This is a genomic window from Zoogloea sp. (assembly GCF_041914405.1).
Lineage (GTDB): Bacteria > Pseudomonadota > Gammaproteobacteria > Burkholderiales > Rhodocyclaceae > Zoogloea.
The window spans coordinates 1-57671 of sequence record NZ_JAYSDK010000010.1; the positions used below are offsets into that span (position 1 = coordinate 1).

General features: G+C 65.8%; 45 protein-coding genes (1 of these 45 running past the window's edge). 20 read left to right on the top strand and 25 right to left on the bottom strand.

Annotated elements, in window-relative coordinates:
• Both ACE3RX_RS07970 and ACE3RX_RS07975 read right to left on the bottom strand, forming a co-directional pair.
• On the bottom strand, positions 1-238 hold a 238-nt coding region (locus ACE3RX_RS07970; protein ID WP_374482106.1), incomplete at its 3' end, for a TCP-1/cpn60 chaperonin family protein.
• 57 nt (positions 239-295) lie between these two features.
• Positions 296-586 carry a co-chaperone GroES gene (locus ACE3RX_RS07975; protein WP_374482108.1) on the bottom strand — a complete coding sequence of 97 codons (291 nt, stop codon included), beginning with the start codon at positions 584-586 and terminating at the stop codon, positions 296-298.
• Positions 587-1143: 557 nt separating this feature from the next.
• Here ACE3RX_RS07975 and ACE3RX_RS07980 point away from each other — a divergent pair.
• From ACE3RX_RS07980 to ACE3RX_RS08020, 9 genes are all read left to right on the top strand, one after another.
• Positions 1144-2718: an ArnT family glycosyltransferase gene (locus ACE3RX_RS07980; protein ID WP_374482110.1), complete on the top strand. Its 1575-nt coding sequence runs from the start codon at positions 1144-1146 to the stop codon at positions 2716-2718.
• Between the two features lie 739 nt (positions 2719-3457).
• Complete coding sequence (locus ACE3RX_RS07985) at positions 3458-4720, top strand: TolC family protein (RefSeq protein WP_374482112.1); 1263 nt, start codon at positions 3458-3460, stop codon at positions 4718-4720.
• Complete coding sequence (locus ACE3RX_RS07990; protein ID WP_374482114.1) at positions 4717-5871, top strand: efflux RND transporter periplasmic adaptor subunit; 1155 nt, start codon at positions 4717-4719, stop codon at positions 5869-5871. The genes ACE3RX_RS07985 and ACE3RX_RS07990 overlap by 4 nt, the downstream gene beginning before the upstream one ends.
• Positions 5872-5883: 12 nt before the next feature.
• On the top strand, positions 5884-8982 hold the full coding sequence (locus ACE3RX_RS07995) for an efflux RND transporter permease subunit (RefSeq protein ID WP_374482116.1): 3099 nt from the start codon (positions 5884-5886) through the stop codon (positions 8980-8982).
• Between the two features lie 3 nt (positions 8983-8985).
• Complete coding sequence (locus tag ACE3RX_RS08000; protein WP_374482118.1) at positions 8986-9672, top strand: response regulator; 687 nt, start codon at positions 8986-8988, stop codon at positions 9670-9672.
• Positions 9653-11035: a sensor histidine kinase gene (locus tag ACE3RX_RS08005; protein ID WP_374482120.1), complete on the top strand. Its 1383-nt coding sequence runs from the start codon at positions 9653-9655 to the stop codon at positions 11033-11035. The genes ACE3RX_RS08000 and ACE3RX_RS08005 overlap by 20 nt, the downstream gene beginning before the upstream one ends.
• Positions 11036-11247: 212 nt before the next feature.
• Complete coding sequence (locus ACE3RX_RS08010) at positions 11248-12051, top strand: TIGR00266 family protein (RefSeq protein ID WP_079434233.1); 804 nt, start codon at positions 11248-11250, stop codon at positions 12049-12051.
• A gap of 33 nt (positions 12052-12084) precedes the next feature.
• Positions 12085-13179, top strand: coding sequence for a M48 family metallopeptidase (locus ACE3RX_RS08015; RefSeq protein ID WP_374482122.1), 1095 nt, complete (start codon positions 12085-12087; stop codon positions 13177-13179).
• 77 nt (positions 13180-13256) lie between these two features.
• Entirely contained in the window at positions 13257-13955 is a 699-nt protein-coding gene (locus ACE3RX_RS08020) for a DUF3334 family protein (protein WP_374482124.1), read from the top strand.
• A 9-nt stretch (positions 13956-13964) separates the two neighbouring features.
• On the opposite strand, the gene ACE3RX_RS08025 is transcribed toward ACE3RX_RS08020, so the two are convergent.
• The 4 genes from ACE3RX_RS08025 to ACE3RX_RS08040 form a co-directional block, all read right to left on the bottom strand.
• Entirely contained in the window at positions 13965-14537 is a 573-nt protein-coding gene (locus tag ACE3RX_RS08025) for an NTP transferase domain-containing protein (protein WP_374482126.1), read from the bottom strand.
• The gene (locus ACE3RX_RS08030) at positions 14534-15535 is read right to left on the bottom strand and encodes an XdhC family protein (protein WP_374482128.1); all 1002 of its coding nucleotides are present in this window, start codon (positions 15533-15535) and stop codon (positions 14534-14536) included. Before ACE3RX_RS08030 ends, ACE3RX_RS08025 begins: the two co-directional genes overlap by 4 nt.
• Positions 15536-15613: 78 nt before the next feature.
• Positions 15614-17809, bottom strand: coding sequence for a molybdopterin cofactor-binding domain-containing protein (locus tag ACE3RX_RS08035; RefSeq protein ID WP_374482130.1), 2196 nt, complete (start codon positions 17807-17809; stop codon positions 15614-15616).
• Positions 17810-17820: 11 nt separating this feature from the next.
• On the bottom strand, positions 17821-18279 hold the full coding sequence (locus tag ACE3RX_RS08040) for a (2Fe-2S)-binding protein (protein WP_374482132.1): 459 nt from the start codon (positions 18277-18279) through the stop codon (positions 17821-17823).
• 276 nt (positions 18280-18555) lie between these two features.
• On the opposite strand from ACE3RX_RS08040, the gene ACE3RX_RS08045 reads away from it, so the two are divergent.
• Positions 18556-19476 carry an AraC family transcriptional regulator N-terminal domain-containing protein gene (locus ACE3RX_RS08045; protein WP_374482134.1) on the top strand — a complete coding sequence of 307 codons (921 nt, stop codon included), beginning with the start codon at positions 18556-18558 and terminating at the stop codon, positions 19474-19476.
• 79 nt (positions 19477-19555) lie between these two features.
• Here ACE3RX_RS08045 and ACE3RX_RS08050 read toward each other — a convergent pair whose 3' ends face one another.
• The 5 genes from ACE3RX_RS08050 to ACE3RX_RS08070 form a co-directional block, all read right to left on the bottom strand.
• Entirely contained in the window at positions 19556-20764 is a 1209-nt protein-coding gene (locus tag ACE3RX_RS08050; protein WP_374482136.1) for a DUF2252 domain-containing protein, read from the bottom strand.
• 53 nt (positions 20765-20817) lie between these two features.
• The gene (locus ACE3RX_RS08055; RefSeq protein WP_374482138.1) at positions 20818-21282 is read right to left on the bottom strand and encodes a hypothetical protein; all 465 of its coding nucleotides are present in this window, start codon (positions 21280-21282) and stop codon (positions 20818-20820) included.
• Between the two features lie 88 nt (positions 21283-21370).
• Positions 21371-23173: a bifunctional UDP-sugar hydrolase/5'-nucleotidase gene (locus tag ACE3RX_RS08060; protein WP_374482140.1), complete on the bottom strand. Its 1803-nt coding sequence runs from the start codon at positions 23171-23173 to the stop codon at positions 21371-21373.
• Positions 23174-23257: 84 nt separating this feature from the next.
• Positions 23258-25279 carry a FeoB small GTPase domain-containing protein gene (locus tag ACE3RX_RS08065; RefSeq protein WP_374482142.1) on the bottom strand — a complete coding sequence of 674 codons (2022 nt, stop codon included), beginning with the start codon at positions 25277-25279 and terminating at the stop codon, positions 23258-23260.
• Positions 25280-25462: 183 nt separating this feature from the next.
• Positions 25463-26110: a response regulator transcription factor gene (locus ACE3RX_RS08070; protein ID WP_374482144.1), complete on the bottom strand. Its 648-nt coding sequence runs from the start codon at positions 26108-26110 to the stop codon at positions 25463-25465.
• Positions 26111-26219: 109 nt separating this feature from the next.
• On the opposite strand from ACE3RX_RS08070, the gene ACE3RX_RS08075 reads away from it, so the two are divergent.
• The 4 genes from ACE3RX_RS08075 to ACE3RX_RS08090 all read left to right on the top strand — a co-directional run bounded on the left by ACE3RX_RS08075 (position 26220) and on the right by ACE3RX_RS08090 (position 31587).
• A complete protein-coding gene (locus ACE3RX_RS08075; RefSeq protein WP_374482146.1) occupies positions 26220-28280 on the top strand; it encodes a TonB-dependent receptor plug domain-containing protein in 2061 nt (686 codons plus the stop codon).
• 6 nt (positions 28281-28286) lie between these two features.
• Positions 28287-29210: an ABC transporter substrate-binding protein gene (locus ACE3RX_RS08080; protein WP_374482148.1), complete on the top strand. Its 924-nt coding sequence runs from the start codon at positions 28287-28289 to the stop codon at positions 29208-29210.
• Positions 29207-31102, top strand: a complete 1896-nt coding sequence (locus ACE3RX_RS08085) for an ATP-binding protein (RefSeq protein ID WP_374482150.1) — start codon at positions 29207-29209, stop codon at positions 31100-31102. Before ACE3RX_RS08080 ends, ACE3RX_RS08085 begins: the two co-directional genes overlap by 4 nt.
• A 65-nt stretch (positions 31103-31167) precedes the next feature.
• On the top strand, positions 31168-31587 hold the full coding sequence (locus tag ACE3RX_RS08090) for a PhaM family polyhydroxyalkanoate granule multifunctional regulatory protein (RefSeq protein WP_374482152.1): 420 nt from the start codon (positions 31168-31170) through the stop codon (positions 31585-31587).
• 42 nt (positions 31588-31629) lie between these two features.
• On the opposite strand, the gene ACE3RX_RS08095 is transcribed toward ACE3RX_RS08090, so the two are convergent.
• From ACE3RX_RS08095 to ACE3RX_RS08150, 12 genes are all read right to left on the bottom strand, one after another.
• Positions 31630-32535, bottom strand: a complete 906-nt coding sequence (locus ACE3RX_RS08095; protein WP_374482154.1) for an AEC family transporter — start codon at positions 32533-32535, stop codon at positions 31630-31632.
• Positions 32536-32619: 84 nt separating this feature from the next.
• Positions 32620-33855: a phenylacetate--CoA ligase family protein gene (locus ACE3RX_RS08100; protein WP_374482156.1), complete on the bottom strand. Its 1236-nt coding sequence runs from the start codon at positions 33853-33855 to the stop codon at positions 32620-32622.
• Positions 33856-33994: 139 nt separating this feature from the next.
• The gene (locus tag ACE3RX_RS08105) at positions 33995-34795 is read right to left on the bottom strand and encodes an ABC transporter ATP-binding protein (RefSeq protein WP_374482158.1); all 801 of its coding nucleotides are present in this window, start codon (positions 34793-34795) and stop codon (positions 33995-33997) included.
• 8 nt (positions 34796-34803) lie between these two features.
• Positions 34804-36129 (bottom strand): ABC transporter substrate-binding protein, encoded by a 1326-nt coding sequence (locus ACE3RX_RS08110; protein WP_374482160.1) that lies wholly within the window; start codon positions 36127-36129, stop codon positions 34804-34806.
• A gap of 34 nt (positions 36130-36163) precedes the next feature.
• Complete coding sequence (locus ACE3RX_RS08115; RefSeq protein ID WP_374482162.1) at positions 36164-37231, bottom strand: branched-chain amino acid ABC transporter permease; 1068 nt, start codon at positions 37229-37231, stop codon at positions 36164-36166.
• A 91-nt stretch (positions 37232-37322) separates the two neighbouring features.
• Complete coding sequence (locus ACE3RX_RS08120) at positions 37323-38249, bottom strand: branched-chain amino acid ABC transporter permease (protein WP_374482164.1); 927 nt, start codon at positions 38247-38249, stop codon at positions 37323-37325.
• 10 nt (positions 38250-38259) lie between these two features.
• Entirely contained in the window at positions 38260-39042 is a 783-nt protein-coding gene (locus ACE3RX_RS08125) for an ABC transporter ATP-binding protein (protein WP_374482166.1), read from the bottom strand.
• A gap of 13 nt (positions 39043-39055) precedes the next feature.
• The gene (locus ACE3RX_RS08130; RefSeq protein ID WP_374482169.1) at positions 39056-41026 is read right to left on the bottom strand and encodes a long-chain fatty acid--CoA ligase; all 1971 of its coding nucleotides are present in this window, start codon (positions 41024-41026) and stop codon (positions 39056-39058) included.
• 182 nt (positions 41027-41208) lie between these two features.
• On the bottom strand, positions 41209-42837 hold the full coding sequence (locus ACE3RX_RS08135; RefSeq protein WP_374482171.1) for a diguanylate cyclase domain-containing protein: 1629 nt from the start codon (positions 42835-42837) through the stop codon (positions 41209-41211).
• A gap of 94 nt (positions 42838-42931) precedes the next feature.
• Positions 42932-43831 (bottom strand): tRNA nucleotidyltransferase, encoded by a 900-nt coding sequence (locus tag ACE3RX_RS08140; RefSeq protein WP_374482173.1) that lies wholly within the window; start codon positions 43829-43831, stop codon positions 42932-42934.
• 227 nt (positions 43832-44058) lie between these two features.
• Positions 44059-44391, bottom strand: coding sequence for a hypothetical protein (locus tag ACE3RX_RS08145; protein WP_374482175.1), 333 nt, complete (start codon positions 44389-44391; stop codon positions 44059-44061).
• A gap of 146 nt (positions 44392-44537) precedes the next feature.
• The gene (locus ACE3RX_RS08150) at positions 44538-45488 is read right to left on the bottom strand and encodes a hypothetical protein (protein ID WP_374482177.1); all 951 of its coding nucleotides are present in this window, start codon (positions 45486-45488) and stop codon (positions 44538-44540) included.
• A gap of 120 nt (positions 45489-45608) precedes the next feature.
• On the opposite strand from ACE3RX_RS08150, the gene ACE3RX_RS08155 reads away from it, so the two are divergent.
• Both ACE3RX_RS08155 and ACE3RX_RS08160 read left to right on the top strand, forming a co-directional pair.
• Positions 45609-46499: a DUF2167 domain-containing protein gene (locus ACE3RX_RS08155; protein WP_374482179.1), complete on the top strand. Its 891-nt coding sequence runs from the start codon at positions 45609-45611 to the stop codon at positions 46497-46499.
• On the top strand, positions 46496-47215 hold the full coding sequence (locus tag ACE3RX_RS08160; protein ID WP_374482181.1) for a site-2 protease family protein: 720 nt from the start codon (positions 46496-46498) through the stop codon (positions 47213-47215). Before ACE3RX_RS08155 ends, ACE3RX_RS08160 begins: the two co-directional genes overlap by 4 nt.
• A 9-nt stretch (positions 47216-47224) precedes the next feature.
• Here ACE3RX_RS08160 and ACE3RX_RS08165 read toward each other — a convergent pair whose 3' ends face one another.
• The gene (locus ACE3RX_RS08165) at positions 47225-48574 is read right to left on the bottom strand and encodes a TRAFs-binding domain-containing protein (RefSeq protein WP_374482183.1); all 1350 of its coding nucleotides are present in this window, start codon (positions 48572-48574) and stop codon (positions 47225-47227) included.
• Positions 48575-48901: 327 nt separating this feature from the next.
• Between ACE3RX_RS08165 and ACE3RX_RS08170 the strand changes: the two genes are divergently transcribed.
• Together ACE3RX_RS08170 and ACE3RX_RS08175 are read left to right on the top strand one after the other, a co-directional pair.
• Positions 48902-49441 (top strand): PEP-CTERM sorting domain-containing protein, encoded by a 540-nt coding sequence (locus tag ACE3RX_RS08170; RefSeq protein WP_374482185.1) that lies wholly within the window; start codon positions 48902-48904, stop codon positions 49439-49441.
• Positions 49438-52329, top strand: a complete 2892-nt coding sequence (locus tag ACE3RX_RS08175) for a hypothetical protein (RefSeq protein WP_374482187.1) — start codon at positions 49438-49440, stop codon at positions 52327-52329. Before ACE3RX_RS08170 ends, ACE3RX_RS08175 begins: the two co-directional genes overlap by 4 nt.
• A 177-nt stretch (positions 52330-52506) precedes the next feature.
• On the opposite strand, the gene icmF is transcribed toward ACE3RX_RS08175, so the two are convergent.
• Positions 52507-55773 carry a fused isobutyryl-CoA mutase/GTPase IcmF gene (gene icmF / locus ACE3RX_RS08180; protein ID WP_374482189.1) on the bottom strand — a complete coding sequence of 1089 codons (3267 nt, stop codon included), beginning with the start codon at positions 55771-55773 and terminating at the stop codon, positions 52507-52509.
• A gap of 188 nt (positions 55774-55961) precedes the next feature.
• On the opposite strand from icmF, the gene ACE3RX_RS08185 reads away from it, so the two are divergent.
• Both ACE3RX_RS08185 and ACE3RX_RS08190 read left to right on the top strand, forming a co-directional pair.
• Entirely contained in the window at positions 55962-56984 is a 1023-nt protein-coding gene (locus tag ACE3RX_RS08185) for an AraC family transcriptional regulator ligand-binding domain-containing protein (protein ID WP_374482191.1), read from the top strand.
• 33 nt (positions 56985-57017) lie between these two features.
• On the top strand, positions 57018-57671 hold the start of the coding sequence (locus ACE3RX_RS08190) for a putative bifunctional diguanylate cyclase/phosphodiesterase (protein WP_374482193.1). It continues 1446 nt past the right edge of the window; only the first 654 of its 2100 coding nucleotides appear in the window; its start codon is at positions 57018-57020; the stop codon falls past the right edge of the window.

Consider the following 57671-nt stretch of genomic DNA (forward strand, 5'->3'; position numbering starts at 1 on the left):
TGGAAGCGACTTCCTTGACCATCTGGGCGCCCATGTTGGCGAACTTGTCCTTCAGCTCGATTTCCTTGGCCACGGACACACCGTCCTTGGTCACGGTCGGGGCGCCGAAGGAGCGCTCGAGCACCACGTTGCGGCCCTTGGGGCCCAGGGTAACCTTGACCGCGTCGGCCAGGACGTTGATGCCTTCAACCATGCGGGCACGAGCGGAATCGCCAAACTTGACTTCTTTAGCTGCCATTTAGTGTTTCTCCGGAATTCTTTATCTAAGGACTAGGGAAGACGCGGGTAGCGAGGCTCAGGCCTCGAGCACGCCCATGATGTCTTCTTCACGCATGACCAGCAGTTCCTGACCATCGACCTTGACGGTCTGGCCGGCGTACTTGCCGAACAGCACGCGATCACCAACCTTGACATCCATCTTGCGCACTTCGCCGCTCTCGAGGATCTTGCCGTTGCCGACAGCCAGGATCTCGCCCTGATCGGGCTTCTCGCCGGCGGAATCGGGGATCACGATGCCGCTGGAAGTGGTGCGCTCGGCTTCAACGCGCTTGACGATCACGCGATCATGCAAGGGACGGATATTCATCTATAGATCTCCTACTCGTTTCAAACCGGGCAAGGCTGCCCGACGGAAAAATACGTTTGCCAATTCAGGTCTTGGCGAGGACCGGGGACGACGCTTGTTAGCACTCACCCCCAACGAGTGCTAATAATAGGGTCGCCCAGAACGCTTTTCAAGTACGAGTAGAAAGCTTTTTCAAAAACCGGGGATGAACAACTTCGTATGAGGGAGGGGGGCTCCCATCGGGAGGGGCCGCGGCACCGTACCCAACACAGCGCGTTGATGCGCGCCAAGCATTAAAAGCCGGACAAGACCGCTCCGAGGCCGTAAGCAACGCGCGCTCTCCACACAGCCAATCCAGCGGAGAATCAATTGCTTGCGACGAACCTGAAATATTGCACAGCTATAACACATCCGATAGCATGCCTCCCCCCATGGAGACCGCGTCACTCGCATACCAAGCACAAACGCACAGCTCAAGGGAAGGGATCTGCCCGCCACCTTCCCTCTGCAGGCAATTCTTGAAACAAGCATAAATATCAAGATCTGCAGGCGAGACTATTCATCATTGATGTGGATGCTTGGCTCTTCATCAAAGCCTACAACGCTCGACCGCATGCTCAGAAGGCGATAACGAAGTGGTTGCTCAAATGCCTATAAAGAAACTGCCTTTGCTATCGCTGGTATATTTTGCGATCGTCGTATGCTTCTGCCTGTCTTTTGTCTTCGGAGCATTCATCCTGACCGTGGAGCCCGACGAGGTTTGGAACCTCATGAGCACCATGAAGGCACTTGGCATACCGCTTCCTCCGACAAGTGCCGTGGACAAGCCGATCACGACGACGGGCGGATTGCACTTCGTGCTACACGGCCTTATCGCCCTATGGCGGAGCGGAGACATCCTCGCCCATCGCCTTGCTTCGATCGGTGTCACACTTGTTCTGTTGATCGTGGTGTTCAAACTTATTGAGCGCCATGTCAAGGACCGGGTTCTCGCCGCTGCAGGCACAGCTCTGTTCGTGACGGCGCCTGGCTTTCTGCTGCAAGCGTCCCTCGCGACCTCGGAGATCATTGCCACAACTATATTTCTGCTGGCCTCACTATTCTGGGTGCGCTCTGGAACTCAGTCCTTAAGCATGGCTCTCCTGGGAGGCACACTGTTCGGGCTCGCCTGCGCTACCCGCATGACCTGCCTCTCAATGCTGCCAGCCATTCTGGTCTGGTCAGCCATCGCACACCGGGGCTGGATTGCGCGCTTCGTTTACCCGCTGATGGCAATCACGGCGGCTGTGCTGGTCTTCGCAGGATGCGTAGGAATGTATGTTTACGCCTTCGGCGACACCCCGTGGAGCAAGTTCCTTGTTGCGACGGGCCTGTCGAGCGGTATCGGCGTCCCATTTCCGGGAGTCATGCTACGGTTGAACTATCTGACCGTTGCGAATGGAATCATCCCCACGGCGGCCATTGTGGCACTGGTTGGCTGGTTCGCAAGCCGACTGGAGCTTCAGAAGGAGAGCGACCAAGACATCACCAGGCTATGCGGCTTCTTATTGCTAGCAGGTAGCGCGGGATGGCTCTCCTGGGTGCTAAAGGCTCCGATCTCGCACATCCGTTATCTGTGGCCAGCCATTCCTCTGCTGTGGCTGACCGCTGTCCTGCTCGGCGTGTCGGCCCTCGGACGCGTCCTACGGATGAAGACGGCCATGATTGGTCATCTGACGATAATCCTCATATGCGCAACCCAAGGCTTGCTCAACGTGCGCATGCTAGCGGTCGGAGACTCTCTAGAATTGGTTTACGAGACTGCTCGCCAGTCGAGCCTCGGAATTCCCCAGAATATCTTCACTGCGCGCAAAGACCAGGAAGCGATGGCCAGTTTGGTAGCCGCTCTTCCTCCGTCCGCCACCATTCACGCCCTAATGGAACCGGCAGCGTATCCGATAACGTATCTATCTTCACGGACAGTTAGATCGTTCCGACAGCCAATGCAAACAGCTGGGGAGAATTACTTACTTGTACTCCCCACGGACTATTCTGTCTGGCTTCCCAACTGGGATGCGATCGGTTGGTTGCAGGTCAACACAACCTTGGTGGAACGTCGCGGTAAATATGCACTTTATCGCGTACACGGGAGCAGCCAGCCGCCCTCCCAGTAATCGGCCGAGTATGCGTGTAGGACATCAGGATTACCCACTCTCGCGGCGCTCCGCTTGTCTCGATTGCTTCGAAAACACACTCACCGCGCCAGCGAGCTGTACAGCCAGGCTGGCGGCTCTTCATGCCAACACAATCGGCTGGCCGGTACGAACAAGCGAGTTCCTGTCCGGGAGATAGCGCGCATCCGGGCGGAGCCGAGCAAGCGGGAACTGATTGCCTTCGCTGTGCGACTGAAAAGGTTGCGCAGCCAACCACGGGGTGGCGAATTGGCCGGCTTCGCTTAGACGAGTTGCTCCGAGCGACTCCAGCGTCAGGCCGGGGCGGTCTGGGCTGCAGTTGAGAACCAGCAGCACCTCTCCGATTAAGTAGGGGTTGCCGGCGGATCTGGTTTGCGGTCCGTCAGCGGCACGATTTCCCCGATCAACGTCTGGAGCGTCCTATCTTCGCCGCATAGACGGGAATCACGAGTGAAATGCGCTGCTGTCCAATGAGACCCTTTCTTGCCAATCGGAGCAAGGTAAGTGCTTCGCGACCAGCGAGGTCCATGCCGACGGGTCGTCATTCAAAAAGTGGATAAAGCTAACGAATATTGCGTTGCTGGAATCCCCACCGCGTCGGGACAAAGGCGTGTCCAGACCGATCCAGCCGCCCGAACGCAAGCTCCGTGCAAGAAAAAAGTAAGTTCATCGACAGAAAGTCTTCCTAGACTAGGATGACTGTCCCATCCCGGATTCCGGCATGCGTTTCCGCTCCTGTTTCGTCCTGGCCGCCCTCGTGCTGCCCCTCCCCTGCCTGGTTCAGGCCGCCGACTTCCAGCCCCTGAGCCTTGCCGACGCCGACCGCCTGCTGCTCGAGGCCAATCCGGCCATCGTCCAGGCCCGTGCGGCACTGGCCGGCGCCCGCGCCGGCATCGACATCGCAGCCGCCCGACCTAACCCGCAACTGACGATAGGCGCAACCTCGGTCGATCCCGGCCAAAAGGGCAGCGGCGGCTACTGGAAGCACCCGACCGACAACGTCGTGCGTATCGATCAGGTCTTCGAGCGCGGTGACAAACGCACGCTGCGCCTGCGGGCTGCCGAGAGCAACCTGACGGCCACCCAGGCCGACCTGGACAACACCATCCGCCTGGCCCGCGGCGACTTGGCCAATGCGTGGATCGACCTGCGCGCCGCCCGCGAGATCCGCCGCATCGCCGACGAAAACGCGGCCCTCGCCCGCCGCGCGGCCGATGCGGCAGAGTTGCGCGGCAAGGCTGGCGACCTGGCCGGGGTGGACGTAGCACGCTTCGCCGCTGATGCCGCCCGCGTTGCCAATGATGCCGTCCAAGCGGGCCTGGATCTGTCCCGCGCCCGCGTCGCGCTGGCACTGCTGCTCGGCAACCGGGTCCCCGCAGATCGTTTGGACACCACCGACGAATGGCCGGGCGCGGACGCCCTGCCGGCGCCGGCAGCCTCCGTCGCGGGCGAGCGCTACGACGTTGTGGCAGCCCGCCAGCGCGTCGCGCAGGCCAACGCCCTGCGCGAAGTGGCACGCGCCCAGCGTACCCGCGACGTGTCGATCGGCGTTCAGTACGAACACACACCCGCCAACACCAACAACGCGGTCGCCGAAAACGCCTACGGCCTCAGCCTGTCCATTCCGCTATTCCTCGGCAACGACTACCGCGGCGACATCGCCCGAAGCGAAGCCGATTACGGCGCCGCCGAGCAGCAACTCGTCGCCACCCAGGCCGGCGCCAGCAGCGAACAGGCCCGCCTGCGCGCCGAGCAGGCGGCCAGCGCCACCCGCTTCACGCGCCTCCGCGACGTCGTGCTGCCCGCCGCCGAACGGGCCGGACGGGGCGCCGACATCGCCATCCAGAAGGGCGGCATGAGCCTCACCGACTATCTCGACACCCAGCGCACCCTGCGCGCCACCCGCATCGAGGCCATCCAGGCCCGCGCCGACCTCGCCCGCGCCGCCCTGCTGCTGCGCCTGGCCGGAGACACCCCGCAATGAAAACCAGACTGATCGTCATCGCACTGGCCCTGGCCGCCGCCGGCGGAGCCTACGTTTACCTCCACAACGGCGCGGACGAAGGCGCTGCCGAACCGGTGGTCATGAAGCCCTCCGCCGAACCCGGCGTGCTGCGCTTCCCGACTGCCGCCCCGCAACTCGCCCAGATCAAGGTCGAGCGGGCCGAGGTCGCGCCGGTGCCGCTGGACGAACCGCTGGCCGCCCGCGTCGCCTACGACGAAAACGCCACCGCCCGTCTGTTCGCGCCGATCGCCGGCCGCGTGCTGGAGATCCGCGCCAACATCGGCGACCAGGTCAAGGCCGGCCAGGTTCTCGCAGTCCTCGACGCACCCGAACTGGGTACCGCCGCCGCCGACCTGGCCAAGGCCCAGGCCGACGCCCACCAGAAGAAAGCCGCCTTCGAGCGCAGCAAGAGCCTTTTCGATGCGGAAGTCGTCCCCAAGCGGGATCTCGAAGCAGCCCAGTCCGACTGGCATCAGGCCCAGGCCGAGGTCGAGCGTGCCCGCCTGCGCCTCGCCAACCTGACGCAGGGCAGCGGTGCGGCTCAGGGCGGAGAGCGCTATGTGCTGCGTACCCCAATCGCCGGCATCGTCGCCACCCGGCGCATCAACCCGGCGATGGAGGTCCGCCCCGATACCGACGAGCCGCTGTTCGTCATCACCGACATGAGCCGCCTGTCGGTGCTCGTCGACGTGCCCGAACGCGACCTGCCGCTGGTGACCGTCGGCAAGTCCGCCCAGATCGAGGTTTCCGCCTACCCGCACCGCAGCTTCGAAGGCAAGGTCGTGCGCGTTGCGCCGACCCTCGACCCACAGACCCGCCGTGTGCAGGCGCGGGTCGCCGTCGACAACCGGGAAGGCCTGCTCAAGCCCGAGATGTACGCCAAGGTCGGCATCCTCGCCGACAACCAGGGTGAGTTGCCGAAGATCCCGACCGGCTCGCTGCTGGTGGAAGGCGTCAAGAACTACGTCTTCGTCGAACGGGAACCCGGCGTCTTCGAGAAGCGTGAGGTCACGCTGGCGGTGCAGACCCGCAGCTACGCCTATGTCTGGCAGGGCATCAAGGCCGGCGAGAAGGTCGTCGGCGTCGGCGCCCTGCTCCTCAACGCCGAGTTGGCCAGCAGCTCCCGCTAAGGACGTCCCGGCATGTTCGACTCCATCATCACCGCCGTCCTGCGCCAGCGTGCCTTCGTCATCATCGCCGCGCTGGCCCTGCTCGGTTATGGCCTGTACTCCTTCAGCCAGATCTCCATCGAAGCCTTCCCGGACGTTCAGGACGTGCAGGTTCAGGTGGTCACCCAGGCCATCGGCCAGGCGCCGGAGGAAGTCGAGCGCACCGTCACGCTACCGATCGAGCGGGAAATGAGCGGCGTGCCGGGCATGACACAACTGCGCTCGGTGTCGATCACCGGCCTGTCGGTGGTCACCCTCACCTTCAACGAGAAAACCGCCGACTACTTCGCCCGCCAGCAGGTGCTGGAGCGCCTGCAGACCGTCAATCTGCCACCGGGTGTGCAACCCACGCTGGCGCCGCTGACCACCGCGGTCGGCGAGATCTACCGTTACGTGCTGGATGCGCCCCCCAGTGCCTCGCAGGAGGAAGTCCGCGCGATCCAGGACTGGACCATCCGTCCGGCCCTGCGCATCGTGCCGGGCATCGCCGACGTTGTCAGCTTCGGTGGCTCGATCCGTGAGGTGCAGGTGCGCATCGAGCCGGATCTGCTGCGCAAATATGGCGTCAGCCTGGACGATGTCAGCAAGGCCCTCGTCGGTGCCAGCGGCAACGGCAGCGGTGGCCTGCTGCGGCGTGGCGACGAAGCCTTGGTGGTGCGCTCGCTGGGCCTCTTCAGCAACCTCGACGATATCCGCGACGTGGTCGTGGTGGCCCGCGAAGGCAAGCCGGTGCGCATCAGCGACGTGGCCGAAGTGGTCGCCGGCGCCCGTCCGCGCTCGGGCATCGTCGCCTTCAATGACCGCGACGACGTCATCGAGGGCATCGTGCAGATGACCAAGGGTGGCAATGCCGCCAAGGTCGTCGAAGCCTTGCGCGCCAAGGTGGACGAGGTCAACGCGCGCCTGCCGGAAGGCTACAAGGTCCGCCCGATTTACCAGCGCACTGAGCTGATTGGCCACACGGTGGCCACCGTCGGCGAGAACCTGCTGGTCGGCGCGGTGCTGGTCACCGCGATCCTGCTGGTCTTCCTGCGCAACCTGCGGGCGGCCATCATCGTCGCCGCTGTGATTCCGCTGTCCCTGCTGTTCGCCTTCATCCTGATGCATGCGCTGGGCGTGTCGGCCAACCTCATTTCGCTCGGCGCGGTGGACTTCGGCGTCATCATCGACAGCGCGGTGGTGATGGTGGAGGCCCTGATGGTGCGCCTGGCCTTCGACGCCCGCAGCGAACACCACGGCATCAGCTCGCCGGTCGGCCGGCGCATCCACGCCCTCAAGCAGACCTGCATCGAGCTGGGTTCGCCAATCCTGTTCTCGAAGGCCATCATCATCGTCGCCTTCCTGCCGATCTTCACCTTCCAGCGGGTCGAAGGGCGCATCTTCACCCCAGTGGCCCTGACCCTGTCATTCGCCCTGCTCGGCGGCCTGATCCTGACCCTGACCCTGGTGCCGACGCTGCTGTCCTTCGCCCTCAACAAGGACATGGCCGAGAAGGAAAGCGCCTGGCTGCACAAGCTGCAGCACAGCTACCGCGACCTCCTGGTCCGCCTGCAATCCCACCGGGCCGTGACCATCGGCCTGTCCGGCATTTCGTTGGTCGTCGCGCTGGCGCTGGCGCCGCTGCTCGGCTCGGAATTTCTGCCCAAGCTCGACGAAGGCAACATCTGGCTGACCGTCACCCTGCCCCAGTCCTCCTCCCTCACCAACACCAAGGAGATCGAGCGCAAGGTCAGGACCATCATGCTGAGCTACCCGGAGGTGAAGACGGTAATCACCCAGGTCGGCCGCCCGGATGATGGTACCGACCCCAAGGGCCCCAACAACCTGGAAATCCTCGCCGACCTCAAGCCTCATGGCGAATGGCGCTTCGCCAGCAAGGACGCGATGATCGACAGCATGGCCGCCAAGCTGGCGACCATTCCCGGCCTGCCGTCCAACTTCTCGCAGGTCATCGAGGACAACGTGGAGGAATCCCTGTCCGGCGCCAAGGGCGAGCTGGCGGTCAAGGTCTTCGGCCCCAACTTGCAGGTGCTGGAAGCCAAGGGCCAGGAAATCGCCACCGTTCTCAACCACATCCAGGGTTCGGCCGACGTGGCAGCCCTGCCGGTGGGCGGCCAGAGCGAAGTGGACATCCGCCTGCGGCGTGAAGCCCTGGCCCGCTACGGCATCCTGGTGAACGACGTGAACGCGATGATCCAGACCGCCCTCGGCGGCAGCGCGGTCAACGTGTACTACGACGGCGAGCGGCGCTACGACGTGACCCTGCGCTTTGGCCCGCAGTACCGCGACCAGGTGGACGACATTGCCCACCTGCCGGTGGCCCTGCCCGACGGCAAGGGCAGCATTCCCCTCGGCGACCTGGCCGACATCGAGCTGCGCCAGGGCGCCTCGCGCATCCAACGCGAAGCCGGCAGCCGCAACGTGATCGTCAAGGCCAACCTGCGCGGCCGCGATCAGGGCAGCTTCGTCGCTGAAGCCCAGAAAAAGGTGGCCGCAGAAGTGTCCCTGCCCGCCGGCTACTCGGTCACCTGGGGCGGCCAGTTCGAGAACCAGCAGCGCGCCATGGGGCGCCTGAAAGTCATCGTGCCGATCACCCTCGGGGCGATCTTCTCGCTGCTGTTCTGGGCTTTCAAGGACATCCGCCCGGCACTGCTGGTGCTGGCGATGGTGCCCTTCACGCTGATCGGCGGCTTCGCCGGGCTGGGCATCGCCGGCCTGCACCTGTCGGTCTCGGCGGCGGTGGGCTTCATCGCGGTGGCCGGCATCTCGGTGCAGAACGGCGTGATCATGGTCGAACAGGTCATGGAGATCGCCCGCCGCGGCGCCACCCGCACCGAGGCCATCCTCGACGGCGCCATGCTGCGCCTGCGCCCCATCGTGATGACCGCCTTGATGGCCGGCCTCGGCTTGCTGCCGGCAGCCCTGTCCCACGGCATCGGCTCGGAAACTCAACGCCCCTTCGCGGTGGTGATTGTCGGCGGCATCGTCAGCGCCACCATTTTCACCCTGCTGCTGCTCCCGGTATTGCTGTCCTTCGGCGGTCCCAAGGAAGCACAGCGGGAAGAGAGATAAACCATGCGCATCCTTATCGTCGAAGACGACCCCCTACTGGCCGACGGCGTTGCGCAATTGCTGCGCGGTGCCGGCTTCACCACCGACTACGTGGGCACCGCCGAACTGGCGGAAGCTGCACTGGCTGCCGAGAAATTCGACCTGCTAGTGCTCGACATCGGCCTCCCCGGCATGGATGGGCTGGAGCTGCTGAGCCGCCTGCGGGCCCGCCACAATCCCATCCACGTGCTGATGCTGACCGCCCGCGACGCTCTCAATGAACGAGTGCGCGGCCTCAACCTGGGCGCCGACGACTACCTCACCAAACCCTTCGCGGCGGTCGAACTGCTCGCCCGCGTCAATGCGCTGGCCCGCCGCAGCCGCGGCCAGGGCAGCGCCCGACGCGAATTCGGCCCACTGGTGCTCGACGAGGAAGCCCACCGGGCCTGGCTGGACGGCCAGCCGCTGGAATTGCCGCAACGTGAATGGGCGATCCTGACCTTCCTGCTCGACAACCTGGAGCGTGTCCTCAGCAAGGAACGCATCGTCGCTGCCGTCTGCTCCTGGGACGAGGACATGAGCGAGAACGCCGTCGAGGTTTATGTCTCCCGCCTGCGCACCAAGCTGGAGCCGGCGGGCATCCGCATCCGCACCGTACGCGGCCTGGGCTACATGCTCGAAGACATGCCCCATGACGCGAAGCCTGCGTAAGGCGCTGCTGCTGTGGTTGCTGCTGCCAGCCGGCCTCGCCGTGGCGACCTTCCTGCCGCTGGCCTACCACCTGATCCACCAGCCGGCGATGGAAGCCTTCGACCAGGCCCTGGCCGATGCCGGCCTGGCCCTGGTGCCCCACCTGGAAGTCATCGGCGGCGAGCCGCGCTTCGTCTTCCCGGCCGCCGCCGAACAGGTGCTGCGCACCGACCGGGTGGACGAGGTGTACTTCCTGGTCCTCGGCCCCAATGAGCGTTTCGTCGCCGGCGACATCGGCCTGCCCCATGCCAGTCCAAACGACAACGCGGAATCCGACGGCGAGGAGCGACTCAATTTCGACTCCCACTTCCGTGGCCACCCGATCCGGGTCAGCACCCTGCGCCGCACCATCGCCGGCGAAACCTTCCTGTTCGTCACCGCCGAAACCACCCGCAAGCGTGATCGGCTGCGCGTAGACCTGACTTTCGCGCTGGCCCTGCCGCTGATCTTCTTCGCCGGCGCCACCGGCCTGACCATCTGGTTCGGCATCCGCCATGCCCTACTGCCGGTGGAAGATATCCGCGCCGCGCTGAAGCGGATGGGGCACCGTGCCCTTCAGCCGCTGGACGCGGCCTCCGCCCCGACCGAGATCCGCCCGCTGGTCGACGAATTCAACCTCGTGCTCGACCGCCTTGAACAGGCGGCAGCGGCCCAGCAACGCTTCGTCGCCAACGCGGCCCACCAGCTGCGCACGCCCCTGGCCGGCGTCCGCACCCAGCTCGAACTGCTGCAGCGGGAGAACGACGCCAACGTGCGGGAAGCCCGCTGCGCACAATGCATCAGCGCCATCGAGCGTCTCGGCCACCTGGTCAATCAAATGCTGGTGCTGCTGTCGGCGGAACCCAGCGGCCGTCACGCCGGCCTGGCAGCCCCCATCGACGTGCCCGAGCTGATCCGCGAACGCAGTCCGGAATGGATCCGCCTGGCCGAAGCCCACCACATCGATCTGGGCTTCGAACTGCAGGCCGCCGCGGTCAGCGGCGACAAGCTGCTGCTCGGCGAGGCCATTGCCAACCTGGTGATCAACGCCATCCACTACACGCCGGCCAAGGGCGAAGTGACAATCCGCTGCCGTCAGCAGGGCGACGACGTCCTCATTGACGTGGAGGACAACGGCCCAGGCATCCCCGCCGACGCCCGCGAACGCGTCTTCGAACGCTTCTTCCGCCTGCCCGGCACCACGGGCCAGGGCAGCGGCCTGGGGCTGGCCATCGTGCGCGAGATCGCCCGCGGCTTCGGCGGCGAAGTCTGCGCCCTCGCCCCGAGCGACGGTCAGGGCGCCCGGCTGCAGGTCCGCCTGCCGGCGATCCCCTCCTCGCCCTGACACCCGGCGACCAGGCGCTGCCCACGCCGCGGCAACGCCCGCCCCCATCCGCATCCCCCCATGCCGCGCTCAAGTGGCTGGCATTTTCATGCCCATGCAAAACGGGCATTGAAAGATGGCGGCCTTACCCGTACCGTATGCGCCGAACGCGCGCGGCACGGCTTGCGCTTGCCGCGCGCCCCTTTACCGCCTACCGGATGGAGATCCCCAGCATGGCCATGGATGTCGTCGATTACGAAATCTTCGGAAACGAAATGCAGTACGTCGAGGTGGAGCTCGACCCGGGCGAGGCCGCCGTCGGCGAAGCCGGCGTGATGATGTACATGCAGGACGGGATCCAGATGGACACCATCTTCGGTGACGGCTCGGCCCAGCAGAGCGGCCTGTTCGGCAAGCTGCTCGGCGCCGGCAAGCGCCTGCTAACCGGCGAGAGCCTGTTCACCACCATCTATCACAACGAGGGCAGCGGCAAGCGCCGGGTCGCCTTCGCCGCCCCCTACCCCGGCAAGATCGTGCCGGTGGACCTGTCCACGGTCGGCGGCACGCTGATCTGCCAGAAGGACTCCTTCCTCGCCGCCGCCAAGGGCGTCTCCCTCGGCATCGCCTTCCAGAAGAAGATCGGCGTCGGCCTGTTCGGCGGAGAAGGCTTCATCATGCAGAAGCTGGACGGCGACGGCATGGCCTTCATCCATGCCGGCGGCACCCTGCTCGAAAAGACCCTCGCCCCCGGCGAAACCCTGCGGGTGGACACTGGCTGCGTGGTGGCCTTCCAGCCCAGCGTCGATTTCGATATCCAGTACGCCGGCAAAATCAAGACCGCCCTGTTCGGCGGCGAAGGCCTGTTCTTCGCCACCCTCACCGGGCCCGGCAAGGTGTGGCTGCAGTCCCTGCCCCTATCGCGCATGGCCGACCGCATCGTGATGGCCTCCCGCGTGGTGCAGGGTGGTGGCGGCAAGGAAAGCACCTCGCTGCTCGGCGGCATCGGCCTCGGCTCCCTGCTCGGCGACGACGATTGAGCGCCGCCGCGCCAGCGACTGGAAGGTAATCCCATGAGCGATGCACCGGTTTCCGCCCGCTACTACCCGCCGAGCGGTGACGCCCACGGCCACCCGGCACTGCTGCGCTGGGAGGGCGGACATCTGCTCGTCGCCCCGGAGGATTCCGACCCGTTGCGCATAAGCGCCGCCGCACTGCGCGCCGAGGCGCGGGGCTTCAACCACAGCCAGTGGGCGATCGCCTGGCCAGGCGAAGGCGGCGAGCACCTGCTGATCGTCGCCGACCAAGCCATCGCGCCGCTACGCACCGCCGCGCCGGCCCTGTTCGCCGCCGGAGCCCACGCCCAGCACAAGACCCATCGGCGCTTCGGCCTCGGCGTGACGGCACTGATCCTGCTGCCGCTACTCCTCATCGCCGGCATCTTCCTGGCCGTCGAGCCACTGGCCGACCGGGTCGTCGAACACATCCCGCCGTCCATCGAGAAGCAGATCGGCGAAGCGGTGCTGGCCCGCACCCGCCTCGACAGCAAACTGATCGAACAGGGCCCGGCGCTGGATGCGCTGCAGCTCATCGGCAAGCGCCTGGCCCGCCCTGGAGAAGACCTGCGCTTCTACCTGGCCGAACGCCCCGACATCAACGCCTTCGCCGCCCCAGGCGGCGTGGTGGTGGTGTATTCGGGACTGATCAAGCAGGCCAGCTCGGCGGAAGACGTGGCCGGCGTACTGGCCCACGAGATCGCCCACGTGGAGCTGCGCCACAGCCTGCGCCAGATCGTCCGTTCGGCCGGCCTGCGGGTCATCGTGTCGGCGCTGTTCGGCGACTACGGCGCCCTCGGCAGCTGGGGGGCCCAGCTGGGCGAGCTGAAATTCTCGCGGGATGCCGAGCGGGAAGCCGACGCCCGCGGCCTGCAACGCCTGGCCGAGGCGCGCATCGACCCTCAGGGCATGCTGCGCTTCTTCGAGACGCTGGCACGCGGCGAAAGCACCGCCACTTCGGCGGTGCCGACGGTTTTCTCCACCCACCCGGCAACCGCCGAGCGCATCGATACGCTGCGTAAAGCCCTCGCGCAACATTCGGCTGGAGACGTCGCCCCAATCCCGGTCAACTGGGATCGTGTTCGCCAATCCCTACTGCCAGCCGCACGTTAAACGGTTCGCCATGATCGGCCCGGGAGTACAAGTCAGCTAACATAAGGACCCTGTTCCCTAGGGGTCATCGCCAAAGCATGAGCACACAAGAAAAAAATCCCGTCGTCTTCGGCACCGAAGACCTGCTGCTGAGTCTCTGCAACTCGGTCACCAAGGTTCTCAGCGTGGCCACCCATAGCCAGATCCGCTATTCGGGCATGGTCCAGCGCATCACCAAAACCTGCCTGAAGCCGGATATCGGCTGCTTCGTGCTGTTCGATGGCGGCTTCTCCGGACTGGTGGTGATCAACTTCTCGGCCCAGTCGGCGATGGAGTTGTACGAGAGCTACATGCTCAACATGGGGATGGCCAAGGAAGACCTGGCCAGCTCCTACACCTCGGACGACGTCAGCAACGTGATGGGCGAGCTGATGAACCAGATCGTCGGCGACTTCACCGGCCAGGTGGGGCGTGAGCTGCAGACCCACATCACGCAGAATCAGCCGAAGATGCTGGTCCTCAACAAGCAGGTGGTGCTCAGCGTGGACACCCACCTGGACCAGCCCGAGACCCGCCGGGTGACCTTCTACACCGGCCGCAACAACATCTTCTACCTGGAACTGGCGATCGACCGCACGGAGTTCATCAAGCTCTACGACTTCGAACCCCAGGACGCCCCCGATCCGGACGCCCTGATCGACGCCGCCGACGCTACGCCGAATGCAGCCACTGCAGCCCCCCCTGGCAACGGCGGTGGCGACGACCACGACGATCTGCTCAAGTCCCTCGGCTTCTGAACTGCACGTTCAGGCGGGCAGGTCGGCGGGGGTATCCACGTCGCGCAGGCAGCCCGCGTCGTCGGTCTCGATGGCAAGGAGGTCCGCCTTGTGGGCCGACAGAATCGCCCGCGCGCCCTCGTCGCCGGCGAGGCCCAGCAGTTCATCCCGCCAGCGGGCCGCGAAGCCGACCGGGTGGCCACGCCGCCCGTCGTGAAAAGGCGCCGCCAGCATCGCACCACCGCTGACGGCATCGACAACTCGGACGAGGGTATCGACTTGGAGGAACGGCATGTCGGCCAGCGCAACGACCCAGCCAGCCGCGTCGGCACTGGCCGCCACGCCGGCGGCCAGGCTGTGCCCCATGCCATCCGCCGCGGCCGGACAGAGGACCGTCTCCAGCCCTTCCGCCTGCAGCAGTCCGGCCAGTTCAAACTGCTCCGGGCGGAGCACCGCGATGCTTTGCGGGCAGGCTTCCCGCAGATGGCGCGCCGCGGCCACAGCGATCGGTGTGCCATCCGGCAGCAAATGCAGCAGCTTGTCGCCGCCAAAGCGCCGCCCCTGGCCCGCCGCGAGCAGCAGGCCGACCACCGCTCCCGTCACGGGCGCACGCCGCAGCCGACGCTGGCGACCGCGCTCGCTTCGGCGCGTGGAACGACAACGCCGTTCTTCACCGCGGTCATCTCGGCCAGGATGGACACCGCGATCTCCGGCGGCGTGCGGCTGCCGATATGGATGCCGATCGGCCCGTGCAGGCGCCCGACCTCCCCTTCCGACAGGTCGAAATACTTGAGCAGACGCTCCTTGCGCGCCGCGTTGTTCACCCGCGAACCCAGCGCGCCCACATAGAAGGCCGGCGACTTGAGCGCCTCCAGCAGGGCCATGTCGTCCAGCTTGGGGTCGTGGGTCAGCGCGACGATGGCGGTGTGGGGATCGGGCCCCATCGCCAGCACCGCGTCGTCGGGCATGCCGGCCACCAGCGGCGCGCCGGGCAAGTCCCACTCGACGGAATATTCCTCGCGCGGATCGCAGACGCTCACCGCGTAATCAAGCGCCTGGGCCATCGGCGCCAGGTAGCGGGCGATCTGCCCGGCACCGATGATCAGCAGGCGCCAGTGGGGGCCGTGGATCGTGCCCAGCCGGGTGCCATCCCACAGCAGGGCTTCGCCGCGGCAGGCATCCAGGATTCGCACCGCTCCGCTGTCCAGCTCGATCTCCCGACGCACCAGCTGGCCGGCCTCGATGCGCGTCGTCAGCTCGGCGAGCTGGGCCGCATCCGGCGCCGGCTCGACGACCAACTCCAGCGTACCGCCGCAGGGCAGGCCGAAGCGGTTGGCCTCTTCCCGCGTCACCCCGTAGCGCAGGACGAAGGGCTGGCTGCCGGCGATGCGCCCGTCCAGCATGCGGGCGATCATGTCGTCCTCGATGCAGCCGCCGGACACCGAGCCCTGCACCCGACCGTCGTCGCGCAGGGCCATCCAGGCCCCGGCCGGCCGGGGCGCCGAGCCCCAGGTCTGGGCGACGGTGACGAGGGCCGCCCGGTGTCCTTCCTCGCGCCAGCGGCGCAGCGCGGCGAGGACCTGGAGATCCTGACTGTCCATGCTTTGAACCTTTCCCTAAAAACCGACCACAGGGACGAATGCACTCGCCCCTGTGGTGAAGGTTGGAACCGCGCTCGCTCAGGCCTTCAGCTCATCGGAGCGGAAGGGCAGGCGAGTCAGCCACTTGCCGGTGGCGGCGGCGATCGCGTTGGCCACAGCCGGCGCCACCGGCGGCACGGCGGGCTCGCCGATGCCGGTCGGCTTCTCGGCAGACGGCACGATGTACACCTCGGTCTTCGGCATCTCGTTGATGCGGATCGGCGCGTACTCACCGAAATTGCCCTGCTCCACGACGCCATCCTTGAGAGTGATCTCGCCATGCAGCGCCGCCGACAGCGCAAAGCCCACCGAGCCTTCGACCTGGGCACGGATCACGTCCGGGTTGATTGCCACGCCGCAATCCACCGCGGTAACGACGCGATCGACGCGCAGACTGCCGTCGGCCTGCACCGTCACCTCGGCCACCTGGGCCACGTAGGAGTGGAAGGACTCATGCACCGCCACGCCGCGACCACGGCGCTCGCCCGGCTTGCCCTTGGCCAGCGGCGTGCCCCAGCCGGCCTTCTCGGCGGCCAGGCGCAGCACGCCGGCGTGGCGCGGATGCTTGTCGAGCAGCTTGAGGCGCAGGGCCACCGGGTCCTGCTTCGACTCGGCCGCCAGCCGGTCGAGGAAGGTCTCGGTGGAATAGGCAGTATGCGTCGAGCCCACCGAGCGCCACCACAGGACGGGCACCGTGATGTCGCTGGGCGTGTGCAGTTCGACCTGCAGGTTGGGGATGCCGTAGGGCAGCGTTGCCGCACCTTCCACCGACAGTCCATCGACGCCGTCCTTGATCATGAAGGCCTCGAAGGGCGAGCCCTTGGCGATGGACTGGCCGACCAGGCGATGGCGCCAGGCGCGGATCGAGCCGTCGGCATTCAGCGCAGCCTCCATCGCATGGTGGAACTGCGGCCGGTAGTAGCCGCCCTTCGTGTCGTCCTCGCGCAGCCACACCATCTTGACCGGCGCTCGGGTGCCGGCCGCCTTGACGATGGCAGCAGCCTCCTTGACGTAGTCGGAATCCTTGCAGGCGCGCCGGCCAAAGCTACCGCCGGCATACAGCATGTGGATGTTTACCTTCTCGGGCGGCAACCCGAACATGGCCGCCAGGTTGGCCTGGTCCACGGTCTGGAACTGCTCGCCGTTCCACACTTCAAGGCTGTCTCCGGTGAATTGCACGACGCAGTTCATCGGCTCCATCGCCGCGTGGGCGAGGTAGGGGAAGTCGTAGCTGGCCTTGACGATCTTGGCGGCGCCGGCCAGGGCCGCGTCCCCCTCGCCCTCCTTGCGGGCGATAAGGCCCGGGGTCTGGGCCAGCTCATGGTAGCGGGCGAAGATCTCCTCGCTGCCGAGCTTGAAGGCGGCGCTGTCGTCCCACTCGACGCTCAGCGCATCGCGGCCCTTCTTGGCGCTCCAGGTGTCCTTGGCGAGCACCGCGACGCCGTTGGGGATCGCCACCACATCGACGACGCCCTTGATCGCCTTGGTCTTGCTGGCGTCGAAGGATTTGACCTTGCCGCCGAAGCGCGGCGGGTGGGCGACCACCGCCACCAGCATGCCCGGCAGATGGACGTCCTGGGTGAACTGGGCCGTGCCGTTGGTCTTGGCGAAACTGTCCTTGCGCGGCGCATGCTTGCCGACGAGGCGGAAATCCTTCGGGTCCTTGAGGGCCACGGTGGCCGGCACGGCCTCGGCGGCGGCGGCATCGGCCAGCTCACCAAAAGTCGCCGTACGCTTGCTGGCCGCGTGGGACACGACACCGTCGCGCACGCTGATCTCGGCGGCCGGCACGTTCCAGCGCTTGGCGGCGGCGGCAACGAGCATCGCCCGCGCCACGGCGCCGGTCTGGCGCAGCTGTTCCCAGGAATTGGCCATCGCGGTGCTGCCGCCGGTGCCTTGCATGGGGCCGAAAGCCAGGTTGTTGTAGCGCTTGGCATCAGCCGGCGCGCCATCGACACGCACCTGCGACCAGGCGGCGTCGAGCTCTTCGGCAACGATGGTGGCCAGGCCGGTGTAGGTGCCCTGCCCCATTTCGAGGTGCTTGGAGATCACCGTCACCGAGTTGTCGGCGCCGATGCGCAGGAAGGGGGTCGGCTCGAAACTCGCGCCCGTACCGGCGGCGGCAGCCGTCTTCGCGCCCTTGGCGGCGAAAGCCGGCAGCGTGAGGCCGAGGGTCAAACCGGCGGAGCCTTGCAGAAAGTGGCGGCGGGAGAGGTTGTGAATGGTTTGGGTCATGTCGTCTCTCCTCAGGCCAGCGCCTTGGCGGCTTCATGGATGGCCGCGCGGATCCGCACGTAGGTGGCGCAGCGGCACAGGTTGCCGGCCATCGCAGCGTCAATGTCGGCGTCGGTGGGGTTCTTCTTGGTCTTCAGCAGGCCCACGGCGCTCATGATCTGGCCGGACTGGCAGTAACCGCACTGCACCACGTCGAGCTTGCGCCAGGCCTCCTGCACCGCCTTGCCGACGCGGGAGTTGTCGACGGCCTCGATGGTGGTGATCTTCTTGCCTGCCACGCTGGACACCGGCGTGATGCAGGAGCGGGTCGGCTGACCATCCACATGTACGGTACAGGCGCCGCACAGGCCGGCGCCGCAGCCAAACTTGGTGCCGGTGAGGAGGAGCGAATCGCGCAGTGTCCACAACAGCGGGGTGTCGGGGTCGACATCGGCGCGCTGGGGCTTGCCGTTCACATTGAGCTGGATCATGGTCTATCTCCGTGGGGTTGCCGGATTGTTCTGTGTTCAGGATGAGGGCGAACGGATTCGCCTACAGGCCTCGATTGACATGGCGAGGGCGAATAAATTCGCCTCCAAGTTCATCGGGAGTCCCGCCACCATGGACCAAAATGTAGCCCAGCCTCATCCGGAAGGCATTGCAGGATCCTGTGAGATTTTTGCCTAATCCTCCAGAATAGTGTCTCAACAGCTGCACACCCTCGCGTAAGACGATACCCTCGGCATCCTGGGCAGGAGGACCAAACCATGACCGAATCAGGCGTTTCCACTCAAGCGGCACCCTTTGCACTCGACGCTGCGCGTCTCGAACTGGCCGGGTTGATTGAACGATATTGCACCATGGACGGCCCCAATCCGACACCGATCGAGGGACTCAGCCTATTCCGGGCCTCCAGCACCAGCACACCCATCTGCGCTGTCTATCGCTCCGTGCTGGCGGTGGCGGCCCAGGGCACCAAGCGCCTGAGCCTTGCCGACGAAGCCTTCCAGTACGACAGCCAGCATTACCTGATCACCTCGGTGGATCTGCCGGTGATCGGCCAGATCACCGAAGCCTCACCCGAACGTCCCTATCTGTGCGCGGTGTTCGACATGGACCCCCGCAAGATCGCCGAGCTGGCCGGCACCATGCAGCTGGCACCGCTGCCGCCGGGGGCCGGCGCGCTCGGCCTCGGCGTCAGCCCGCTCACCACGCCGGTGATGGACGCCTTCCTGCGCCTGGTACGCCTGCTCGACACGCCGGACGACATCCCGGTGCTGGCCCCGCTGCGCGAACAGGAACTGCTCTACCGCCTGCTCACCGGCGCCCAGGGCCAGCGCCTGCGCAGCATCGCCGCCACCGACAGCCAGGGCCACCGCACCGCCCGCGCCATCGACTGGATCAAGGGCAACTTCGACCAGCCTCTATCCATCGACGCGCTGGCCGACGCGGTCAACATGAGCAAATCGTCCCTGCACCACCACTTCAAGGCACTCACTGCGATGAGTCCGCTGCAGTACCAGAAGCAGATTCGCCTGCAGGAAGCCCGCAAGATGATGCTCACCGAGGCTATCGACGCCGCCACCGTGGCGCGCCGCGTCGGTTACGAGAGCCCGTCCCAGTTCAGCCGCGAATACCGCCGCCTGTTCGGCGCCCCACCGCTGCGGGACATCGCGCGGATGCGCTGAATCCACCGGGGTCTGTGGGGGCGAATTCATTCGCCCCCACGGCCACCTGGAACGGAGGAGGACTACGCACAGGGGTGAATCAATCCGCCCCTACAGGAAACGCCCCGTCATCATAGGCTTCACAGTACGTCTTCCAGTCCTTGCGCAGCCGGTCACTGCATTCGTCGGCGGCGGCCAGCAGTGCCTTGCGCCACTTGCCGGCGCCGAAATCGATAAGCGCATCGGCAATCGCCGAGCCGCTGCGCCCACTGCTGCGCAATTGGGCACTGGCGACGATGGCGCCCATCGTACCGACGACGCCGCGGATCGCATCGAACCCGGAGCGGGACTCTTCAAGCACCACCCGGTCCTCGGTCGGCTGCAGGCCACGCAGGATGTAGGAGCGCTTGCCCATTTTGACTGGCTGCAGGAAGGCCATCGACACCGCCTGCATGCGCCGTTGCACCGTCACGACCCGCGCCGCCTCGGATTTCCAGGCCGGTTGCGGCGTCTTCAGATAAGGCACCAGCGACGAGGGCAGCGCCTCCTTCAGATCAACCAGGTAGTTGCCGTCCGGCGAGCCCTTGCCGCGGACCAGGATCACGAAGCGATCCACACCCAGGCTGCCGTTTCCGGCAATCCGCCGGGCCACGTCGAGGACCTCGTAGAAGTGCGGATCGGCCTGGGACTCGGCCAGTTCACCGATCAGTTTCGTTACCTTGTCGCGCTGCTTGTCGGTAACCGGCAGCGCCTTGCCGTTATCCAGGCGCAGGTGGCGACGCTTGCCCTTGAGCTCCGTCCGGCCGTCCAAAAAGGCCGGGCGCAGTCGCCCGTGCAAGCCATCGAGGAGATGGCGGACCAGGCCGCTGGCGGTGTCCCGCTCAACCCAGCCGGCCTTGCCGGCAACCAGCGTGGCCCGATAGGCGTCGAGGAATTCGTCGCACAGTTCACCGGCCTGCTTCTTCTTCACCTCCATCGCCGCAGCGCCGATCTGCAGGCTGGTCAGGAAGCGCACCAGATCCCAGCTGGCCGGCGCCAGCGCGGACTCATCGAAATCATTAAGATCGAAATAGACCAGCCGGTTGTCGCCCTTGTAGCTGCCGAAGTTCTGCAGATGCAGGTCGCCGCAGCTCCACACCGGCGGCGCGCTGGAAAACAGCGGGGAATCCGGCAGGCGCCGGTAGAACAGGTGGCAGGTGCCGCGCAGGAAGACGAAGGCGCTCGCCCGCATGTTGCGGTACTTGAGCACCAGGCGGTCCGGATCGCGGCCGGCATTGAAGCCCAAGATCTGTTCAACGACGTCGCTCATATCCGTATAACCTTCCTGTTCATCGAATCGTGCCAAGCATACGCCCGCCACCCCTAGTGGCGATGCCCGTCGTCGGGCATCTCGCGGGGCTGGCGTACAGACGGCGATTTCTCCATCAGCTTCATACGGGCGATGCGAACCTCACAGTCGCCGGGCACCGTCGCGCACAGACTGGCGTCATCGATGCGCAGCTTCTTCTGCGTGGCACGGAAGCGCTGCAGGAAGGCCGATGCAGTGTCCTGCGCGCCGCGCATGCCGAGGCGCGCCGAATTGAGTGCGCCGACGAAACCGAAATACTCGATGCCCAGGCGTCGCGGCCCGGCCTTCTTCTCCTCGGCGAGCAGCCCCGTCAGGCAGGCTTCGTAGGCAAAGGTGTCATGGTGGATCAACCGGTAGCAGCGACCCTGGGCATCCAGCGCGGCCTCGGCAATCCTGCCCGGCAGTGCAGGATCCGGGGCGCCGGCGATGGCAGCAGGCAAGCCTAGTGCCAGCAGGAAGGCAAGCAAATGTCTCAGCACGGAATCACTCCCTCAAAACAAGCCGGGGCGACAACGCCGCCCCGGTCGAAAAGGCCGGTACGCTGCCGGCTCCACAAGATGCTTGTTATTAATTCAGGCGGGTGACGCGCGGCGCCGGCGGCGCCAGGTTGAGGTTCTTCTTCATGAAACCGACGAAGGCGTCGATGTCGATGACGCCACTGCTGGTGATGTTGGTGCCGCTGGTGGTGACCACCGAGAAGTTGTCGCCCGGCCCCGGGGCCATGAAGCTGTTCAGGGTGACCCGGTAGGTCTTGCTCATGTCCATCGCCACGCCGTTGAGCTTGAGGGAACCAGCCACCACCCGATTGCCGCTGCCAACCGCGGCACCGGCCGGCTTGGAGGCATCCCAGGTGTAGCTGAAGGTGCTGCTCGGCTGGAGCATGCGGCCGCAACCGTTGGCGCCGGTCTTGGCGGAACAGTTGGGGGCTTCCCATTGCTGCTCCAGCAGGCGGACGATCTGCGCGCCGGTCAGATCCACGGTGGCCAGCGTGTTACCGAAGGGCGCCACGGTGAGCAGATCACCGTAAGTCACAGCACCGCCGTTCTTGTAGATCAGGTCGGCACGCACGCCGCCCGGATTGATGAAGGCGATGTCGGCCTGCGGCCCGCCCGACAAGTACACGTCGGCCATCACGTCGCCCATCGGGCCTTCGGCGGTTTCGTCTCGGGTGGGGGTGGCGGTATTGGAGAGCAGGGCCCGCTTGATGTCGGCGGTGATCGAGCCCACCACCTGGTTCTTCAGCGTGGCCGCGAGACTGACGTAGGACTGCACCGCCGCGTCGATGGCTGCATCCTTGGCAAGGATCGCGTAACCCGCCGGCGCCGTGATGTTGAGATCGTTGATGACCGGCACGGTGTTAGCCGCCACGCTGGTGACGCCCGTGCCCGGCACGATGGTCAGGTTGATGTCGGTGACCGCGCTGCCGTAGAAACCGGTGGAGGTCAGCAGCTTGCCGTTGCGCTTGCAGACGTACTCCTGGTGCGTGTGGCCACTGACCACCACATCCACGTCCTTGCCGAGGGCATCGACGACGGGAAGGATGTCGCCTGACAGGTTCGGACAGCTCTGGTCGTTGAGGGTGGACGCCGTGGTCTGGCCGCCCTGATGGATCAGCACCACCACCGCATCGACGCCGTCCTTCTTGAGCTGGGCGGCATAGCTGTTGATGGTGCTCGCCTCGTCGAGGAAGTTCAGGCCGGCGACGCCGGTAGAAGTCACCACTGCCGGCGTGCCCTTCAGGGTCAGACCGATGAAGCCTACCGAGGCCTTGCCGAACTTCTTCACATAGGTCGCCGGGAACAGGGTCTTGCCGCTGGCGGTATCCACCACGTTGGCAGACAGCCACTTGTAGCTGGCGCCCGGGAAAACGCCGCCGTTGATACAGGTGTCCTTGCCGACGGTGCCGCCGACGTAGCAGCCGCCGTTCTGCAGGCGCTGCAGCTCGCCCTTGCCGTGGTCGAACTCGTGATTGCCAACCGAAGTCACTTCGAGGCCGATCTTATTGAGGATGTCCACGGTGGCTTCGTCGTGAGTCAGCGTGGACGTGACCGGCGAGGCGCCTACCATGTCGCCGGCGCCGACGACGATGGTGTTGGCGTTGCTGGCTCTCAGCTGCTTGATCAGCGTCGCCAGGTAGGCCGCGCCGCCTGTGCGGACGGTGGTGCCGGCGGCATTGGCCGGATCCTTCAGCACGACGGAGCCACCGTTGTTGGCGGCTGGCACTTCGATGTTGCCGTGGAAATCGTTCATGGCGATCACCTTGACGGTGACCGGATCGGGTGGATTGCTGGAACTGCCGCCACAGGCCGCCAGCGCCAGCATGGAACTGGCCGCCAGCCAGGCAGCCAGTTTCTTGACAGGGAATTGCATCGGTCTTCCTCGGAAGGTCAGGGGTCAGCCGTAACCTTGCCGAAGGAATATGACCTACCGATTAAGAGAACCTATTTCGGGTTTTCAGAGCAGCCAGTTCACCGCTTCCAGGCCGACCCGGCACAGGAAGGCGATGCCCAGCGCCAGCGCCACGGACAGGCCGATGGAGAACAACGCATCACGCCGGCCGATGGTCTTCAGCATCACTGCAAAGGTGGACACGCAGGGCACGTAGAAGGTCAGGAAGACCAGGAAGGTGGCGATCTGCACCCAGTCGAGCAGCGGCGCGATGTCCTGGGTGCCGAGGGCCTGGTAGACCATCAGCAGGGACAGCTCCTTGCGCAGCACACCGAACAGGATCGGCACACCGAGAGCCACCGGCAGGCCGAGCCACCAGTGGGTGACGGGAAGCAGCAACGTGTTGACCACCGCGTCGGCACCGAAGTGGGCCAGCAGCGCCAGCACCACGCTCCCCAATACCAGCAGTGGCGTGACGATGGTCAGGATGTCGCTGGTGCGCTCCCAAGTGATCGTCAGCAGGCGCCGCCACTGGGGCAAAGCATAGGGCGGAATGGCCTGGATCATGCCCGGGCTGGCCTGCACATAGCGACGGGTCAACAGCTTGCCGGACACCGCGATGATCATCATGGTCAGCAGGAAGATGCCAAGCACCCCTTCCCAACCCAGATATTTCCCGCCGATCGCCAGCACGATGGCCGAGCGCGCCGAGCACGGCACGAAGGTGATCAGCAGCGACGCGACGATACGTTCCCGCCCCGACGAGGTGGCTGCCACCGCCGACAGGGCCGGTACATTGCAACCGAGCCCGAGCAGGAAGGGCACCGCCACACCGCCGTGCAGGCCGATGCGGTGGAAGCCCCGGTCCACCACGAAGGCGACCCGGTGCATGATGCCGGACTCCTCCAGGCTCACCAGCAGCAGCACCAATGGCAGCATGTAGGGCACCACGATACCGACCAGGCCGACCAGGCCGTCGGCAACCGCCCGGCCGACCACGCCGAGGGTGGTATCCGGCTCCCACTCGCCAACCCACGCCGCCAACGGTGCCGAAGTGATCGAGTCGAGGGTCGTGCTGACCTCGAAGACCATGAACAGCACCAGCGCGAACACCGCCAGCGTGCCGATGAAGCCCCACTGGGGATGCAGGAAGATCCGGTCCAGCGCCCGCTTCCAGCCGGCCTTCTCAGCAGCGTGGCCGAGGCGGGTGACCTGCTCATGCAGGGCCGCGGCGCGGTAGTGGCGGTCGGCAAACAGTTCCTCGGCCAGCGGGCGCGGCAGATGCCGCGCGGCTTCGGCGCGAGCCTCCGCAATGGCCGGCAGCAGCCCCGGGAACAGGCGCGCCATCTCGGCAGTGAAGTAGGTGTTGTCCTTGGCGAGCTGAGTCAGCAGCAGCGAACGCGGCACCGGAAAAGCCGCTTCGACCTCCGGCTTATCGAGAATCGCATTGAGCCCGGCCAATGCCTTGACCAGATGAGGCCCGGGCAGTTGCGGCAGCGGGCAGGTCTTGCTACGTACCGCATTGAGCGCCGCTTCGAACAGCGTGGTAATGCCCTTGCCCATGTGCGCAACGGTGGGCACGACGGGAACGCCGAGTTCGGCGGAAAGGGCTTCCACGTTGATGTAGATGCCGCGCTCGCGCGCTTCATCGAGGCGATTGAGGGCGATCACCAGCGGCTTGCCGAGCTGGCACAGCTCCTGGGCGAGCGCCAGGTTGGGCTCCAGCGCGGTGGCGTCGACCACCTGGATCAACACGTCGGGGGCCTTGAAGCCGCCTTGGCCCGGTTCGCCGCGCAGCAGTGCCATCAGCAGCAAGCGGTCGGCGTCGTCGAGATCGTGCAGCGTGCGCAACGGCGGTAGATCCACCAGGGAAGCCTGCTCCAGGCCGACATTCACCTGGCAGGCATCGAAACCGAGAGCGCTGCCGTCGAGCCGGCCGGACTCGACCGCAGTGCTGGAGGCTGCCTGGAAAATCGTGCTCTTGCCGGTGTGGGCCAGGCCGACCAGCGCAACCTGCGGCCGGCGGGCTCCGCGCAGCAGCTTGGTCGGCAGGGCGATGGTGGCAACTGCGGGGGCAGCGGCGTTCATGCGCAAGCCCTCCCCGTGGCTGGGGACCGGGCCGGCCCCGCCGGAGTGCGCTGCTGTCCTGGAGTACGAATCATCGGGAACCGCCGAATGCAGATCAGTTGCGCCGATTATAGGTACAAATAAGAATTGTTCGCAAATGAATTCCCGGCAGCACCGGCACCGGGGTTTGCCCCACGTCAGCGCTCAGACGCGCAGGCCGGCGCGGGTCATCATCAGCAGGGCCTGGGCCCGGCTGGTCACCCCGAGGGAGCGCAGGATCGCCGACACATGAACCTTGACCGTCCCTTCCGACAGCCCGAGGAATTCGGCGATATCCCGGTTGGACTTACCCTGGGCCACCAACTCCAGCACGCGCCCCTGGGCGGCGGTCAGCTGGAAGCGTTCTGCGAAGGCCTGGCTGGCGCGCCGGTTGCGGTTGCCGTCATTGCCGCCGATGGCCGAATCCGGCGTGAACACACCGCCAGCCAGGATGGTCCGCACCGCCTCGATCAGCGTATTGCTGGGGCTGGCCTTGGAGACGAAGCCGGATGCCCCGGCCTTCATCGCCCGCTGCACCGACTCCCGGTCATCGAGGGCTGATACCACCAGCGCCGGCACGTCGGGAAAACGCTTGGCGATCACGCCGAGCAGCGAGAAGCCGTTGATCTCCGGCAGCATCAGGTCAACCACCAGCAGGTCGCAGTTCGGATCGGCCTCCAGCAGGGCCAGCGCGTCGGTGGCGTTGCTGGCCTGTTCGCAGTGCACGTCCTCCGCCACCTGGGCGAGGGTCAGGGCCATCGCCTCGCGCACCAGCACGTGGTCTTCAATAATCAATATGCGTGTTTGCATCATCACAAATCGTTAAATTGGACGGCTGTCCGCAATCCGAACGAGTTTAGCCTACCCAGCGTGCAACAAAACGTAGAAAATCCGGCCTCCGGGCCGAAACGGCACGACGACCATGCCGATATTCCAGTTTTCTGCCCGCCGCCTCATCACTTTCCTGTTGCCTGCAATCGGGATACCCGTTTCGGGCACATCGGCTGCGGCGACCAGTGAAGCCGCCTACCTGGACGACCTGCCGGTCATCCTGTCGGCCAGCCGCCTGTCCCAGGCCCAGGCCGATGCGCCAGGGGCGGTGACGATCATCGACCGGGCCATGATCGCGGCCTCCGGCGCCCGCAACATCAATGAGCTGTTCCGCGTGGTGCCCGGCTTCCAGGTCGGCATGCACACCGGCAACCAGCCTCTGGTGAGCTACCACGGCCTGTCCGACGAAGCGCCACGGCGCATGCTGGTGCAGGTGGACGGACGCTCGGTGTACTCGCCGTACTTCATTGCCGGCGTCGAATGGAACCAGCTCGGCGTGGACATCGACGACATCGAGCGCATCGAGGTCTTCCGCGGCTCCAACTCGGCGGCCTACGGCAGCAACGCCTTCCTCGGCGTCGCCAACATCATCACCCGCGCCCCCTCCGAAACCCTCGGCACCCGTGTGCGCTACCGGGGCGGCAGCGACGGCATCAATGACATCGGTGTGCGCGTCGGCCAGCAACTGGGCGACGTGGACCTGCGCCTCAGCGTGGCCCGCAACTATGACCGGGGCTTCTCGGACATCAACGACTGGCGCCGCTATGAACTGGCGACCCTGCGTGCCGACTGGGCGCCCAACCGGGTGGACCAGTTCGAGTTCCAGGCCGGCTGGACGCGCAACGCACTGGGCATCGGCAAAGACAACAACCTCACCGACCCGGAGCGGGACAGCAGCATCGGCAGCGGCTTCGGCCTGCTGCGCTGGCGCCACGCGCCCGCCCCTGACGAAGAGCTGAGCGTCACCTATTACCACCAGGAGGAGTCAGGGCAGGACAGCTTCACCACCAACGTGCCGATCCGCCCGGCCCAGTCGCGCCTGCCGGTCACGATCAACATCCCGTTGCTGATCGACTACGGCTTCAAGGCAGTCCGGGACGACATCGAAATCCAGCGCATCGCCCATCCGAGTCAAACCCTGCGCGCGATGTTCGGCGCCGGCGCACGCGTGGACCAGATCCACGCCCCCCTGCGCTTCAACACCGACGAGACCATGCGGGTGGCCGTCAACCACCTTTTCGGCACCCTCGAATGGCGGGCATCGCCGCGCTGGCTGTTCAATGCAGGGGCCATGCTGGAGAACAACGCCCTCACCGGCACATCGCTGGCGCCTCGCCTCTCAGCCAACTATCATATGACGGAAGCGCAAACCTGGCGGCTGGCCGCCAACCGTTCATATCGGAGTCCCATGGCGTTCGAGCAGAAATCCAGCATGATCTTCGTGAACTCCGCCCCCATCGCCACGCCCCGCTTCACGATCCCCACCGGCACGCCGATCTCCCAGACCTTCCGTCCATCCCCCGATCTGCGCGCCGAGCGGATCACCACGTATGAGCTGGGCTATCTCGCCGAGCTGCGGCCGCTGGCCACCACCTTCGACGCACGCCTGTTCCTCGAACAGGCCCGCGACCTGATCGAGATGCGGCTGGAGAACTCCACCATCGGCCTGCTGCCCCGCGACAACACCCGCTACTTCGCCAACAGCGGGCGGGCTGACATCCGCGGCCTCGAACTCAGCGCCACCTGGCGGCCGGCCCCGGCCACCTGGCTGTCGGCCCAGCACACCGAACTGCGCATCGACGGCCCCGGCGACGCCTCCACCGCCACCGCCGCCAACCCGAGTGGCTGGGTCGAATACACCGCCCCCAGGCACAGCTCGTCGCTGTTCGGCGCGTGGGAGTTCCATCCGCGCTGGCAGATCAGCGCCACCCACACCTGGATTGGCTCGATGAGCTGGTATCAGGACGGCGCCCACCGGGTCGCCAGCTACCGCCAGCTGGACCTACGCCTGGCCCACCGCCTGCCGCCCTCGCTGGCCCGTGGCGACATCGCGATCGCGGCCCAGAACATCGACGGCGTGGATCAGACCTATGCACCGCGGACCTCCGCCTGGGGCAGCCGGGTGTTCTGCACCCTCGGACTCGAATTCTGATCCTCGATGGGGCGCCTGCGACTCTTCCTCTGCGCACTCTGTGCGGCCCTGCTGGTCGCAGCCCTCCCCGTCCACGCGGCGCAGGTGGCTCTGGTCCTGTCTGAGGAAGGCGGCGCCTTCAGCGAGGCCGCCGACGCGGTCTCGTCCGAACTGCGCAGCGCCGGCCACCGCATCCAGACCATCATCACGCCCTTGCGTGCCGAAGACGGCGCCGCCCTCAACGCCAGCGCACTGATCGTCACCTTCGGCACCCGTGCCGCGCAGACCATCGCCAGCCTCGCCCCGCGCAGCCTGCTGCTGCACACCCTGCTGCCGCGCAGCGCCTATGACCGCCTGCCCCAGCGCGGCGAGGACGGGCGACGCACGTCCGCAGTATTCATCGACCAACCAGCCGGCCGGCAGATCGAACTGCTGCGCCTCGCCCTGCCCGACTGGTCGCGGGTAGCACTGATCGTCGGCCGGGAAAGCAGCGAACTGGGCGCGCGCCTGCAGGCCAACGCCCGCGAACGGCGCCTCCGCCCGGTGCTCGAACAGGTCGGCGACGAGAGCGACCTTTACCCGACCCTGCAGCGCGTGCTGGCCGAGCCGACCATCCTGCTGGCCATCCCTGACTCGGCCCTCTACAACAACCGCACGATCTCCAACATCCTGCTCACCGCCTACCACCACCGCTCGCCGGTGGTCGGCTTCTCGCCCGCCTACGTCAAAGCCGGCGCGCTGCTGGCCCTGTACAGCACGCCGGCGCAGATCGGCCAGCAGGCCGGTGAAACCGCCCGCCACGCCCTCGCCAGCGGCAACCTGCCGGCCGCCAGCGCCCCGCGCTACTTCCACGTCGGCACCAACCCCTACGTGGCGCGTTCCCTCGGCATCAACCTGGAAGACGCCAACACCCTGCGCGAGCGCCTGGAGCGCTGGGAGAACACCCAGTGATCCGCCCTGAAGACTGGGATATCCGCCCCCGCGCGATCCTGATCGCCATGCTGCCGACCGTGGTAATGGCCACGGTGCTGATCGCCTATTTCACCACCAGCCGCCTGTCTGACCTCGAGGAAGCCCACGTCCAGCGCGGCAAGGCACTGGCCCGCCAGCTCGCCGCGGCCAGTGAATACGGCGTTTTTTCCGGCAACCAGGACAACCTGCGCAAGCTCGCCAACTCCATCCTGCAGGAGAAGGACGTGGTCCGCGTAGCGGTCTTCAGTCCCCAGCAGGAAGTGCTCGCCGACAGCAGCCGGTCGCTCCAGACGACCGCGGTGAATCTCGTCCCCCACGAGAACAACGCCCCGCTGCGCTTCCGCGAGCCCGTGGCCGGGCCGGGAGTCAGCCTCGACGATCCCTTCCTGGACAGCACCACGGCCTCCGCCGCCATCCAGGAAACCCGCCACGGTGAAGTGCTCGTGGAGATGAGCCGCGAGTCCCTGCGTGCCGAGGAAAGCCGCCTGCTGCGCAACGCCTTCCTGATGGTGGTGACGGTCCTGCTGGCCAGCGTCGCGCTGGCCATGCGCATGAGTCGCGGCATCTCCGGCCCCATCCTGCGCGTCGCCAGCGCGGTCGCCAGCTTCGGCCAGGGCAATTTCTCGGCACGGGTACCGGTGGAGGGAGGCAAGACCCTCAGCACCCTGGCCGCCGGTGTCAACGAAATGGCCGACCGGCTCGGCGCTTCGCAAGAAGACCTGCAGCGCCAGATCGACGCCGCCACGTCGGAGCTGAAAGAAAAGAAGGAAGAAGCCGAACAGGGCAACCGCGCCAAGACCCGCTTCCTCGCCGCAGCCAGCCACGACCTGCGCCAGCCGATGCACGCGCTCGGCCTGTTCGTCGCCGAACTGGGCCAGAAGCCCCACGCCCCCGACACCCGCCGCCTCGTCGAGCAGATCGCCGTCTCCGCCGAGACCATGGAGAACCTGCTCGACAGCCTGCTCGACATCTCGCGCCTCGACGCCGGCGTGCTCGACCGCCAGATCAAGCCTTTTCCGCTGCAGCCCCTTTTCGAACGCATCGACGTGGATTACCGGCGCGAGGCGGAAGTGCGCAAACAGCGCCTGCGCCTGCGCCCAACGCCTTTGTGGGTCGAGAGTGACCCCCTGCTCCTCGAACGCATCCTGCACAACCTGATCAGCAACGCGCTGCGCTACGCCCCGCGCGGTACCATCCTCCTGGCAGCCCGCCGACGCGGCCAGCGGGTGCGCATCGAAGTCCGCGACAACGGCCCCGGCATTGCACCGGAAGCCCAGGAGGCGATCTTCCAGGAATTCGTCCAGCTGGATAACCCGGAGCGCAACCGCGCCAAGGGGCTTGGCCTCGGCCTGGCGATCGTCCGCCGCCTGACCAATCTGCTGCAGCACCCGCTGTCACTGCACTCCCTGCCCGGCAAGGGCGCCTTGTTCGCGATAGAGCTCCCGCTCGCCACCCCGGTGACTGCGTCCGACCGCCACGCACCGCCAGCGCCCCACTCCTTCCAGGGCCTCCACGTGGCGCTGGTGGACGACGATGAACTGGCCCTTGCCGGTACCACCGGCCTGCTCGAGTCCTGGGGCTGCCAGGTCAGCGCCGCGACCAGCCCCGACGCGCTGCTCGCCACGCTGGCTGGGCAAGCGCCGCCGGACGTACTGGTATGCGATTACCAGAGCGGCCGGGAGCACATCGGCCCGGCCATCGTCACCCACCTGCGCGGCCATTTCAGCCGCCCCGTTCCGGCCATCCTGCTGAGCGGCGACACTTCCACGGAAGTTGCCGGCGAGGCCCAGCAGGCCGGCATCCCGCTGCTCCACAAGCCGGTCCGTCCAGCCAAGCTGCGCGCCCTGCTGCAGCGCAAAACCCAAGCCTGATGCAGGCCTGCGACGCATCGGTTACTATCCCTGCGTCGATGACATATCCAAATAGGGGGAGAACGATGAGCACCGAGAACAAGGCGCAGGACCCGATGGAGTTCATGCGCAGCATGTGGAGCAAGATGGGCTTCAGCCTGCCCGGGATGGTCACCCCGACGCTGGACGTGGATGAGCTGGACAAGCGCATCGCCGACATGAAGGCCGTCGAGAACTGGCTCAAGATGAACCTCAGCTCCCTTCAGATGGCGACCCAGGGCCTCGAGATGCAGCGCGCCACCATCGCCACCATGCAGGCCATGAGCAAGCTGGCCGCCGAGGGCGGCAAGGCTCCCGAGGGTGAAGCCTCCCAGCCCAACCCCTTCGCCAGCTCCATGTGGCCATGGAACCTGATGCAGAACGCCGCCGAACAGGCTAAGGCCAAGGCCGAGGCTGCTCCGGCCCAGGCCTCGCCGGCGAAGAGCAAGGCCAAGGACGGCAAGTAAGACTCGACGGCGGGGCGCCCGGCGCCCCTCGCACCGGGGGCGCTAAGGCCCCCAGTGCGTCAGCACCGCAAGCCAGCCCGTCAGCGTGACGGCAGCCGCCACCGTCGTGGCGGAAATCAACCAGGCCACACCCAATCCATCACCGCCCATGCGCATCGCCAGGATGTAGGCTGACGATGCGGTCGGCAACGCGGCGAACAACACTGCAACGGTGAAACTCACCCCCGCCAGCCCTACCAAGCCAGCCAGCCCCCAGGCAATCGCCGGCAGCACCAACAGCTTCAGCCCACATAAGTAGAGCAGCCCAGGCCAGCCGCCCTCGTGACGGCCGCCGCGCAAGGCGGCTCCCACCGCCAGCAGGCCCAGCGTCACCGCCGCATCGGCAAGGCGCTGCAAGAAAGGCAGCGTCGGCGCCGGCAACACGCCGCCCGCCAGGTTGAACAGCAGCCCGGCCACGGTGGCGAGGATCAGCGGATTGCGCGCCAGCTCCCGCCACAGCCGGCCCTGGCCGTGGTGGGCCAGCAGGCCGACCGCCGCCATATTGGCAAAGGGCACCATCGCCCCACACAGGGCCCCCATCGTGGCCACCCCGGTCGCCCCGGCCACCTTCCCTGCCACTGCAATGCCGATATAGGTGTTGAAGCGGTAGGCGCACTGCACCCGCGATGCGAACGCCATCGGCCCCAGCCCCATCAGTGGGCGGGCGAGCAGCGCCAGCGCAAAACCACTCGCCAGAGTTGCCAGACCGACCGCGAACAGCGGCGCCATCGCCGACAGCTCGACGGACGCGCGGGCAAGCGCATTGAAGAGCAGCGCCGGAAACAGCACGAAATACACCAGGCGCTCAACGCCCGGCCAGAAACCCTCACCAAAACGACCATAACACCGCAAAGCGGCGCCAAGGGCAATCAAAGCGAAATCGGGCAACAGCAGCAGGAAGCTCTGCATCGCGGTTCAGGACCGGAAACACGGAAGGGCATGCATCCGGCGGAGTGTGCCAGAAGTCGTGACGGCGAAGCCCCCAACAGCTCGCTACTCGTAGCTGCGCAGATCCTCGATCAGCTTGCCGTCGTTGGGCAGGCTGCCCGGTGCGCAGAAGCACACTTCGCCGCGCAGCTTGGTGAGTTCGCGCAACGAAGCAGCGATGGCCTCGGTGAGCCCGTCCGGCGTGCCCGCCGCCTCGCAGTGCAGGATCATGCGGTCGATCTGGGCCGGGTTGTCCACCACCAGCCGTCCGCGGCCGAGCTCCGGGTGGCGCTTGAGCACAGCAGCCACCTGGCCCGGATGGACGAACATGCCCTTCACTTTGGTGGTCTGGTCGGCCCGCCCCAGCCAGCCTTTGATGCGCGTATTGGTACGGCCGCAGGGCGAGATGCCTGGCAGCAGCGCCGACAGGTCGCCGGTGCCGAAGCGGACCAGCGGATATTCCGGGCTGAAGCTGGTCACCACCACCTCCCCGACCTCGCCGGGCGCCACCGGATCGCCGGTGCCCGGGCGCACGATCTCGAGCAGGACGTCCTCGTCGAGCACCAGCCCGTCCCGCGCAGGGGTTTCGTAGGCGATCAGGCCCAGGTCGGCGGTGGCATAAGCCTGGTAGGCCTGGATACCGCGGGCCGCCAGCGCATCCCGCAGGCTGGGCGGAAAGGCCTCGCCGGACACGAAGGCCTTCCGCAGGCTCGTCACCGACACGCCCAGTTCGTCGGCCTTGTCGAGGATGATGCGCAGGAAAGACGGTGTGCCGGCATAGCCGGCGGGGCGCAGATCGGCGATCGCCGCCACCTGCATCTCGGTCTGGCCTACGCCGGCGGGGAACACCGTGCAGCCCAGCGCGTGAGCTGCCGTCTCCATCATCGAGCCGGCCGGCGTGAAGTGGTAGGAAAAAGTGTTGTGCACCAGGTCACCTGGGCGGAAGCCCGCCGCATAGAAGGCCCGCGCCAGGCGCCAGTAATCCTTGCGCGCCCCCTCCGGCTCATAGATCGGCCCCGGCGACGCGAACACCCGCGCACAGTGCTTGCCCCAGCCCACCGTCGCCAGACCGCCGAAGGGGCGGTCGCGGCGCTGCAGCGCGACCAGCTCAGACTTGCGGATCACCGGCAGTTTCGCCAGCACCTCGCGGCTCGTCACCGACGTCGGATCCACATCCCGCAACAGCTCGCCCAAGGCCGGCGCATGGGCGCGGGCATGGGCGATCTGCGCCGGCAGCGCGGCCAGCAGGTCCCGCTCCCGTTCGGCAGGAGGGCGGATTTCACGGGTGTCGTGGTAATTCATCGTGGCTCCATGCATGTTTGCGTTCGGCGGCGCGCAGGCTGCGCGGGCTCAGGATTTTGTCATACCAACACCCTTGAGACATACCACGTGGGGGCGAATTCATTCGCCCCCACCGAGCCCCTTCGGAAACGTCTGGCCCTCACGACAGCCAGCGCTTGCGCCGGCGGTAGTGCTTCACGTCGCGGAAACTCTTGCGGCCCTCGGCGGACAGACCAAGGTAGAACTCCTTCACGTCCTCGTTGTTGCGCAGTTCATCCGCCGCGCCCTCCATCACGACGCGGCCGTTCTCCAGGATGTAGCCGAAGTCGGCATAGCGCAGCGCCACCATGGTGTTCTGCTCGGCGAGCAGGAAGCTGACCTTCTCCTTACCGTTGAGGTCCTTCACGATCTCGAAGATTTCCTCGACGATCTGCGGCGCCAGGCCCATCGACGGCTCGTCGAGGAGGATCATCTCCGGCCGGGCCATCAGCGCGCGGCCGATGGCGCACATCTGCTGCTCGCCACCTGACGTGTAGCCGGCCTGGGAACTGCGCCGGGTCTTGAGGCGCGGGAAGTAGCTATACACCCGCTCCAGGCTGTCGCGCAGCTCGGCGCGGGACTGGCGGCGCGTATAGGCACCGGTCAGCAGGTTCTCTTCGATGGACAGGTGGCCGAAGCAGTGGCGCCCCTCCATCACCTGGATTACCCCGCGCCGCACCAGCTCTGCCGGTGTCATGCGGTCGATGCGGTCGCCCTTGAACTCGATCGAGCCCTTGGTCACATCGCCCCGCTCGGCGCGCAGCAGGTTGGAGATGGACTTCAACGTAGTGCTCTTGCCCGCGCCGTTGGCCCCCAGCAGCGCGACGATGCGGCCCTCGGGCACCTCCAGCGAGACGCCCTTGAGCACCAGGATCACGTGGTCGTAGATGACTTCGATGTTGTTGAGGCTGAGATAGGACATGGGGGGCCTCAGCCTTCCTTGCTGCAGTCCCGCGGCTTGATACCCTTCTCCTTCGCGTAGGCGGCGGCCGACTCCTCGATCATGCCACGCACCAGCGGGCGGTCGGACTCGACCCAGTCGGAGATCACCTTCCACTGGCTACCGTCCCATTGCTGGAACTTCACCACACCCGGCCCTTCGTGGTCGGCGCAGCTGATCTTCAGCGACGGCAGGAAACCGGTCGCCCCCAGCGCTTTCAAGCGCGCTTCGTCGAGGTTCAGATTCTCGAAGCCCCAGCGTACCTGCTCGCCGGTCAGCGCCTTGCCCTTGCCGAACTTCTCCTGGGCCTTGCGGATCGCCTCGACGGTGATCAGCCCATGCACCACGCCGCGGTTGTAATACACCGAGCCGATGCGGGCCTTGTCCTCCATGTTGCCCTTGCCCTTGCCGTAGACGAACTTCTTGATGTCGGCGACCACCGGATAATTGGCACCGGCCACGTTGAAACCGGCGGCAATGAAGCCCTTGGCCGCCGGCCCGGCCGGGATGGTGTCCTCCTCGGCACCAGACCACCACACGCCGATCATCTTCTCGCGCGGATAGCCGACCTTCGCGGCCGCCTTGAGGGCCGTCGGGTTCATCACTCCCCAGCCCCACAGGATCACGTAGTCGGGCTTGAGCTGGCGCAGTTGCAGCCACTGGGACTGCTGCTCGTTGCCCGGATGGGCGACTGCGATCTTGCTCAGCTCGAAGCCGTGCTTGGCGGCCAGCCTGTCGAGGACCGCATGGGACTCCTTGCCGTAGGCCGAGTCGTGGTAGAGCAGGCCGATCTTCTTGCCTTTGAGCTTGTCCATGCCCCCCTCCTTCGTGCCGATGAAGTTCACGATGGCGGAGGCCTGGGACCAGTAGGTGGTGATCAGCGGAAAGACCCACGGAAAAATCCGCCCGTCGGCGGCGTCAGTACGCCCGTAGCCGATCGTCACCACCGGGATCTTGTCCTGGGCGGCCTTGTCGAGCACCGAGTAGGTGATGCCGGTGGACACCGGCTGGAACACCGTGTTGCCGGTGCTGCCCTTCTTCTTCAGGCGCTCGTAGCACTCCACACCGCGGGCATTGTTGTACTCAGTCTCGCACTCTTCCCAAGTCAGCCTGACGCCATTGATGCCACCATCCCGCTCGTTGATCAGCTGCATGTAGTCGATCCAGCCACCGAAGACCCCCGAGCCGCCGGACGCATAAGGGCCAACCCGATAGCTCGGCAGGCCAATGAACTGTTCCTCGACGGCCCCCGCCACGGAGGAGGCCAGCAGGCCGGCGATGGCCGCGCCCAGCAGGACGGTGTGCTTCAGTTTCATGGTGTGTCTCCTCTTGTAGGTATGAGGTGGCGCTTCAGTGCGGGAAGGGCCACAGGCGCAGCTTTTCCTTGGCGATCTGCCACAGGCGCGCCAAGCCATGGGGTTCCACGATCAGGAAGAAGATGATCAGCCCGCCGAAGATGATGAGTTGCAGGTTGGACACAAAGCCGGCCCCGAGCGCATCGCCGAACAGCGCCGGCACCAGGTTGTCGAGCAGGATCGGCAGCAGCACGATGAAGGCCGCGCCCAGAAAGGCGCCCATGATCGAGCCGACACCACCGATGATGATCATGAACAGGATCTTGAAGGACAGGTCGAGGTTGAAGCCCTCCGGCTCGACGGTGCCGATGTAGGTGTAGGCGTACAGCGCGCCGGCCACGCCGCAGTAGAAGGAGCTCACCGCGAAGGCCAGCAGCTTGGTGCGCATCAGGCGGAAGCCGATCACCTGGGCCGCCACGTCCATGTCGCGCACCGCCATCCAGGCACGCCCGGTGGCCGAGCGCACCAGGTTCTTGGCGGCCAGTGCCAACACTGCGACGACGGCGAAGGTCAGCACGTACTTGGCCTCCGGCGAGACAAAGCGATAACCGAGGATGCTCACCTCCTGGGCCGTCACCACCCCCGACGAGGAATGGTTAGAGAACCACGGAAACTTGACCAGCACCCACACGATGAAGAACTGGGCCGCCAGCGTCGCCACCGCCAGGTAAAAGCCCTTGATGCGCAGGCTCGGCAGGCCGAACAGCACCCCCACCAGCGCCGCCGCCAGCCCCGCCAGCACCAGTGCCAGCAGGAAGGGCATGCCGTCCCCCCGCAGGATGAAGTTGTAAGCGGCAAAGGCCCCCACCGCCATGAAAGCCGCCGAGCCGAGGGACAACTGGCCCGCGTAGCCGGTCAGGATGTTGAGGCCGATGGCGGCCAGCGAGAAGATCAGCACCGGCGTGAGGATCGCCTTCAGCCAGTACTCGTTGGCCAGCAGCGGCACTGCCACGCCGAACACGAGCATCAGCAGCGCGAAGCCGATCCGGTCTTGGCGGATCGGGAAGATCCGCCCGTCCTCGGCATAGCTGGTCCTGAACTGCCCGCCCACGCGGTAACGCATTCCACCCCCCCCCCTCTCCCGGTGGGGGCTAATTCATCCGCCCACAGTCGCTTGAACAAAGTCCGCGGGCTAATGAATTCGCCCCAACGGGTCAGACCCGGTCGATATGCCTCTCGCCGAACAGGCCTTCCGGCCTCACCAACAGGAAGGCCAGCGCCAGCATGTAGGGGAACCACCCCTCGATGCCGCCGCCGACCAGCGGCCCCACATACACTTCGGCCAGCTTCTCGGACGCACCGATGATCAACCCACCGACGATCGCGCCGGGCACCGACGTAAAGCCGCCAAGGATCAGCACCGGCAGCGCCTTCAGCGCGGTGAAGGTGAGCGCGAACTGCACGCCGTTGCGGGCGCCCCAGATCATCCCGGCCACCAGCGCCACAAAGCCGGCCACTGCCCACACCACGCGCCAGATCGTCTGCAGCGGAATGCCGATGGACAGGGCTGCCTGATGGTCGTCGGCCACCGCCCGCAGCGCGCGACCGACCTTGGTGTACTGGAACAAGGCCGCCAACAGGGCCACCAGAGAGGCGGCCACGCCGGCCGCGAAGAGGTCGAACTTCGACACGCCGATGCCGTAGTCGTCCATCAGCCAGGCGATCGGCTCATCGACGATGCCCAGCTCGAGGCCACGCACGTTGGCGCCCCAGGTCATCTGAGCCAGCCCCTCCACCACGTAGGTGAGCCCGATGGTGGCCATGAACAGGGTGATCGGCGGCTGATTGACCAGCGGCCGCAGCACGATTCGCTCGGTGGCAATGCCGAGCACCACCATCGTCGCGAAGGCCAGCAGGAAGGACAGCCAGAACACCGGCGCACTGCCGGCCTCCATACCGAAACGGGCCGGCAGCACTTCCTGGAAACCGACGAAGCTCAGCGCGGCGAAGAACACCATCGCCCCCTGCGCAAAGTTGAACACCCCCGACGCCTTGTAGATCAGCACAAAGCCGAGTGCCACCAGCGCATACATCACACCGGACAGCAGGCCGCCAATCAGCACCTCGATGAAGAACTGCATGCCCTGTCCCTCAGTGGGCTGCGCCCAGATACGCTGCAATGACTTCGGGGTTGCCCTTGACCTCGTCCGGCAGGCCGTCGCCGATCTTGCGGCCATAGTCGAGGACCACCACCCGGTCGGAGATGTCCATCACCACGCCCATGTCGTGCTCGATCAGCACGATGGTGGTGCCGTAGTGGTCGTTCACATCGAGGATGAAGCGGCACATGTCCTGTTTCTCCTCCACGTTCATGCCGGCCATCGGCTCGTCCAGCAGCAGAATGTGCGGCTCGGCGGCCAGCGCGCGGGCCAGCTCGACGCGCTTCTGCAAGCCGTAGGGCAGGCGGCCGACCGGCGTCTTGCGGATGGACTGGATCTCCAGGAACTCGATGATCTCCTCGACCTTCAGGCGGTGGGCAGCCTCCTCCCGCTGGGCAGCGCCCCAGTAGAAGGCGTGCTGCAGGAAGTTGCAGCGCATCTTCAAGGCCCGCCCGGTCATGATGTTGTCGAGCACCGTCATGCCCTTGAACAACGCGATGTTCTGGAAGGTGCGGGCAATGCCCTGCTCGGCCGCCCGGTGGGGCTCCATCCGCCGGCGCAGCGTGCCGCGGAAATAGATCTGCCCTTCCTGCGGGTGATACACCCCGTTGATCACGTTGAGCATGGAGCTCTTGCCGGCCCCGTTGGGACCGATGATCGAGCGGATCTCGTGCTCCCGTACATCGAAGCTGATGTCGGTGAGCGCCTTTACACCGCCGAAACGCAGGGAGATATTGCGCAGGTCGACGATCACGTCGCCGCTTTGCCGGGCCATCGCGTTCTCCGTTTCAGGCAGCCCGCGCCTGCGGCGGGAAGATCTGCGCGTCCTCGATGCGCAGTTCGGCGGCCACCAGGTTGCTGCGCCCGTCCTCGTAGCTCACCTGGGTCTCGATGTACTGGCTGGCCTTGCCGGCGTACAGCGCATCGACCAGCACCGCGTATTTCTCGGCGATGAAGTTGCGGCGCACCTTGCGAGTCCGGGTCAGCTCACCGTCGTCGGCATCGAGCTCCTTGTGCAGGATCAGGAAACGGCGGACCTGGGCGTCGCCCATCGCCGCATCGCCGGCCAGATCGGCATTGACCTGCTCGACGCAGTCCTTCAGCAGCGCATACACCGCCGCCTGGCTGGCCAGGTCGGTGTAGCCGGCATAGGCCAACCCGCGGCGCTCGGCCCAGTTGCCAACCGCCTCCAGGTCGATGTTGATGAAGGCGGTGACGTGGTCGCGGCGGTTGCCGAAGCACACCGCCTCCTTCACGTAGGGGAAGAACTTCAGCTTGTTCTCGATGTAGTTGGGGGCGAACATGCCGCCGCCGTTCAGGCGCCCCACATCCTTGGCCCGGTCGATGATCTTCAGGTGGCCGTCGGAATCGAAGATGCCCGCATCGCCGGTCATGAAATAGCCCTCGGCGTTGAGCGCCTCGGCAGTCGCTTCCGGGCGCTTGTAGTAGGCCTTCAGCAGCATCGGCCCCCGCACCAGGATCTCCCCGTTGTCTGCCAGCTTCACCTCCACCTGCGGCGCCGGCTTGCCCACCGAGTCAAGCTTGATCTGGCCATCGGGCTGTAAACACACATATGCACAGGTCTCAGTCTGGCCGTAGAGCTGCTTGAGGTTGATGCCGATGGAACGGTAGAAGCGGAACAGGTCCGGCCCGATCGCCGCGCCGGCAGTGTAGGCGACGCGGATGCGGCTGAGGCCCAGCACGTTCTTCAGCGGTGCGTAGATCAGCAGCTTGCCCAACCCGTAGCGCAGGCGTTCACCCAGCGGGACCGGCCTGCCGTCCAGGATGTCGGCACCGCAGCGCCGCGCCACCTCCATGAAATAAGCGAACAGCGCACGCTTCGGCCGGCTGGCGTCCTCCATGCGGATCGTCACCTGCGTCAGCAGGTTCTCGAAGACCCGAGGCGGCGCGAAGTAGTAAGTCGGCCCGATCTCGCGCAGGTCGTTCATCACCGTCTCGGCGGATTCCGGACAGTTGATCGTGAAACCGGCCACCAACGCCTGGGCATAGGAGAACAGGTGGTCGCCAACCCAGGCCATCGGCAGGTAGGACAGGATGTCCTCGGTCTCGCCGAGGCGGTCGAAGGCACAGCCGCCCCGGGCGGCAGCGATGAAGGCGGCGTGGCTCTGGCAGACCCCCTTCGGCTGGCCGGTGGTGCCGGAGGTGTACAGCATCACCGCGATGTCCTCGGGACTGCCCTTGTCGATCTCGTTGGTGAGGAAGTCGGGGTGGTGCTCGTCGTGGATACGCCCCATCTCCAGCACCTCGTCCATGCCGTGCAGAAAGGGCTGGTTGTAGTGGCGCAGGCCGCGCGGGTCGTCGTAGACGATGCGCTCGAGGCTCGGCAGGCCCGCCTCGATCTCGAGCAGTTTGTCTACCTGCTCCTGGTCCTCGACGCAGGCGAAGCGGATGTCCGCGTCCTTCATCACGTAGGCCATTTCCTGGGCCACCGCATCCTGGTACATCATTACCGGGATGCCCCCCAGGCACTGGCAGGCCGCCACAGACCAGTACAGGCGCGGCCGGTTGTCCCCCACCACGGCCAGCCGGTCGCCGCGCTTGAAGCCCAACTCGGCCAGGCCGCTGGCCAGCGCACGCACCCGAGCGGCGACATCCGCCCACGTGTAGGTCTGCCAAATCCCGTATTCCTTTTCGCGCATCGCCGGGCGCTGCGGGCGCTGCCGAGCGTGCTCCATCAGCAGGCGCGGAAAGGTGTCCAGGCTGGCGACGTCCACAGCTGCCGCTCGGGTCGTGGCCATGCCCCCTCCTCCGGTTTGTCTCGATGTCGTCCCCCGCGGCTTCTACCGATGACGCCCGTGGGCGTTGCCGGTGGCGGCGGGTGGGCTATTTCGTCTCGGGGATCAGTCTGGCAAAGCAAGTTTGCGCAACTGTTTTTCAAATGTACGGAATTGTGGCGGTGCTGGAGGCCCTGCGTTCCGGATCAGCTTGCAAACGCGAGACCATCGCCCCCGGACGCAATGACGTAGCGCCCGCGCCCCTGGTCCTTGGCCACGTACATGGCCTGGTCGGCGGCCAGCAGCATGGCCTCGGGCGTACCCGTCCCGTCGCTGATGGCGATGCCGATAGACACACCCAGCAGGCACAGGTTGTCCTTGATGGTCAGCGGCGCCGCGAGCGCCTCGAGGCAGCGCCTGGCCAGGCGTGCCGCCCCTTCCGAGGCGTCTGGCCCCAGATCGGTGGCCAGCATCACGAATTCATCGCCACCGACACGGGCCAGCGTGTCGCTCTGGCGCAGCACCGTCGACAGGCGACGCGCCACCTCCACCAGCGCCGCATCGCCGGCCTCATGTCCGAGGCGGTCGTTGATCGGCTTGAAACCATCCAGGTCGAGAAACAGCACCGCCACCTGCGTGCGGTGGCGGGCGGCACGCGCCAGCCCCTGGCGCATACGGTCATCGAGCAGCATGCGGTTGGGCAGCCCCGTCAATCCATCGTGGTGGGCCATGCGCTGGAGTTCGGCCTGGCTGCTGGCCAGCTTGTCGAGCAGCCGGTTGAAGGCCTTGGTGAGGTGACCGACCTCGTCGTCGCGCACCACCGGCAACGGCTCCAGCGGAATCTCGTCCTGGGTCATGCGCTCGGCGAGGGTCGCAGCCCGATGCAGCGGACGAAGCGTAAACCGCACAAATACGCCCGCTACCAGCAACACGAGGGCCATCGCGGTGAAGCTGTGGCGGATCACGTTGTCCTGGGCCCGGCGAACCGGCGCAAAGGCTTCCGCCGTCGGCATGCGCGCCACCACGAACCAGCCGGTGCTCGCTACGCTGGCCATCGACCCCAACTCCTCGACGCCCTTGGCATTGATCGTCACGCCGCTACCGCGGAAGCCGGCCATGGCCCGGTCGTGCAGCAGATTGACGCCGGGCGGCGGGGTCGGCTTGAGCAACAGGTCCGGGTCGCCCGCCGCGACGAATAGCGTGTCGACGGGTGAGACGAGCAGAAAACCGCCGGTTTCGCCGATCCGCCCCTGGTTGATGCGGTCGAGGAAATCCGGCGCCGTCAGCGCGGTGATGCCCACCAGCACGGCCACCACGTGGCCGCCGGCATCCTTCAGCGGGACGCCCATCGGTAGTACCGGTTGTTTGGTGAAGCTTCCCACCAGCGGTGCACCAACCCCAGCCCTCCCCTGCAGGGCCCGCAGAAAACCCGGATTGCCGGCCGCCGACGCGCCGCGACGCCCCGGCACCCGGGGGAAGTCGACGATCACGTGGCCGTCGGTGGCGATTACCAGCAGGCCCAGGTTGAATGCCGGATGGAGCGAGTGCCGTTCGGCAAGCCAGGCCTCCAGCCGGGACGGCTGGCCGAGCAATTCCCGCGGCAAGGTGGCCGCCAGTTGGTCCAGCAGTTGGCGGCGCTGGCGGATCTTGTAGTCGATCTCCCGTGCCACCTCGTCGGCCAGCGCCATCTGCTGGGCCGACACCAGCTGGGTAAGGTCTTCACGCAGGTAACGGGCCTGCAGCACGTAACGCGCCGCGCCGCCGGCTATGACCAGCAGCATGCCGAACAGCACCAAGCGGGTGACGAGACTGTTGGAGATGCGCTTCAGAGCCATCGGCCTATGGTAGCCGAGGGCTGACATGCACACCTCCGACAAAAGTCATCCTTCCATGCCGAAAACCGTGTCGACGCCGTGCATGGCGCCATGCCTAGTCGGCGGCCTGTCCGGCCCAGCGCTCCGAACGCAGCGCACGGGCGACGGCCGCGGCGCGGGCCTCCAGCAACGCATCGGTAGCACCGGCGGGATCGTCCTCGTAATTGGCCCGGAGCGCCGCCTCGTCGAGCACCTTGCAGGCATCCAGCGCCGCAGCCAGCATCGCGGCCTTCGGATAGGAGCGGGTCGCCCGACCGGGATAGGCCCGGAAATCGCAGGTGCACAACAGCATCAGCCAGTCGAAGCGCTGCGGCTGGCCGAAGGCATCGACCCGCTCGAGCATCGCCGCGATGGAGCCGGCCCGCATCTCCGCGGCCCGATGCACCCGCTCCACCTCCAGCAGCGCCAGCACGGCCAGATCCCGAAACTCCGGTGGCACGCGGAAGCGTTCCGCAATCGCCTCGATTCGCGGCAGGCCGCGCTCCATGTGGCGATAATGGGCGGGCAGGTGCTCCGGTGGCGAATCGGACTTGCCGACGTTGTAGAGCAAGGCCGCAAAACGCACCGCCAGCGGCGCCTGGCGGCGCGCGGCCTCGTCCACCACACGGAACTGATGCTCGCCGATGTCCACGGTCGGCGGATCATCCGCGCTCTGGGGCATGCCAAACAAGGCATCCAGCTCCGGCAGCAACACCTGCAACGCCCGGCTCTCGCGCAGCACCCACAGCATTCGCGACGGCGCGTCGCTCATCAGGCCGTTGGCCAGCTCGGCCCAGGCCTGCGCGGGATCGAGATCGGCGAGCAGGCCCTCGGCAACCTGGCGCCGCATCAAGGCGATCGTCTCCCGGTCCACCTCCCCGTCTTGGCTGGCTGCCGCCGCGGCGATGCGCAGCAGATTGACGGCCGGATTCACCAGCAGGGGCGCGATGGGGCTGCGGGGCAGTTGGAAGCTCATGGAGTGTCTCGCGAGGAATGGCGGGTTTTCGACAGATGCCGGACGAATGTGTCGTGGGCATACCAAAAAACCTGCCACGACAGGATCGTGCAGGTACTTTGGAAGACTTGCCGGAGCTTGAAGCAAGAAGAGGACCCACTGGTCCACGCCCAGAGCAGTCCGCTTGCTCTGCGGCTTACAGCGATCACCGCCCCACTGCGGGGGCGGCGTCGCGAACATGCAGGTGCTTAGTCGCTACCGATCGGGCCGAGCTGCTTGCGGAGTTTGTCCCACATGGACGGTGACGGCGGGGCGGAAGTCATCCCCATCTGCTCCTTGTCCATGTCGGTACGCACCGGCCCCTGCGCCCCGTACCACTCCTGAGTGCCATAGGACGGCGAGTCCATCCCCATGCCCTTGCCCGCGTCCGGACTATGCATGGTCCCCATCGAGCGGCTGTCGGTGAGTTCCTTGAGACTGTCATTGAGGTCGGCTGCCAGGGCGGTGGCCAGCGGAATCAGGCTCAGGACGCTTCCCGTCAGAAGGCCGGCACCGATCTTCATCCAACGACTCGATTTCATTTTGCCCTCCGTGTGTGGTGATCCTCCCCGCAAAACAAGGCAAGCAAGTGAACGGTGCGCTACCGCTCCGGGGTCTGGGCCCGCGGGCGGTGGTCTGCACACCTCCATATTAGTCGACGAAAACAGTCGGAAAAGAACCCATTCCGCTAGCGTGGGGCTTCCGGAGCGAGGGCATCCTTCAGCTCCAGCATGGCCAGCACATCACCCACCAGCGCGCGATGCGCCTCCGGCGCATTCCGGTACCAGTGGGTCAGATAGGCGCGCAGGCTGCTGCGCGCATCGGCCGGATCGAGATTCAGGTAGGCCAGGGCCTGCCAGTTCTCGGGATTGCCGTCGAACAAAGGCAGCAGCAGGTTGGCCAACACCTCATTCTTGTCGCGCAGATAGGGGTTGTTGCGCAGCGCATCCTCGTTGTCCCGCAGCCAGCCCGCCAGCGGCGCATCGTGCGGCAACTGGCGGTGCCCTTCGGAAATCAGCAGGTCGAAGAAACGCCGCAAAGGGGCCGCTTCGCCAACCCATTCAGGCCCCGGCGGCGCACTCTCCCAGCGCTGGGCGAGGCGCTTGAGGGTAAACAGGGAAGCCGTCTCGCACAGGGTTTCCTCGAACCACTGGTTGTAGCGGGTCGGCGCTGCGCCGGGCGCCACGTTCTCGTCGTAGTTGGACAGCACATGGCACAGCTCATGGGCAAACTCGTAGGCGTACAGGTGCCAGTTGTCACCACGGGCATGCAGGCGAATCCGGTACTCGCCCTGCTGCCCGCGACCGTACAGCGCCACCGGCGGCCCGTCCGTATGGGTGACGACGATGGGCACCGCGAGCCGCTCGGGCAGGTTCACCAGCAACGCGTCGGCAACCTCCTTGAGTACGGTCTCGATGGCCTCCTTGCGGGCACTGCCCCAGCCGCCCCCCTGCACCTGGATGTCGAGGGCCGGCTTGCGCTGCCCGGCCGCCTTCTTGAGCACCGGCGCGTCCGCCCCACTGCCGGCATGGGCCAGCGAGCACAGGATGGATGCCATGACGAAGGGCACGCGCATGCCACGCCGCAGCCAGGCCTCCGGCACCTCCGGACGAAACCGCGTGCGCTTCTTCTTGTCCATGACACACCCCGCGTCAAACAAGGGCCGCGCCGGCAGCCCGTGCTTTCAGGATAGATCGGCACCCGGGGTTCCGCGCTATCATCAGCGCCCGCCGATGCAAACAACATTCCACCTGCTGTGATGAAGAACCCGCTCCGCCGCTACCTGGCGATCCTGGCCCTGTGCCTGCCCTGCCTTGTATCCCATGCCGCCGATGCGCCAGCCAGCGACGGCCGCGCCCACTTCGAGGCGGCGGCACAGACCGCCATGGCCGCCGTCCAGCCCGGCCCGCGGGACATCCCGCTGGGCGAGCAGGGCAAGCTGCACCTGCCGGCCGGTTACGGCTTCATCCCGCAGGCCGAGGCGTCGGCGCTGCTGGCCGCCCAGGGCAATCACACCGGCCCCGGCTTCCATGGCCTGATCGTCAGCGACAGGCTGGAAGGCTTCCTGGCCCTCGAGTACGAAGCGGCCGGCTATGTGAAGGACGAAGATGCCAAGGAGTGGGATGCCGCCAAGCTGCTCGACAACCTGAAGGAAGGCACCGAATCCGCCAACGAGGAACGCCGCAAGCTTGGCATTCCAGAGTTCAGCGTGGTCGGCTGGGTGGAGGCGCCCAACTACGACGCCGCCACCCACCGCCTGGTGTGGTCCGTGATCACCCGCCGGAAGGACGCCCCAGCCGGCGGGGATGGGGTGAACTACAACACCTACGTGCTCGGGCGGGAGGGCTATTTCTCGATGAACCTGATCACCGGCCTGGCCCACATCGACCAGGAGAAACCCGCCGCCCGCGAGTTGCTGGCCGCCCTCGAGTTCAACGACGGCAAGCGCTACGCCGACTTCAACTCATCCACCGACAAGGTCGCCGAGTACGGCCTGGCTGCGCTGGTCGGCGGCATCGCCGCCAAGAAGCTGGGGCTGCTGGCGTCCCTTGGCCTCTTCCTGGCCAAGTTCTGGAAGGCCGGCGCGCTGGCCGTCGTCGGCCTCGGTGCGGGAGTGCGCAAGCTGCTCGGCAAGAAGGACGGCGCATGATCAAGCTGCTCCTGCTCCTCCTCAGTGGCGCCAAGTTCGGCAAGCTGCTCACCACGGGCGGCACCATGCTGATCTCGCTCGGTGTCTATGCGCTGATCTGGGGCTGGCGCTACGCCGCCGGCTTCATCGTGCTGCTGTTCTGCCACGAGATAGGCCATTACATCGCCGCCCGCCAGCGCGGCCTGAACGTCGGCGCACCGACCTTCATCCCCTTCGTCGGCGCCTGGATCAACCTCAAGGAGCAGCCGATGAACGCCGAAACCGAAGCCTACGTGGCGATGGCCGGCCCGCTAGCCGGTACCCTCGCTGCACTGGCCTGTTATTTCCTGGCCCGCTCGGAGGACAGCACACTGTTGCTGGCGATCAGCTATTCCGGCTTCTTCCTGAACCTGTTCAACCTGATCCCGGTGCCGCCGCTGGACGGCGGCCGCATGACCGGCGTGGTGTCGCGCAAGTTCTGGATGCTCGGCGCGCCGGCGCTGGTCGGCCTGTTCCTATGGCGCCCGAGCCCGATGCTGATCCTCATCGCGTTCCTTGCCGCCCCTCACGTGTGGAAGGCCTTCCGCGGGGAAGGCGGCGAGGCGCCTGGCTACTACGACACCCCACCGGCCAAGCGCTTCGAATACGCCCTGCTGTACCTGGGCCTGCTGGCCTACCTGGCGGTGATGACCTACGACGTACATGAGATGCTGGGCGGCCTGCGCGCCCAGCTCTGAACGCCGGCCTCAAGCCGTCGGCTTCGCACGGGCGCGCAGGGCCTGCTCGATGTCGTCGGCCCAGGCCGGCGCATCGCCGGCCGCAACCCGCGCAGTACGAATCAGGGCCAGGTTGCGGGCGGTGCTTTCCGGCTCCCAGTTCTCGCGCACCGCAGCCAGCGCGTTGGCAGTCGCGTCCAGTGCGGCGGCCTCGTCGCGGGCCAGCACGGCCAGCTCGATCAGCGTGGCGAAATCCCAGTAATCCGGCGTACCCCTGGCAATGCGCCGCTTCACCGCGTAGGTGACAACCGGCAGCAGTTCGATGCGCCGCGGGTCCGGCGGGCTGGCCAGCTCCATCAGGGTCACCGCATTGATGCCAGGATAGGCGTCGCGCCAGTCGGCCTCGAAGCCCTGCAGATAAGTGTCGATGGCCTTGCGCAGCCAGCCGCGGGCGGCCAAGGCGTTACCGGCCTTCGTCTCGGCCTCCCAACGGTCCTTGTAAACACGGCCGAGCAGGCCATTGGTCTCGCTGCTCGGGCCACGGCTGGCAATGAGTTCCAGCAGGACAGCCTCGGCCTCGTCCCGACGGCCCAGGCGGTTGAGGGCGAAGCCGTACTGCTCCTGCACCAGCGTGCTGCGGGCCAAGGGCTTGGACATGCCCGCCACCAGGTCCACCATGCCCTGCCAGTCGCTCACCGCCCGGTAGGACAGCAGCAGGTCCACCAGCACGCCGGCCTCGGCGGCAGACAAATCGCCGAGACCCAGTGCCGCCGCCCGCACCGCATCCTGGCCGGCCTTCCGTGCCACCGCCAACTTGTTGCGGGCATCCAGCGCATAGCGGGCCTGGTCGCGGAACACGTCGGTCTTCAGGCGGGCGATGTCCGGAGCCACGTAGCCTTCCAGCAACTGGAACACCGGACTGTCGCGGGGCGGCTCGTCGCGGGCGCGCCGCGCCTCGTCGAGAGAAGCCGTCAGCGCCGTGGCGGCGGCGACCGGATCGGCCGGCACGCCGCCCGCATCCATGGCGTAGCGAATCGTGCGCAACGGCGCCACATCGAAGGGCAAGGCACCCGTGTCGCCGAACAGCATCACCGTCGTCGCCGGCCGCACACCATGGCGCAGGCCCAGTTCATAAAAGACATTGGGGTTGGCACCGGTCAGGTCGGCCACCGCGAAATCGCACAGGATCAGGCGCTCGTACATCGGCTTGTGGATCAGCCCGCCAACGGCCTCTTCGTCGGCCCGCAACGGCTCCATGCCGGCCGCCGCGATGCCCGGCTGGATCAGGCGCCCATAGATCGCATCGAAATCCACCACCTGCCCGGAGGCCAGGGTCTTCTTGCCAAAGGGCATCAGGACGAAACACAGCGGACGGGTCATCACGGCCTCCGGTCGGAATCATCCTTCAGCGTAGGCGAAATCGGGCGGCATGAGATTGCCTCCTGAACCATGCCCTCCGGATCGCGGAGTGCATGCACCCGATGGCCGGCAGGAGCCATCGCGCATCCGGGTGCTGCACGCACGCTCAAGAAGGCGATCCCCCTGGCAGCTACGGTGCTCCTCGTAGACGGAGCAAGGAACATTCTGTCGAAATAAAACTTATCCACTTAGAATTTATTTGATTTTCATAAAAAAATTACTTAAATAGGCAATGAAATGAATAAAGCATAGAACTTTTCCATCGCTTTTTCACTACCGAGGTTCCTCATGAGAAGTTTGTTTCGGGGGGCAGCGACAACGCTGGCCGCGCTGCTCCTGCCTCTGTCTGCCGCCAACGCAAGCATCATCGATTACACGTCGACCGCACTGGGCGGCAACCACTGGCGTTTCGATTACACGGTCCATAACGACACCTTGGGAACACCGCTAGATGAATTCACGGTCTTTTTCGATGAAAACCTGTTCGCCAACCTGGCGGGGGCAACGGGCCCGTCCGGCTGGGATGTGCTGCTGATCCAGCCGGATACCGGCATTCCCGCAGCCGGCTATTTCGATGGCCTGGCGCTGACCGGTGGCATAGCGTTCGGCGACACCCTGGGCGGCTTTTCCGTTACGTTCGATTACCTGGGCGCGGGCACGCCCGTTGCACAACTGTTTTCCATCGTCGATCCAAACTCCTTCCTTGAACTCGACAGCGGCCTGACCAAGAGCAGCAGCGTGCCGCTACCCGGCACCCTGCCGCTGATGCTGGCTGGTATGGGAGCAATGGCTTACTGGCAGCGCCGCCGCGATGGAGGTGCGCAATGAAACCGTGGATCAAAGCAGTATTCAGCGCAACGGTACTGGCAGCCACGCTGGCCGGTTGCGGTGGCGACCAAGGCGCGGACGGCAGCCGTGATGCGGCACAAATGCAGTCGAGCAACGCCATGCTGAAAACAGCCGCAGTTGCCGCGCAATTCGAAGTCGTGGAGCTGGGGAAGGTGGCCGAGACGCGCATCAGCCGTACCGTCTATGAGTACACGTACCGGGTTTCGATCCGTAATAACGGCGTCTCCGGCGCGGCCAACGTACTGGCTGAACTGCTGGCCGTACCGGCCGGTACCACCATCATCGACGGCACCGTTGCCGCGGGCAGCATTGGCGCCGGCGCCACTGCAACCCCAACGGATGTGATCGTGCTGCGCATCGACCGAACGCAGCCGTTCGACCTAGCCAGCCTGTCGTGGAAGATCACCGCCAGCGATGTTCAGCAACTGGCACCCGCGAAGCCCGCGGAAGTGGTGGTGCTGCCTCTAGCAGACATCGGGGTCCCGGACGACGTCGACAAGGTCACCGTGGCTGGAGCCGTCACCGACGTATTGCTGAAGGACGGCACCCTGCGCTTCTCGACACCGGGCGATACCGGCGCGCCGCAGCAGGCGGAGTTCACGTTGAGCGGCCCGAACGGCACCACGGTGCTGTCGCTGCCTATCCTTACCGAGCGGCCGCGGGAGCCGCTATTGCATGTGGAGCCGCGCGACGACGGCAGCGTGCCGGAAAATCCGCCCAGCCTGCAGGTTGGCGGCCTGGGACCGAACAACAGTATCGACGGCAATACGCTGAGCTTCAAGCTGGCAGGCTCGCCGTCGACCGACCTCGCAGATGACAGTGACGGCCTGGTCATCGGTGCCAAAAATACTGCGGTCAGCCTGAAGAGTTACTGGACTTACGACCCTGTCAGCACGACTTTCACGATTTCCGGCAGCAAGCTGCAGCAACTGATGGCAGCGCTCCCGGCCGGCGCGCTGACCGTGTCGCTGAACTTCGTGTCGAAGGACGGCGAATTCGCATCCTCCTATGAATTCCTCGCCATCCGCCAGGGCGCCAAGGTGGCCGGCAAACTGGTGGCACCGGGCGGAGCTCCCGTAACCACACTGGCGGGCAAGAAGATCCTCCTGCGTGGCTATAACAACCACTTGCGGCTGGTCGCACCGGTCGACGCCAACGGCCAGTTCAGCTTTGACAACGTGATTCCTGACACGTATCAGCTGACCCTGAACGACCTGGAAAACCCGAACGTGGTTTCTGCCAGCGCGATCATCCTGGCGAACACAACGACGGCGAACGTGTCACTCACATACACGCTCAACAAGACGGTCCAGAAGGCCGCAATGGCAGCCGGCCCGGCTCACAGCTTTGTCGCCAGCACGCTGACGCAGGATGGCACGGCGCCGGCCGCACGGGACGTGCCGACCGCGCGCGCCCAAAGCGGCGGCGTGTTTGCACCGACCGCCGGCGGCGCGCAGACGTTCAGCGCCACCGCGGCCGCGCAGAACGCCACCATCACCACGCCAATCTCGTATCAAGTGGCCAAGGGCACCCAGAACGTAGGCGTGAAGATCACGGTGTACACGGCCGAATACCCGGATTACACAACGCAGCAGAGCCAGTACAACGACACCTGGTCGTATTCCGTCACCGGACTACCGAACAAGGTGCTGTCGGCCAGCGGTTCGGTCAACCAGTCGCACTTCACGCAGGGCACGATCACCAAGACCGATTGTGTCGACGTCAGCACACAGACCAAGGAAGGGCCGATCACTATCGGCGGCGCCGTCAGCGCCACCAACATCGGCGACAGCGCCTTGGCGACGGTCACCACGGTCGAACTGACGACCGGCTGCGTCGGCCTGAGAGTTACGGCGGCCAAGTTCGTGTCGCCCAACAAGGATGCGCACCCCGTACTGCAGCCGATCAAGCTGCAAGGCAACCTGTCCGGCCCTTACCTGTCGACCCAGCTGACCGGAACGGACTCAACCCACACGCTGCCACTGGAAATCGAGTTCTCGCCGGCCGATGCCAAGATCACCGAAGTGAACATCAGCGTGTCGCCAAATGGCGGTAATCCGCAATTTGCAGCGGACAACCTGCTCAACCAGACGCATACGATGAGCAAGGGCAAGATCAAGCTCTCCGGCGTGTCGCTGCCCGCATTTGCCGGCGCAAAAACGTCTGGCAAGGTCGCTGTCACCGTGCGCATCAAAGGCACGGTAGAAGATACTGAAGTGACATCCAATCCACAGGAGGGCGGCCAGGTTTCGTTCAATAGCGATAGCGCCTTCACACCGCTATACCTGGCCAACAATGAAGCAGGCTTGGGAGCGCGTCGCTATGGTTCGCGCGATCCCGGCGGCGATTCGTGGGCAACCCAGCAGACCATCACGTGGCTGCAATCCCGCGCCTACCGCTTCGACGACATAAGTGGCATGCACGTGACGCAGACCTCCACCGGTCGTTCCATCCTTGGCCACAGCGGCCACAGCGACGGCCAGCAGATCGACCTGCGCTATGCGGACGGCCAGGGCGGCTACAGCGACGCGCTGGGTGGCCAGGGTGACGGCGCAGCAATCCAGCAAATGTTCAACGCCGCACGTCAGGAAGTGGTGAGCAATGCGGCCAACAAACCAAAGCTGGCAGGGCTGCAGGCATGGATTACCGCCAACCGCGCCCTGCTGGACGCGGAGGCACCGGCAGCCAGCACGCGCGTGATTTACATCGGACCGTCGTTCATCAAGCTGGCACTGGTGGATGGCAAGTTCTCGATATCGCCAAACCTGCCGATTCCTGGTGTCCCCGCCTGGACCAAACCGGCCCGTGTGCAGATCGACGCAGCGCACTTGAGCCACTGGCACCTGAGCATGACGGCAGCGCCGTAAGCGCAGCTCGCGGAGTGATGCATCCAGGCACCACTCCGCCCGACAGGACGTATTCCTGTCATCTTCCGGCACGCCATCTCCAGCATGGAGCTATCCGTCCGGACCAAGGACAAACGGCGCCTCCCGGCGCCGTTTGTCCTTGCTGTTCCCCTCTTGCGGAGGGTCTTCTTGTAAGCCTTACATGCTGCGGCGGTACTGGCCGCCCACTTGGTAGAGGGCGCCGGTGATCTGGCCGAGGGAGCAGTACTTCACCGCCTCCACCAGCACCGCGAAGACGTTGCCGTTCTCGATGACAGTCTGCTTCAACTTGGCCAGCCACTTCGGTGCTTCCTCGGCATTGCGGGCCTGGAAGTCGGCCAGACGCTTGAGCTGGCTCTGCTTTTCTTCCTCGGAGGAACGGGCCAACTCGATTTCCTGCTGTGCCATGCCCTTCGGGTTGAGGAAGGTATTCACGCCAATGATCGGGTAGGAGCCGTCGTGCTTCTTGTGCTCGTAGTACAGCGACTCTTCCTGGATCTTGCCGCGCTGGAAGCCGGTCTCCATCGCCCCGAGCACGCCACCGCGGGAGCTGATGGCTTCGAACTCCTTGAGCACAGCCTCTTCGACCAGGTCGGTCAGCTCTTCAATGATGAAGGCGCCCTGGTTGGGGTTCTCGTTCTTGGAGAGGCCCCATTCGCGGTTGATGATCAGCTGGATCGCCATCGCACGGCGCACGGACTCCTCAGTCGGCGTGGTGATCGCCTCGTCGTAGGCGTTGGTGTGCAGCGAGTTGCAGTTGTCGTAGATGGCGATCAGCGCCTGCAGCGTGGTGCGGATGTCGTTGAAGTCCATCTCCTGGGCGTGCAACGAGCGGCCGGAGGTCTGGATGTGGTACTTCAGCTTCTGGCTGCGCTCGTTGGCACCGTACTTGTTCTTCATCGCCACGGCCCAGATGCGGCGGGCGACGCGGCCGATCACCGAGTATTCCGGGTCCATGCCGTTGCTGAAGAAGAAGGACAGGTTCGGCGCAAAGTCGTCGATGTGCATGCCGCGGGCCAGGTAGCTTTCCACGTAGGTGAAGCCGTTGGACAGCGTGAAGGCAAGCTGGCTGATCGGGTTCGCACCGGCTTCGGCGATGTGGTAGCCGGAGATCGACACCGAGTAGAAGTTCTGCACCTTGTTATGGACGAAGAACTCCTGGATGTCGCCCATCATCTTCAGCGCGAACTCGGTGCTGAAGATGCAGGTGTTCTGGCCCTGGTCTTCCTTCAGGATGTCGGCCTGCACGGTACCGCGCACGGAGGACAGCACCCATTCGCGGATCTTCTCGGCTTCGTCTTCAGTCGGCTCACGGCCGTTCTGCGCCTTGAACTTGTCGAGTTGCTGGGCCAGCGCGGTGTTGAAGAACATCGCCAGGATGATCGGCGCCGGGCCGTTGATGGTCATCGACACGGAGGTGGTCGGATTGACCAGGTCGAAACCGTCGTACAGCACCTTCATGTCATCCAGCGTAGCGATGGACACGCCGGAGTTGCCGATCTTGCCGTAGATGTCCGGACGCGGATCCGGGTCGCAGCCGTACAGCGTCACCGAGTCGAAGGCGGTGGAGAGGCGATGCGCCGGCATGCCTTCGGACACGCGCTTGAAGCGGCGGTTGGTACGGAAGGCGTCACCTTCGCCGGCGAACATCCGGGTCGGGTCCTCGCCCTCGCGCTTGAAGGCGAACACGCCGGCGGTGTAAGGGAAGGAGCCGGGGACGTTTTCCTTCATCAGGAACTTGAGGGTCTCGCCGTCGTCCTCGAAGCGCGGCAGGGCCACCTTGCGGATCTTGCTGCCGGACAGGGACTCGGAGGTCAGCTGGGTGCGGATCTCCTTGTCGCGGATCTTCACCACGTACTCGTCGGCGGCGTACAGCTCGACGGTCTTCGGCCACATGTCGAGGAGCTTCTTGGAGGTGCCGGTCAGTTCGCCGTCCTTCCACTCGATCAGCTCGTCAAAGCTGCCGGCGTCCTTCTTGCAGCCTTCGAAGAGCTGCTTGGAGATGCGCAGGGCCTGGCGCTCGCGGGCCACCTTGGCCTGCTCGGCAGTATGTTTGTGGTAGCCGCGGACGGAGTCGGCGATCTCGGCCAGGTAGCGGGCACGCTCGGCAGGAACGATGGCGCGGCCACGGCTCGAAGCCTTGACGCTCACCAGCGGCAGCTTGGGCACCGCCAGCTTGAGGCCCTTGGAAGACAGCAGCGGGGCGATGGCCTGGTACAGCGCAGTGACGCCGTCGTCGTTGAAGCGGGCAGCCATCGTGCCGAACACCGGCATTTCTTCGGTCGGGGTGGAGAACAGCTCGCGGTTACGCTGGTACTGCTTGCGAACGTCGCGCAACGCATCCTCGGCGCCCTTACGGTCGAACTTGTTAATCGCCACGAAATCGGCGAAGTCGAGCATGTCGATCTTCTCGAGCTGGCTGGCAGCGCCGAACTCGGGGGTCATCACGTACAGGGACACATCGACGAAGGGCACGATGGCCGCGTCGCCCTGGCCAATGCCGGAGGTCTCGACGATGATCAGGTCGAAGCCGGCCAGGCGGGTGGCGGCGATCACCTCGGGCAGCGCGGCGGAGACTTCCTTGCCGGTGTCGCGGGTAGCCAGCGAACGCATGAAGATGTTCGGGTGCTCGATGGCGTTCATGCGGATGCGGTCGCCGAGCAGCGCGCCGCCGGTGCGCTTACGGGACGGATCGATGGAGACGATGGCCAGCTTGACCTTGTCGTCCTGGTCAAGGCGGAAGCGGCGCACCAGCTCGTCGGTGAGGCTGGACTTGCCTGCGCCGCCGGTGCCGGTGATGCCGAGGGCCGGCACCTTGAGGTCCTTTGCCGCCTCGATCAGCGCGGCCTTCACGTCATCCGGATAAGCACCGTTCTCGAGGCCGGTGATGACCTTGGAGAGAGCCCGGCGGTCACCGGACTTCAGCGCGGCGATGACGGCCTCGGCGCCCTGCGGGCCGGCGTGGCTCAGGTCTTGGTCGCAACGCTCGACGACGTCATTGATCATGCCCTGCAGACCAAGGATGGCGCCGTCTTCCGGCGAGTAAATGCGGGTCACGCCGTAGTCGTGGAGTTCCTTGATCTCGGCCGGCACGATCACGCCGCCGCCGCCGCCGAAGACCTTGATGTTCTCGCCGCCGTTCTCGCGCAGCAGGTCGATCATGTACTTGAAGAACTCCACGTGACCGCCCTGGTAGGACGTGATCGCGATGCCCTGCACGTCTTCCTGCAGCGCGGCATTGACGATCTCGCCCACCGAGCGGTTGTGCCCGAGGTGGATCACCTCGGAGCCGGTGGATTGAAGAATCCGCCGCATGATGTTGATCGACGCGTCGTGGCCATCGAACAATGCCGCCGCGGTGACGAAACGCACCTTGTTCTTGGGCTTGTAAGCGACGAGCTTCTTGGCAACGCTCAGGTCGGTCATAGTTGTCTCCCCCACATCATGTTTATCGATGCATTCATGTTAGAAGCGGGCGGCGCGCTCCGCCATTGCCGTTGTCGACGGGATTCGTGCAAAATCCGCCAAGCTGCAGTTCCACCTTTCCGTACGTACGCCAGGGAGCCGAAACCCTCTTGAGCACCAGCCAGTCCCGTAAACGTGCAACTGTTTCAATGGGTTTCGTGAGTGGCATGCTGTCCGGCATGCTGCATCGCAACATCGACACAGCGCCGCTACTCACCGGCCTCGACATCAATCTTGCAGACGCGGCCAGTCGCGTGCCGGTTGACCGCTACGCCACGCTGTACAACCTGGTGATCGGCGAACTGCAGGACGAGGGCTTCGGCCTGTTCTCCGCGCCGATGCGGCCGGGCAGTTTCGAGTTCCTGTGCCGCGGCATGCTCGGCGCACCGACGCTCGCCGACGCCCTCGACCGGGCGCGCCGCTTCCTGTCCATCGTGCTGCCCGACCTGGCGGTCGGCGTGCAGCGCCATGACAACCGCGCGGAGCTGCACATCAGCGAAATCGCCCCCTTGGCCGCCACGCCGGACGACCCGGCCCGGGTCTTCGCCTTCGAATGGCTGCTGCGCCTGCTGCACAGCCTGTCGTGCTGGCTGGTCGGGCGTGGCCTGGCCCTCGACGCGGTGGATTTCCCTTTCACCCGCCCTCCACACGCCGACGACTACGCGCTGGTGTATACCGAGCGCTCCGCCTTCGTTGCCGGCACCCAGCTGGTGGCGCGTTTCAACGCCACCCTCCTCGACCTGCCGATCCGCCGTGACGAAGCCGCGCTGGTGGCCTTTCTCGACGGCGCACCAGGGCGCATCAGCATGCTCTACCGGCGCGACCGCAACACCGTCACGCGGGTTCGCGACCTGATTCGCCACGCGCTGCCGGTAAGCCTGTCCCAGGATGACGTGGCCGGCCGCCTGCACATGTCGCCGCGCACCCTGCACCGCCGCCTGGAAGAGGAAGGCTCCAGCTTCCGCGGCATCAAGGAAGCCCTGCGGCGGGACCTGGCCCTGTCGCGCCTGACCAAGACCCGTCAGTCCATCGCCCAGGTTGCCGCCGACCTCGGCTACGCCGACACCTCGGCCTTCTACCGGGCCTTCACCGGATGGACCGGCATGTCCCCGGAGCGCTACCGGCGCCAGCTCGCCCAAGAGGAAACGGTCAACGACCACGACAAAGCCTAGAATGCCGGATCGGCCCAGAAACATCCATTCTTCATGCCCCGCGTTTACGAACCCCTGACCGAAGAGCTGCTGCGCGAAGCGGACGAGTTGCTGCCCACACTCATACGCAACGCCCTGATCGGCATCTACATCATCCAGGACGATCTGTTCCGTTACGTCAATCCGCGCTTCGCCGAAATGTTCGGCTATGCGCAGGCAGAAATCTGCGGCCGGCTGGGGCCCACGGCGCTGATCGTGCCGGAAGACCGCTGCAAGGTCAGCGAGGCCATCTCAAGACGCATCCATCACGGCGCCGACACCGCCCACTACACCTTCCGCGGCCGCCGCAAGGACGGCAGCCAGATCGAGCTGGAGGTCTTCGGCAACCGCACCGAGTTCGACGGCCGCCCGGCCATCATCGGCATGCTGGTGGACATCACCGCCCGCGGCACCGCCGAACGCACTGCCCGCGAGCAGCTGCACTTCATCGGCCAGCTCATCGAGGCGATTCCCAGCCCGCTGTTCTTCAAGGATGAACAGGCCCGTTACCTGGGCTGCAACAAGGCTTTCGAGGCCTTCCTCGGCAAGCCGAGGGAAGAACTGATCGGCCGCTCGGTGTTCGACATCTCGCCGCCGGAGCTGGCAGCCCGCTACCACGAGGCCGACCAGGCCCTGTTCGACCACCCCGGGGTACAGACCTACGAGGCG

What these genes read in the sequence shown, in the direction of transcription:
- ACE3RX_RS07975 (WP_374482108.1), bottom strand. Translation starts at nt 586, where the DNA reads ATGAATATCCGTCCCTTGCATGATCGCGTGATCGTCAAGCGCGTTGAA.
- ACE3RX_RS07985 (WP_374482112.1), top strand. Translation starts at nt 3,458, where the DNA reads ATGCGTTTCCGCTCCTGTTTCGTCCTGGCCGCCCTCGTGCTGCCCCTC.
- ACE3RX_RS07990 (WP_374482114.1), top strand. Translation starts at nt 4,717, where the DNA reads ATGAAAACCAGACTGATCGTCATCGCACTGGCCCTGGCCGCCGCCGGC.
- ACE3RX_RS07995 (WP_374482116.1), top strand. Translation starts at nt 5,884, where the DNA reads ATGTTCGACTCCATCATCACCGCCGTCCTGCGCCAGCGTGCCTTCGTC.
- ACE3RX_RS08000 (WP_374482118.1), top strand. Translation starts at nt 8,986, where the DNA reads ATGCGCATCCTTATCGTCGAAGACGACCCCCTACTGGCCGACGGCGTT.
- ACE3RX_RS08005 (WP_374482120.1), top strand. Translation starts at nt 9,653, where the DNA reads ATGACGCGAAGCCTGCGTAAGGCGCTGCTGCTGTGGTTGCTGCTGCCA.
- ACE3RX_RS08010 (WP_079434233.1), top strand. Translation starts at nt 11,248, where the DNA reads ATGGCCATGGATGTCGTCGATTACGAAATCTTCGGAAACGAAATGCAG.
- ACE3RX_RS08015 (WP_374482122.1), top strand. Translation starts at nt 12,085, where the DNA reads ATGAGCGATGCACCGGTTTCCGCCCGCTACTACCCGCCGAGCGGTGAC.
- ACE3RX_RS08020 (WP_374482124.1), top strand. Translation starts at nt 13,257, where the DNA reads ATGAGCACACAAGAAAAAAATCCCGTCGTCTTCGGCACCGAAGACCTG.
- ACE3RX_RS08030 (WP_374482128.1), bottom strand. Translation starts at nt 15,535, where the DNA reads ATGGACAGTCAGGATCTCCAGGTCCTCGCCGCGCTGCGCCGCTGGCGC.
- ACE3RX_RS08035 (WP_374482130.1), bottom strand. Translation starts at nt 17,809, where the DNA reads ATGACCCAAACCATTCACAACCTCTCCCGCCGCCACTTTCTGCAAGGC.
- ACE3RX_RS08040 (WP_374482132.1), bottom strand. Translation starts at nt 18,279, where the DNA reads ATGATCCAGCTCAATGTGAACGGCAAGCCCCAGCGCGCCGATGTCGAC.
- ACE3RX_RS08045 (WP_374482134.1), top strand. Translation starts at nt 18,556, where the DNA reads ATGACCGAATCAGGCGTTTCCACTCAAGCGGCACCCTTTGCACTCGAC.
- ACE3RX_RS08050 (WP_374482136.1), bottom strand. Translation starts at nt 20,764, where the DNA reads ATGAGCGACGTCGTTGAACAGATCTTGGGCTTCAATGCCGGCCGCGAT.
- ACE3RX_RS08060 (WP_374482140.1), bottom strand. Translation starts at nt 23,173, where the DNA reads ATGCAATTCCCTGTCAAGAAACTGGCTGCCTGGCTGGCGGCCAGTTCC.
- ACE3RX_RS08065 (WP_374482142.1), bottom strand. Translation starts at nt 25,279, where the DNA reads ATGAACGCCGCTGCCCCCGCAGTTGCCACCATCGCCCTGCCGACCAAG.
- ACE3RX_RS08070 (WP_374482144.1), bottom strand. Translation starts at nt 26,110, where the DNA reads ATGATGCAAACACGCATATTGATTATTGAAGACCACGTGCTGGTGCGC.
- ACE3RX_RS08075 (WP_374482146.1), top strand. Translation starts at nt 26,220, where the DNA reads ATGCCGATATTCCAGTTTTCTGCCCGCCGCCTCATCACTTTCCTGTTG.
- ACE3RX_RS08080 (WP_374482148.1), top strand. Translation starts at nt 28,287, where the DNA reads ATGGGGCGCCTGCGACTCTTCCTCTGCGCACTCTGTGCGGCCCTGCTG.
- ACE3RX_RS08090 (WP_374482152.1), top strand. Translation starts at nt 31,168, where the DNA reads ATGAGCACCGAGAACAAGGCGCAGGACCCGATGGAGTTCATGCGCAGC.
- ACE3RX_RS08095 (WP_374482154.1), bottom strand. Translation starts at nt 32,535, where the DNA reads ATGCAGAGCTTCCTGCTGCTGTTGCCCGATTTCGCTTTGATTGCCCTT.
- ACE3RX_RS08100 (WP_374482156.1), bottom strand. Translation starts at nt 33,855, where the DNA reads ATGAATTACCACGACACCCGTGAAATCCGCCCTCCTGCCGAACGGGAG.
- ACE3RX_RS08105 (WP_374482158.1), bottom strand. Translation starts at nt 34,795, where the DNA reads ATGTCCTATCTCAGCCTCAACAACATCGAAGTCATCTACGACCACGTG.
- ACE3RX_RS08110 (WP_374482160.1), bottom strand. Translation starts at nt 36,129, where the DNA reads ATGAAACTGAAGCACACCGTCCTGCTGGGCGCGGCCATCGCCGGCCTG.
- ACE3RX_RS08115 (WP_374482162.1), bottom strand. Translation starts at nt 37,231, where the DNA reads ATGCGTTACCGCGTGGGCGGGCAGTTCAGGACCAGCTATGCCGAGGAC.
- ACE3RX_RS08120 (WP_374482164.1), bottom strand. Translation starts at nt 38,249, where the DNA reads ATGCAGTTCTTCATCGAGGTGCTGATTGGCGGCCTGCTGTCCGGTGTG.
- ACE3RX_RS08125 (WP_374482166.1), bottom strand. Translation starts at nt 39,042, where the DNA reads ATGGCCCGGCAAAGCGGCGACGTGATCGTCGACCTGCGCAATATCTCC.
- ACE3RX_RS08130 (WP_374482169.1), bottom strand. Translation starts at nt 41,026, where the DNA reads ATGGCCACGACCCGAGCGGCAGCTGTGGACGTCGCCAGCCTGGACACC.
- ACE3RX_RS08135 (WP_374482171.1), bottom strand. Translation starts at nt 42,837, where the DNA reads ATGGCTCTGAAGCGCATCTCCAACAGTCTCGTCACCCGCTTGGTGCTG.
- ACE3RX_RS08140 (WP_374482173.1), bottom strand. Translation starts at nt 43,831, where the DNA reads ATGAGCTTCCAACTGCCCCGCAGCCCCATCGCGCCCCTGCTGGTGAAT.
- ACE3RX_RS08145 (WP_374482175.1), bottom strand. Translation starts at nt 44,391, where the DNA reads ATGAAATCGAGTCGTTGGATGAAGATCGGTGCCGGCCTTCTGACGGGA.
- ACE3RX_RS08150 (WP_374482177.1), bottom strand. Translation starts at nt 45,488, where the DNA reads ATGGACAAGAAGAAGCGCACGCGGTTTCGTCCGGAGGTGCCGGAGGCC.
- ACE3RX_RS08155 (WP_374482179.1), top strand. Translation starts at nt 45,609, where the DNA reads ATGAAGAACCCGCTCCGCCGCTACCTGGCGATCCTGGCCCTGTGCCTG.
- ACE3RX_RS08160 (WP_374482181.1), top strand. Translation starts at nt 46,496, where the DNA reads ATGATCAAGCTGCTCCTGCTCCTCCTCAGTGGCGCCAAGTTCGGCAAG.
- ACE3RX_RS08165 (WP_374482183.1), bottom strand. Translation starts at nt 48,574, where the DNA reads ATGACCCGTCCGCTGTGTTTCGTCCTGATGCCCTTTGGCAAGAAGACC.
- ACE3RX_RS08170 (WP_374482185.1), top strand. Translation starts at nt 48,902, where the DNA reads ATGAGAAGTTTGTTTCGGGGGGCAGCGACAACGCTGGCCGCGCTGCTC.
- ACE3RX_RS08175 (WP_374482187.1), top strand. Translation starts at nt 49,438, where the DNA reads ATGAAACCGTGGATCAAAGCAGTATTCAGCGCAACGGTACTGGCAGCC.
- icmF (WP_374482189.1), bottom strand. Translation starts at nt 55,773, where the DNA reads ATGACCGACCTGAGCGTTGCCAAGAAGCTCGTCGCTTACAAGCCCAAG.
- ACE3RX_RS08185 (WP_374482191.1), top strand. Translation starts at nt 55,962, where the DNA reads ATGGGTTTCGTGAGTGGCATGCTGTCCGGCATGCTGCATCGCAACATC.